Origin of the sequence: Mastigocladopsis repens PCC 10914, assembly GCF_000315565.1 — a bacterium.
Lineage (GTDB): Bacteria > Cyanobacteriota > Cyanobacteriia > Cyanobacteriales > Nostocaceae > Mastigocladopsis > Mastigocladopsis repens.
Genome location: NZ_JH992901.1, coordinates 1,555,826 through 1,613,496, shown reverse-complemented (window position 1 = coordinate 1,613,496; position 57,671 = coordinate 1,555,826). Strand labels below are relative to the sequence as shown.

Sequence of the window (57,671 nt, the reverse complement as noted above, 5' to 3'; positions counted from 1 at the left end):
GTTACTACAGCGCACACACCTTTGTGCTGCCTTGGCTAATTGCTGTCTTCATGTTGCTGCACTTCTTGATGATTCGCAAGCAAGGGATTTCCGGTCCGTTGTAATCGTAAAGTCGTAAGCAATCGGGTATAAGGCGTTAGTGTCAAGATGGAACTGTTCTTCAGCTAAAAGCTAATGCCCGCTAGCTGACGGCTTAAACAAAAGCTTTAAATCAACTTAAGCAGGAGAGCACATTTAAAAATGGCAACACTGAAAAAACCTGATCTGAGCGATCCACAGTTAAGAGCCAAACTGGCAAAAGGTATGGGTCACAACTACTACGGCGAACCAGCTTGGCCGAATGACCTGCTGTACGTCTTCCCAATTGTGATCATGGGATCTTTCGCTTGTATCGTGGCTCTATCTGTCTTAGATCCCGCGATGACCGGGGAACCAGCGAATCCCTTCGCTACACCGCTGGAAATTCTACCAGAGTGGTATCTCTATCCTGTCTTCCAGATTTTGCGTTCAGTTCCTAACAAACTCTTAGGGGTGGTATTGATGGGTTCCGTACCCCTAGGGCTGATTCTTGTTCCCTTTATTGAGAACGTGAATAAGTTCCAAAACCCTTTCCGCCGTCCAGTAGCAACTACAGTGTTCTTAATTGGAACTTTTGTCACCCTGTGGCTGGGAATTGGTGCTACTTTCCCAATAGATAAGTCCTTCACCTTTGGACTGTTCTAAATTAGTCAGCCAAGGGGAGATCCAGTACTGTTGCCACAGTCTGCCTGTACGGCATAAGCGAGTTTACCGTCATAGGGAACTAACTCTCTCCTTGGGGTTAGCCTGACCTAGGTAACTGGCGTTGGAAGCCCTCCCGCAGTACTGGTCTCACCCCAAAGCGTTTTGACGCCTGTGCGTTTCTCGGCAAGTACAGATGTGCTTTTCTAGAGAAATCAACAGGCGTCAATTTTAATAATCCGGGTTGCATCTTGGATGGCAATTTTGTATACAGATGTCATTTCACAATCTCAAATCTGTAATATACAGAAGGTACAAACTCACTTACATTAAAGTCAAGGTCAATGCTAAGCATAGTGCAGCAAGACCATCTGACGGTGAGGAGCGAACTAAAGCTTCTAAACCAGGTGCAACAATGGTTTGAACAATTTTGTCTGCAACACTTGCCTCAACTTGGTTGGTCAGAAAGCCAACTCTATCGTCTCAATCTAGCATTAGCAGAAGGCTTTACCAACGCCGTTCGTCATGCTCATCATGCTTTGCCACCGGAAACAACCATAGAGATTGATGTTTCTTTGTGGATTGATCGGTTGGAGATTAGAATCTGGGATCATGGAAAACCTTTTAATCCCGATGCGATCGCAGAGCCAGAGCCAGGTACTCTCCAAGTTGGGGGATATGGATGGTTTCTCCTGCGGCGCTTGGCTGATCACGTTGTCTACGAACGTGGTGCGGATGGAAGGAATTGTCTGCTCATCGTCAAGTATGGTTTACAGGGACAGCAGTAAAGGTAAACAAAAACAAGCAAGGGCAAATCCAGGGTGTTTCAAAGCTTTGGGAAAGTGGGGAGTGTCGAAGGAAAATGCTCCCCAACTTTGCCTGTAAACTCATATCTTTGCTTCCAAATATAAGTCTAAATACGAAAGTTTATCTTTGAGCTATCGAACTTTGCAGAAAAATTACTGAAGTGACTGAAATTTTTGAGAAAAATTAAAAGATTTCTTTGTATAAAAAATATATTGAAGACCGCAAAGACAGCATTCGAGTTCACGCCTCTGGTTTGCTAGGATTTAGCATGATCGTGAAAGTCGTGAGATTTCACACATGACATATAACAATATAACAGTGAATGTACATGAAAATACCAATCAATAAAGTGGGAGAACAGATAGATTGCAGCCAAAATTTGAAAACAAAAGCTAATCATCTCTTTGTGTTTCTACAAGTTTTTGAACAAGAAGGCGGAATTCAATCATATGTAAAGGATATTTTTCGTGCCTATTTAGCATTTAACAAACCTTTATATGCAGAAGTCTTTTTGCTTAGGGATAGTCCTAACTGCTCAAATCCTTTTGAATCAGAGAGTTTAAAATTTCATTACTTCAAATGCCAGTCTCCCCAGCTAGAGCGAGTAAAAATGACTATAGCGTTACTCTCTCATCTGGTGCGTCACCGACCCCAGCACGTCTTTTGTGGTCATGTGAACCTTGCACCCCTAGTTGGTATGCTGTGCCTACCTTTGGGAATTCCTTACACGGTCATGACTCATGGTAAAGAAGTTTGGGAACCGTTACCAACCACAATGAAATCCAGCTTGCAAAAAGCAGCACAAATTTGGACAGTCAGTCGATATACTCGTCAAGTTGCCAGTGCTAGCAACAACCTTGACTCTAATAAAGTAAAAATATTACCTTGTGCTGTGAATGGTCATAACTTTACTCCAGGGGCAAAATCGACTTCGTTGTTAGAGCGGTATGGTTTGGCAGGGGCAAAGGTACTGATGACCGTAGCGCGACTGTGGTCAGGTGATATTTATAAAGGTGTAGATATCACGATTCAAGCATTACCGCACATAGCTCATGTTTTCCCTCAGGTAAAATATTTGGTTATTGGTCGTGGCGATGACCAACCTCGATTAGCTAAACTGGCTGAAGATTTAGGCGTAGGCGATCGCGTTATCTTTGCTGGGTTCGTGCCTACAGAAGAACTGGTAGAACACTACCGTCTTGCCGATGCTTACGTGATGCCTTCTCATGAGGGTTTTGGTATTGTCTACTTAGAAGCAATGGCTTGTGGTGTACCCGTGCTTTCTGGTGATGCAGATGGGTCAGCAGACCCATTGCAGGATGGTCTGTTGGGATGGAGAGTCCCACACCGCGACCCCAATGCGGTGGCGGCGGCTTGTATAGAAATACTCAAAGGAGATGACCAACGTTGTGATGGGCAATGGTTGCGAGAACAAGCTCTTACTCTATTTGGTATGGATGCTTTTCAGAAGCGATTACAACAGCAGCTTTTATCCCAACTCAAGAGTTTATAGTCAAGAGTCCATTTTTATTAAGTTCTTTAATGAATTCTTATTGACAAGTGACAATTGACTTCTTAGTAAAATCGCTATCCTAGAGGGAGAGCAGGACGACATTTAAAAAATGAGCCTTAAAACCTTTCAGTTGAATTTGTCTAATTTACGCCCTTGGCTCACCTTGCTAGCAATTATATGGTTGCTGGGGTCATTAGGCTTGGGCTGGTTGGTTAACTCCTTAGTGATTATTGTTGGGCTATTGTTGTTGACACCCATTCTCGTGTTTTTTGGGTTTCGCTTATGGCTGCAATACAACTTGGTGAGCGACCGCTGTCCCGTTTGTGGAGCTGAATTTACAGGTTTAAATAACACTCAGTTGCAGTGTTCTAATTGTGGAGAGAAGTTATCAGTGCAACAGGGACACTTTCAGCGCTTCACACCAGAAGGCACAATTGATGTGACAGCAGTCGAAGTGTCCAGCAAGTTACTTGATGATTAGTTATTAGTGAAAAAGAAAAAGTTGTAGGGTGCGTTATACTGCGGTAACGCATCCTGTTATTTTTATACATCCATTTTAGTGGTATTACTCAAATTCACTACTATTGAGTTGCATATAACTTAATAACCAGTTTGCTGCTGTTGCTCTGCGCGTTTGCCGAGGACCAAACTCACCAATTTTATAACCTTGGAAACCCAGTTTTTCTTTCAAGAGCTGTTTGTTCTCTGGAGGAATAGAACGAGTTAGCTTAACTGTTGTGGGGCGAGAATCGATAAAATCTGGTGGTTCTGGGTACTCATGACGCCATTCTGGTGAGACTTCTTGAGTGTCCCACTGTTGGGTTGAGGAGTCGTAGCGATACCCCAAGCAATGCCAGACCAATTGGTTGACTGTAGCATCATCAATTTCCTCATTGAGAATTGCCCAAATCGTTTCTGTGTTGAGTGGTGGCAAGTTTGACATACGCAAATCAGTTGGAATTAAGAATTCCTTGGTGCATAATAAACAGGGTAAACTGGAAATAGTAAAGACTTGACCAGTTAATGCAGAATACCACACCGCAACTAAAGCAAGTCCGCGCTCATGCATTGATTTCTGGGAGAGTTCAAGGGGTAGGCTATCGCTACGCCACCGTAGATACAGCTACTCAACTGGGATTAACAGGTTGGGTGCGGAACCTCCCCGATGGTCGTGTGGAAGCAGTGTTTGAAGGTAGCAAAGGGGTTGTAGAACAGATGATTCGCTGGTGTTACCAAGGACCACCTGCTGCTATGGTTAAAGATGTATTGGTAGAATACGAGGAACCAGAAGGGTTACGGGGATTTGAAGTCAAGCGTTTTGAGTAAGCATTTATTCTTTGCTAGTGGCTTGGTTTGCCCGTACAAATTATTTTGTATTAAAAGAAAAATATATATGGCAGGTACAATTACACCAAGTTTTGCGATCGCCTGATTGAGTGCTGGGTGTCGTTGAGTTTCTCCAAGGAAGTCGCTACGCAGAGTGATGATAACCGATACACAACCAGAGCGATCGCCTGCGGCATGAATTAAGTTCTCGATAAATATTTGGCGTTCGGTAGGGTCATCGCAAAGCGAGTAAACTTCTTCAAACTGGTCTACTAGCACCACTAACGGCGATACGGTAATCTCTGGTAAAACATTGGCAATGCGCCGTAAGCCATCATAAATAATAGTATCAGTAGTGTTACTGCTAGTTTGTTTTAATTCTTGTGCAAACTCGCGGGTTTTAGCCACAGGAGTTTGGTCATTCGTTGCTACTCTTGCCAACACCGTTGCTAAAGCTTCCACAGGATGAGTCCCAGGGACAAGCACCGCCACTCGCGCTTGGCTTTTACCCGGTAGAGGACGCCGTGCGAGTTCAGGAATTAAACCTGCACGTGCTAGGGAAGATTTACCAGAACCTGATGGTCCCAAAATTGGCAATAAACGTAATGACGTTTCTGGTTGAGTTGTGTTTTCGTGAAGAGTCCGAAATAGATTCCACAGTTTTTCGATTTGTTTTTCTCGCCCAAAATAGCGCTCGCCGTCAACCTCAAGAAATGCGAGTAGCCCTTTGTAAGGATTGGCACCTATTTCTCCTGTGGTAGAAACTTTCTCTTCTTTTAGTTGATGCTCAAGTTGGTACTGGTAGATAACAACTTTATTGCCATCTCCAGAAATAATCGCACTGCTGATGGCATCCTTTTCAACCCTAATGCTGCGATTTTCATCCCTTAACCCGCTATCGCTCATGGATTCTGCCTCATCTACCGATTCACCAGCATCAAAATGTCAACCCAATAATACTTAAGTAGCTTATGCCAGTTTTCACCCAGCTAAGACAATGATTGATTTTGTGACCAAAACTGAATCAAAAATTGCATATTTAACGAGATTAACGGAAATATGGTTCACACGTTGCCTTAGCTCCTTTCTCCTCAGAAGTTTTAGGATCTTTGAAAACAGGATGATCCTGTAATCGCTCACAGGCTGCTTTCAACCAAGTATCAATTTTAATATCCCATAACCTGACAGTGCCATTATCCTCCATACTGAGGATTGTTTGCCTATCACTGCTTATTGCTACATGCCATACGCGACTTTGAGGACCTTTAAAAGGTTCACCCAGGGGCTGACCCTTCCTGTTCCACAACCTGATCGTGCCATCATCACCCCCACTAACGATTGTTTGCCCATCCGTGCTTATCGCTACAGAATATACGCGACTTTGATGACCTTTAAAAGGTTCACTCAGGAGCTGACCCTTCCTGTTCCACAACCTGACCGTGTCATCATCACTCCCACTGACGATTGTTTGCCCGTCCGTACTTATTGCTACAGAACGTACGTAATTTTGATGACCTTTAAAAGGTTCACTCAGGAGCTGACCCTTCCTGTTCCACAACCTAACAGTGTTATCACCACTCCCACTGACGATTGTTTGTCCATCCGTACTTATTGCTACAGAAGTTACGAAACTTTGATGACCTTTAAAAGGTTCACCCAGGGGCTGGCCCTCCCTGTTCCACAACCTGATAGTGCCATCTAGATCCCAACTGACGATTGTTTGCCCATCCGTGCTTATTGCTACATTACTTCCTGAGGGACCTTGATGACCTTTAAAAGGTTCACCCAAAAGCTGACCCTTCCTGTTCCACAACCTGACAGTGCCATCTAAACCAGAACTGAGGATTGTTTGCCCATCAGTGCTTATTGATAAAGATAATACGGAACCTTGATGACCTTTAAAAAGTTCACCCAGGGGCTGACCCTTCCTGTCCCACAACCTAATCGTGCCATCATCACCCCCACTGATGATTGTTTGCTTATATGTATTCATTGCTACGGTTCTTACGGAACCTTGATGACCTTTAAAAGGTTCACCCAGGGCACCCAGGGGCTGACCCTTCCTGTCCCACAACCTGATAGTGCCATCTACACCAGAACTGAGGATTGTTTGCCCATCAGTGCTTATTGCTACAGAAATTACGATCCCTTCATGACCTTTAAAAGGTTCACCCAAAAGCTGACCCTTCCTATTCCACAACCTGACCGTACCATCATCACTCCCACTGACGATTGTTTGCCCATTCGTGCTTATTGCAACATGAGTGTCTAAGTAACCTTGATGACCTTTAAAAGGTTCACCCAGGGGCTGACCCTTCCTGTTCCACAACCTAATCGTGCCATCATCACCCCCACTGATGATTGTTTGTCCATCTGCGCTTATTGATACATGAGTTACGGAACCTTGATGACCTTTAAAAGGTTCACCCAGGGGCTGACCCTTCCTGCTCCACAACCTAATCGTGCCATCATCACCCCCACTGATGATTGTTTGTCCATCTGCGCTTATTGACACATGAGTTACGGAACCTTGATGACCTTTAAAAGGTTCACCCAGGAGCTGACCCTTCCTGTTCCACAACCTGACCGTGCCATCTGAACCCACACTGAGGATTGTTTGTCCATCCGTGCTTATTGATACAAATTTTACGTAACCTTGATGACCTTTAAGACCTTTAAAAGGTTCACCCAGGGGCTGACCCTTCCTGTTCCACAACCTGACCGTGCCATCATCACCCCCACTAAGGATTGTTTGCCCGTCTGTGCTTATTGCTGCAGAAATTACGGAACCTTGATGAGATTTAAACGGTTCACCCAAGGGCTGACCCTTCCTGTTCCACAACCTGACCGTGCCATCATCACCCCCACTGACGATTGTTTGTCCATCCGTGCTTATTGCTACAGTCCTTACGTAACCTTGATGGCCTTTGAGAAGATTTTTTTCTCGACTAATCTCAACTGCACTAAACAAGCTGTCTAAAATTGATTGGGGAAATGATTGATTGGGAAAATTGAGGAAGGGCGAGCGGCTTTGTCCTACAAGACTAATTGTAGTCACCATCCCTTGTAAGGGATAATTTGATAACTTATTTTTTGCTGTGATGGCGGTTTGTTCGATTCGCCCTCGTTCTGCACTTTGCCACTGATAAGCTGCAAATCCTGTTGCTGTTGTCGTTAATAATAAACCTGTACTTAAAATGCCAATCAAGACTTGTCGTTGCCGTTTTCGGTCTTGTTCGGCTTTGATTGCGGCTTGCTTTCTTGCTTCTTCCGCAAAAACAGAAGCATTGAAAAATTCCACCTGCAACGGTGTCATATTATCGCTTTTCTGCTCGTAATATTTCTCCAATAAATCCAAATCTGGAGTCCGCCAAAGACTCCCCTCTGGGCGACCATTCTCTTGCCAAGCTTTTGCTGCTTCTTCTAAACGACGCCCAAAACGAATGTCACTGCGACTGCTGTCCAACCATTGACCGAACTGACGCCAGTGCTCAAACAGCGCTTCATGGGTCACTTCCGCTGTTTCGCCTGCTTCCGGAACGGAGGAGAGGGTAATTAAGCGCACATCACGGGCGGCAAATTTGCCAATCACTTGTTTGACTTGCTCTGGACTGTCTTTGTGTGAGACAAGCCCTGCAAACGCAGCACGGCGACGGGTGTCTTTTGCCCCTTCTCCCAACTGTACCAATCCCAGAAAAACGCGTCGGGCAATTTCTTTTTCTTCAGGACTGAGGTTGTCATAAATCCGTTGAGCTTCCCCAGCCAGCGCACCGCCAACTCCACCGATTTGTTTCAGCGTGACAGCAGGTTCAATTCCTTGGGTTAACCCTTCCCAAATTCTTGTAAGAGCAAACTGAAGCAACGGTAATGCTCCTTCTCGCCCTTCGGCTTCCTGAACTAACAAATTTACCGTCGCCTCATCTAAAGGATGACCCGCCAGTTCTGCTGGCTTGGCTATAGCTTGCTGCAGTTCATCAGCAGTCATTGCTGGGATAATTAAGCCGAGTTGAGCAACAAGTTGATTCAGCACAGGATGCCTTTGGGTTTCGCCGAGAAAGTCACTGCGTAGGGTCACAATCACAGAAACACGAACTGAGGGGTCAGCAGCTGCATCAACTAAATTTTCAATAAAAGCCTTGCGTTCATCAGCATTCTTGCACAGCGAGTAGACCTCCTCAAACTGATCCACCAATACCACTAAGGAAGATTCGGCAATCTTAGGCAGCATATCGGCGATGCGCCGCAAACCATCGTATGCACCTGTGTTATTAGTGCGCTGCAATTCATCAACAAACTCCCGTGTCTTCGCCACGGGGGTAAGGTCCTGTGTTGCTACCCGCGCCAAAACCCCAGCCAAAGCTTCCAAGGGATGTGCCCCAGGCACTAGTATCGCCACCTGCGCCTGCTTCTTTCCCGGAAGCGGTCGCCGCGCCAGTTCTGGAATTAATCCGGCGCGTGCTAGAGAAGACTTACCACTTCCCGATGGTCCCAAAATGGGGAGCAAGCGGATTTGAGACACATTCTCGTGAAGAGTGCGAAACACATTCCACAGTCGTGAAATCTGCGCTTCCCGACCAAAATAGCGCTCTGCATCCTCTTCATCAAACGCCAACAGACCTTTGTAAGGATTGGGACCAATCTTAGTTTCAACAGGCGATGGTTCTGATTGAACTTGTTGAGCGGTGTGATATTGGTAAATGACAACCCTATTGCCATCTCCTGAAATAATCGCACTGCTGAGTGCATCTCGTTCGATTGCGATGCTGCGATTTTCTCCCCCAAAAGTGCTGTCACTCATCGATTTTGCCCCAATATCAATGCACTCTCCTTAAATTCCCAAACCGACGATATTTAGTAGCTTATGCCAGTTCTCTCCTAACCAAGCCGTTGTTTTGATTAAGTGAGGTTTAAGTTTTTCAACCACAGAAGCAAATCCCTCAGCTTTCTTGGCATAATCAAGCGCTCGGTCTAATGCCTTACCCACCTCATCTTTATCCGGCTTGGGCTTGTTGACCTCTTCCTGAGCATCAGCAAAGGCATTCTCAATCTTGCGACGATCCGGACTTTCCAGCTTTGCCAGTGCTTCATGCAGCGCGTTCAGTTCTGCTCGAATATCAACACTTTCAGGCGCAGGTAAACTGACTGGCTGAAAATGTATATTGGCAACGTTGCGATCGCCTGTTTGAATAGCGCTACCAGTGACATTACCCCCGATAGAAACAGAGCGGTTTTGTCCAACCTTGTAATCATCGCTCCTAAAATCATCCCTAGCAGAAGATTTTGCAGACGCTACACTCTCCAAATTGGTTTGTGGTTGTGTTTGATAGTCACGTCGTCTGGCTTTGAGTACAGGGGTTTGTGACTCTGGAATTCCTTCTAGGTCAATAGAAGCGCAACCTAGTTCAAAACAATCGGAGTAACTTCTTCCAGCTAAGAGGGCATCATAAAATCCTACAGCAAATTCGATTGCTGCCATATCCCCAATCGCTCGATTCATGCCAATGACATAATCAATATGTTGGTGAATCGCTTCTGCTTGGGCTTCGCTGTAACAGGCATTCAGCAAAACGCATTCAATATGCTCTTGAAACGACTTAAATAGCTTCGATAACGATTCTGTACTGACTAGTTGCGTTTGCCCGGAATTATTCTCCAGAGCTAAACCATTACTACCTGAGCCATGTCCAGAAAAATGAACAATTGTCGGTTGGTGGTCTAATAACGCACGGCGTAAATCTTCAACTCGTATCGCCCAGGAGGTGACAATTTCAAACTGCTCCCGATTGTTGGCTCGTTTCAGCGCTGCTTGGATTTCTCTTACCTCTTCATCCAAGCGCAATTTATTTGTATCCTTGGGATTGGCTGATAATATTAGGATTTTTTTCAGCATTTTTATGGTTGGTAGGAGAAACCCTGGTGTCTACCCTTGGATACAAACTGAGCATACTATTTTTCCAAAATCTCAAAAAATTTCTTTACTGAATGTTAACAAGTAAATAATTGTTGATGATTTTGACTATTCCACCGTTACAGATTTCGCCAAATTCCTTGGCTGATCCACGTCCAAACCGCGACGCGCCGCAATGTGATAAGCCAATAATTGTAGGGGAATCACCGTAAGAATTGGGGAAAGCAATTCATCAACTTTTGAAACTGGGATCAAGTCGTTAAAAATTTCCGCTGCTTCCCCATGATGAACTGGCGTTACACCAATTAACCGAGAATCACGAGCCTTTGCCTCTTGGGAGTTAGAAATCACTTTTTCGTAAACACTTCCAGGCATAGCGATCGCCACTACTGGCACTTTTGCATCCAATAGGGCAATAGGTCCATGCTTCATTTCTCCAGCCGGATATCCCTCTGCGTGAATATAGCTGATTTCCTTTAATTTCAACGCCCCTTCTAAGGCGATGGGATAGTTAATTCCTCTTCCTAAAAAGATGAAATCTTTCGTTTCTGCAAAGTTATGAGCCAATTGCTCAATAGATTTTTCTTGGCTTTCCAAAGTTGCCTCAATTTCACCGGGAATTTGCCGCAACCCGTTCATAATTTCTTGTAATTTTGTTGGGGAAATTGTTTGACGAAGATATGCCAAATCCAACGCTAATGCATAAAATGCCATCAATTGGGCAATAAAAGTTTTCGTCGCCGCAACTCCAATTTCAATTCCTGCTAGAGTATTGATAATATGAGATAGCATCTGACCCAAAGTACTTTCTGGGCGATTGGTAATTCCTAATAGTCGCGCCTGATACTTAGATTCTTTATCCTGACGACGTTCTTGTTCCATCGCCAACGCTGCTAGAGTATCAGCAGTTTCACCTGACTGTGTAACGCCAATTGTCAAGGTATTTGCTGTCAGAGGTGTTGGTGCATAACGAAATTCTGAAGCATAATGCACTTGGGTAGGAATTCCTGCCAGCTGTTCTAGTAAATATTTACCCACTATTGCTGCATGCCAACTAGTACCGCAAGCAACGATTTGAATTTGTTCTAAATCAGCGTAAATCTCGGCTGGTAAACCAAGCTTAATTGGGGATTTAGTAGAATCACCTGCACTCCAATTACCATTGAAGTATGCATCTAAACAAGCCCGTACGACTCCTGGTTGCTCGTAGATTTCCTTGAGCATGAAGTGCTTGAATCCCTGCTTTTCCACCATCATGGGATTCAAGTTGAGCAGGCGGGGCTGTTTCTTCAACCTTTCACCCGCAAAGTTGTAAATTTCAACGCCCAAAGGAGTCAGGCGTGCTAATTCTCCGTTGTCTAGAGGTAACACTGCACGGGTGTGAGCAATAATGGCTGGTGTATCGGAAGCACAGAAGAATTCCCCTTGTCCAAAACCAATGACTATGGGTGCTTGTTGGCGGACGACGATGAGTTCGTCGGGGTAGTCTGCACAAATGATTGCGATCGCAAACGCCCCTTTGAGTTTATTGACTGTATCACGAACAGCCTCAAGCAAGGGAGAGGGGGAGAACGCAAGAGGAGAAGACGGGGAGTGCTTCAAAAACTCAGCTATGAGATGGGGAATAACCTCGACATCAGTATCTGAGCGGAACTGGTATCCTTTGTGTTTCAGTTCCTCGCGCAACTCGCTGTAGTTTTCAATAATCCCATTCACAACCACCGCTATTCGCCCATCCGCATCCATATGGGGATGAGCATTGTACTCTTCTGGTTTACCATGAGTTGCCCAGCGAGTGTGACCAATACCAATTTGAGCAGGGGTTTCTACTTGTTCTAGCTTGGAACGCAGGTTGTAAAGTTTGCCCTTTGCCCGGACGCAATTCACTTCACCTTCCCATATCGTGGCGATTCCCGCAGAATCGTATCCTCGATACTCCAGTTTTTCCAGCCCAGATAGCAAAATTTCTGTTGCTGCTTGAGTGCCAATATAGCCAACAATACCGCACATTGCTCACACCACTCTCTTTTTATAGTTGTTAGCACAAAGGTAGCGTTTTCGGGCGGGCTTATATGTAAGTATTACAATTTATGTCGAACTTTTACATTATGATAATAATATTGGGGGCTGGACGTTGCTCACCATTGTTCTGAATGGTAAGTAATGCCCAGCCTCCACTGCTAAAAGTGCTTGCTATCGAGATAATTAATAGCGACCCGAAGGAAAAATTAGTAAGCCAGACCCATACTGCGGGTGGTTTCAGCTCCTAAGTAAACCCGGATGCTTAAAAAGTCAGTAGGACAAGCCGTTTCACACCGCTTGCAGCCCACACAGTCTTCTGTGCGGGGTGAAGAGGCAATTTGCTGGGCTTTGCAGCCATCCCAGGGAACCATCTCCAGCACGTCAGTGGGGCAAGCACGAACGCATTGTGTGCAGCCGATGCAGGTATCGTAGATTTTTACGGTATGAGACATTGAAAAAAAGCTCCTTTGAGAGTATTTTTCTGGTGTGAAAGAATCATAATCATGGCTTAGTTTACCGCAGTGGCTTATCGTCCGTAATTAAAAGGCTACATAACTTTAAAGAATGTAATAAGCACGTTGAAATTGTAGTCAGGCTATTGAGCATTTAAATTAGGATGTATAAGGTAGCTCTAATGATTGCCTCAAGCAAACTTTAGTCTCATGAATTTTGAGTTTTGGATGAACTAAATCAGGTATTTAGCCCTATATCATTCTGGTTTAAACCACCAGCTTTTTGAATTTGGCTCAAAATTATATAGATGTGTGAATCAAAAGTCAATAAGAAAGAATGATTGAGGCGCGTTATAGATACCACTTAGTTGTTAACAATCTTTGCAAAAAATTGAACCTCTGCGTTGCCAAATAGATCAGATTACGGTTCGTGTCATAAGGTGCATACCTAGAATGCAAGTCTGAAGCCATACTTTTAGCTGAGTTTGCCCCCGATGACATAAACCGTAACACTGTTTTCCCTATTTAAACAAAGCGATTGCTAGACTGCTTGCGTCGAATCCCAATGACGCAAGGACGCGGTGGTCCCTCAGAGTTGCCCTCAATGTTACTGGGCCAGTTACTGCCACGTGGTACACTGCGTTGCTGAGTGAACACAGAGGTTCCATCCAAGCTCAATATTTCAATTTCTCGGGTTAGGGTTTCCTGAGGGGTGAAGGGAACCTCTTCACCAGGATGCTGCACGGAAAGAATCAGTGTATTCCCAACGAAAGTAGGTCCGGTTAACTCGCAGCGTGGTGGTCCATAAGCAAAAGGTACAACTTCACCAGCCTCAGGACCACTGGTAGGAATGAAGAAGAGGAAGTTATTTCCAAAAACTCCAATCAGGTTAGAAGTCGTAGCATTGAAATTAGAATCATTGGTATCAGGAGGTGTGTTAGCACCCGCTACCCTATGGTCTATCTGTAATAATTCCGGGTCACCGCCTGTGGTGAAACCATTGTGAGCTTCAGTAGACATATCAGTGCAACCCCAAATATTACCCCGGCTATCAAATACCAAGTTATCTACATTGGCAAAGCCATCTCCGGGTTCTGCTCCCGCTTCTCCACCTTTAGCAAATCGTTCCCAACGGAAGGTTGTACCTGTACCATCGGAGCCATCTTCGATAATTTTGAAGAGTGAACCTGAAGGCTGTGCGGCGTTGATGTCGGAACTGTATTTGGAAACGATAAAGATTCGAGAATCGGGATATCCGTCTCCAGATGGGGCGCCGTCTGTGTAGGCGATAAAGACCTCATTAGAGTTTCTGGGGTTGATTTCCAAATCCTCAGGACGAGCAGTTGGTGTTCCTCCGGCTAGATTGGCAGCTAAAAAAGCATCAACCAGCACCGCACCTTGGCTGCTGTAGAAATCTGACAGCTTCTTACCCTGATAGGCACTCAGCGCTTCATCCTCACCGTAAGATGTAATAGCTCCAGTTGTTTGATTTGTCACTCGCTCTATTGTGACAGTGATTGACCCGCCTTCTGAAGTTTGTCCTAAAACACCACTGCGCCTTGGTAGACGGAGATTACCATTATTAGAAGCCCTACCCAATGCTGCAATTTCCACCGAGGCAAGAGTTGATGGTGGAATCGGATTGGTGGCGGTGTTTAATTCTAGGGGAATCCATTCACCCGTACCATCGGCATTATAACGGGCGACATACAAAGTGCCTTTTTCAAATAAGCGGCTGTTGTTTTTATCAGTAGGAGAAGAGACTGTACCAGAACTCACAAACTTCCAAGTGTGACCCCCGCGTCGGTCATCGCCCATGTAACCCACTAATGGTTTTCCGGCTTCCACGCGCAAAGCGATATTTTCATGGCGATAGCGACCTAAAGCAGTGTGTTTGCGTGCGCGGAAAGAAGGGTCATCTGGGTCAATTTCCACCATATAGCCGTATTTTTCGCCAACTAAGCCAAATGTAGCCCCCGTGGTCCCTTCGATGTAGGTCGTCTGGGTACCGTTGGCTTTCACAGATTCCTGAACTCCAACGAAAGAGCTTGTACTTGCTTGGAAGTTTTCTTCAGCAGACAAGACGGTTCCCCAAGGGCTTGTACCACCAGAACAGTTGAATCCAGTACCGATGATTTTGTTACCCAGTCCATCAGAACTGAGATTAAAGACTTCGGTAGCCGCAGGACCAGTGCCAATGAGATAATTCTGGTCTCCTTTCTGGTAGCTCTTGGAACCCCAGGAAGTGACGTTTTTATAACTATCATTGCGTTGGCTGTTGATAGCTAAACCAGAAAGCCCGTGGATGCGTCGGTTTTTGGAGTCACCGCTGACAACAGCAAAGCGTCCATTGCGGTCTTCGCGGGAAATCCGCACGATAGAACCGCCTATGTTATACATGAATTCACCCAAGAGTTCGATACTCGTTCTGTCTTCCGGCAAATCTTCTCCAATGACTAGGGGGTATGATGTGGGGAATCCTTCTAAACCGCTATCAGTTGTGAAACCTGGTACAGTCGTAGAAAATGGGTAGGAAATGTATTCGTGATTGTTCCAAAGGTAGCCGTCATTAGAGCTTTTGCCATTGATGGGAATAAAGCTTGTGAAGTCGCTGTTGTAGCCAAAGTATTCTTCTTGGTTGGGGAAGACGCGATCGCCCCAACGCACAATCACATACCGCTCATATTCCGGTGGTACCACAACGTCATCAACTACGGTATAGCTACTTAACTGTGCATTGGCAGAGGCTTCTTGTACTTGTCCCTGCTCAATTCCTGTTGCTAAATAGCTTTTTTCTTGTGTGTAAATCGGTAAAGGATGGGGCAAACGCAGTGGGGTAAATTTCAGCGGTGTAAACTTATCAGCTGCAATGACCGTGTTGCTGCCAAAAAGTTTTTCATCCAAAACCGGAGCTAGTACCGCTGCACCAGCACTCGCTCCAAAGAAAGCCAGTAACTGCCTACGTGTAAATTTAGACATTGAATTGCCTCTTAATAGAAATAGCTGGAATCATGAGCTTAAAATCCTTTTTTGCTATTTATTTCGTGTGAAATTTTCATTAGCAAACAGCAAGGATTTGTTAATCTTTGAGTGGCTTATTTTTTAGGGAATATTTATTCTATTGTGTATTTTTAAGACACAGATACATTAGCAAAATTTAGGATAGTTTAGCTCCCTTTAGTGCTGCAAATTAACTGATTCAATCTCTAAATATGTAGGTATAGCTTTTTGTTCCACATCATCCATGAGAGGTATCTTATTAATACTTCAAAAGTCCAATTTTGTCTAGTTTACGAGTTTTTAGCAAACAATTAATGTTCTGTTAACCTCAAGGTTATCCAACTTAGGATATAGGCAAATCAAAGACTATTTTTTCCGAAAAAATAACTGTAAATCCTCTTGAAAAAAGTAGCAATTAAAGCTTATAGTTAAAAAATAAAGAGCAACTAACGAAGTTGTTGGCGTTGATGGAAATGGAAAAGAAATTCGAGGTTGATAAACACAGCTTCGCGCTGATCCACCCGAACAAAAAGTAGCGACAACTGCCAGAATTTTTGTAAGATTGCAACAAACGAGGGCGAATCGCACTGTCTCCAACTCTACAAGAGCGATCACATAATGTTTCAGTGTGCCCGGAAATCAATTACCTGACGTTTAGGCTATCCGGTACATCCGCTACCCATCTGTTGCCACCAATTCCCACAGCGCATCAATTCCACTGCCCACATATTCTGAATCTTGATGTTGCGAAATCCATTCGCTGACAGCAGGAGCAACATCGCTGGAGTTTTTACCCAAGTTGCCCAAGGCAGATGCTGCATACCAATGCACCCAAGAATCCTCATCCGTGAGTCGCCCAAGCAGTGCATTCACCACCTCTGCTGATGTATTCCCCAACTTGCCCAAGGCAGATGCTGCATACCGACGCACCAAAGAATTCTCATCCGTGAGTCGCCCAAGCAGTGCATTCACCACCTCTGCTGATGTATTCCCCAACTTGCCCAAGGCAGATGCTGCATACCGACGCACCAAAGAATTCTCATCCGTGAGTCGCCCAAGCAGTGCATTCACCACCTCTGCTGATGCATTCCCCAACTTGCCCAAGGCAGATGCTGCATCCCGACGCACCAAAAAATCCTCATCCGTGAGTCGCCCAAGCAGTGCATTCACCACCTCTGCTGATGCATTCCCCAACTTGCCCAAGGCTAATGCTGCATCCCCACGCACCACAGAATCCTCATCCCTCAGTCGCCCAACTAGTGCATTCACCACCTCTGCTGATGCATTCCCCAAGTTGCCCAAGGCAAATGCTGCAAACCCACGCACCTCAGAATCCTCATCCCTCAGTCGTCCAAGCAGTGCATTCACCACCTCTGCTGATGCATTCCCCAACTTGCCCAAGGCAGATGCTGCATACCGACGCACCAAAGAATCATCATCCGTGAGTCGTCCAAGCAGCATTTTTGTAACTTCTTCTTTTTCCCCCAATGCTACACGATATTCTTGCAACTGCACTTCACTAATATGTTGCGCTGAATCTTTTAACAGTTGTAGTGCTTGCGCTTCAAACTGAGTTTTATTCAAACTGCAAAGGGTTTTAAAAACCTGCTTGCGGATTTTTTCGCCCACTTGCTTATTCTTGCTAATTTCCAAATTAATTAATTGCTGCAAAATTTGTTTTACTAGGTTTTTATCTTGCACTTCTAAATCTTCTGCTAAACAGCTAGCGGCAAAGAAAAAGTTACGGTGCAGCCATTGTTCGTATGGTGTCTCTTGCTCAAGAATATGCTTGAGGAATTTTGCACTTTTTTTCCGGTGTTGTTGAGTGATGAGTAACAGTAACACTTCGCGCCAGTGGGGGTTATGGAGATATTTTTCTATATGCTCCAACACCACTTCATCACCATCACCTTCCTGTCTATCCTTAATTTCCTGTGCTGCCAAATATTCCTGAAAAGTTTTATGAACAAAGGCGTAACAGTCTTGCCCTTGTTCATTTAATAAACCAGCACGTTCCTGAATATGTGCTATAAAACGTTCTGCTTCTGCTTTCGCCTGATGTGGCTTAATAGGTTTTTCTTCAGTAATAAATTCCTTTAATTGCTTAATGAGTTCCTCTTTATCAATCAGCGTACCACCCTCTTTATCACCTGTGCCGCCTTGAGTATGAATCCAGTAAGCTAGCTGTTGCATCAAGCGTTCAATATCATCGCGATGGAGATATTCACAAGGAAATTTATAATTGAGTTCCTTACCTGCATCCCAGTTCGTTAATAAAGTTTTCACCGCACGGTCATAAAGTTTGTGTCGCTGTCTGGGCAAATACGCTTCATAGCGATGAATCAAGGCAATAATAGTGAGTAGCAGCGGGTTGCGAGCTAATTCTTTGATGCGCTTTTGTTCTGCTAAAGCCTGACGTAAACTTTCTTGCCTACTTTGTGATTCTTGTGGATCTTCAAAGCGGCTTTCGTACCACTTTTTGATAAATATTTCAATTTTGTCATCGTCAAACGACTCCAGCATATAACGGGGAAACTCTTCTGTGCGGAAAAACACACTTCTATACCCTGCTGGACGAGATGTAATGATTGTTCTGTTTTGCGGATATTGACTCAAGAAAACTTCAATTTGATTAACTATTTCATACCGCTTTGCCTCGTTTGCAACCTCATCTAAACCATCAAGTAAAATTAACGCTCGTCCATCATCCAGCCAATATTCAAAAAAGCCTGTTGGTAGTTCTTTAACTTGTAAATTGCCGCTGGCGAATTGTCTAATATAATCTAAAATACTCAGATGCTCTGCACGTTTGGCTAAATCCCGAATTTTAATAATAATTGGCAGTAAATCTGTGTCTGCTGCTAGACCAAGAATTTCTGGTTGTTTCTGGGCAAGCATCACAGCAAAGTAACTCATCAAAGTCGTCTTACCAGAACCTGGAGCACCAAGAAGCACAAATTTTTGAGATGTGCTTTCAGTCAATAAATTTTGTGCTGAAAACTTTTTACCAGTGCTTTTTTCAAGTCGTCCTATTTGCCTTTGCTCTCGAATTAATTCTACTTGGTGATCGCTGATACCTGTAGATTCTATAGCCTCTAACAAAGCCAAATCTTTTTTATCTTCATAATTTCGCTCTCTGATGTCTTCTACCACATCAGGCATCACAAAAATTTGTGGCAACTGAGCAGATTTATCTACCTCTTGTCCTTCAACAGCAATGCCTGCAAATTTGACATCATCAAAGTAGTTTGCTATTTGTTTGAGGTAATCTTCTTTATCAATTTTAATTTTTAAATACGCGCTAGTCTTTTTAAAATAAGTATCAACAAATTTTTCCAGCCAATTTTCAATACTGTTTTCAGGAAATTTCAGTTTTTGATTTTCGGCTGATATTCGTTCTTTAAAAATCTGAATTAATAAATCTAAGTCAGGAGTGGTTTTATTATCCTGTAGTGGCTTTTGTAATTCTTGCAGAACAGTCGTATCTGTAAAAAATCTTGAGAAAACGTCTATTTGAGTCTTATCATCGCAATGATAAAACAACCGTTGTGCATGGGGTTGCTTTTCCTCCCATTCCTTAGCTGCGATAATACCTGCTTTTAAAGCTTTTTCTAAATCCGTAGGATTTAACGCACTGTTAATTTTAGAGTTAATGTTAGAAAACAGTGGTTTTAGTGCAGGAGATACAGCCGGAATGACTACCTTGATGATGGCAGTTGCGTCCAAAGGCATATTTTTGCCCCATTTTCAACGGGTTTAAAATATATTATCGCTGACTTGTAGGTAGTAGTAGTAAGGGTTTCCAGCTACTTTACAAACTATTAGTCAATCGTTAACTCTAACATAAACTTAGGGAGTCAGCACAGGCAGGTGCGTTACCATCCTATTAATGTAAATCACATTACAAAAGCTTATGGAACCACATTCTTTACCAACCGAGGTGATTCTAACGCATCCACGTCAGTCCCTTGGTAGCGTGAAACTTGATTGGACACCACAACCCGGAAATTACCTTGACCTTGAAGGTCAAACTTACGCAGTTTTAGAGCGCCGCCACCGCTATCAATTTAAGGCAGGGCGCTACCGTTTGCAAACAATTGCCTTATATGTACAGTCTGCTACAAGACCAAGTGAAAAAAGTCTTGTAGGAGGGCGCTGGGTCATAGGTGATGCCAATTGCCGCTACAATGCTCGTTCAGAAATGATTCGTTGCGTGGTTAACCCCGATGGACCATGTAAAACTTGCCGCCACTATGAACAATCATTGTAGAGACAATGCAATGCAACATCTCTACACGCCGTTAGTCATAGTCTCTCCTACTGCTAAACGCGAACCATTCACAAAATCCCATCCCGACTGGGGACGTTTGCCAGCCGGCTGAACTTCGCGCAACAGCAATAAACCCTCTCCAGTTTGGACAATTGCTCCTATCCCCTTGGCGATGCTGACAACTTCCCCTGGGCTGCCTGATAATGTTGACACATTAGGCAATTTATGATATATATCTATAATCTCTTCTGGTAGCTCATAACTGTAAGCATCACCAAGGGGCGCAGTGGCGATCATTTTCAGTGGTTGGTTGCGAAAAGTGGCGATACAGTCTGGATAAAAGCCTCTGATTTGATTGTGTAATTGCATGGCACTCTTCGACCAATCTAATTGATAATCCTCCTTCTTAATCAAAGGCGCATAAGTCGCTTGAGAATTCTCTTGAGGAATTGGCTCGATTTCGTGGCGTTCCAGCTTCAACAAAGTCTCCACCAATAAATCTGCACCCATCACCGCAAGTTTGTCTGCCAAATCATGGGCATTATCTAGTAACCCTATCGGTGTAGTTGCCACCAGAAGCATTGCACCAGTATCCATTCCCGCATCCATTAACATTGTCGTGATGCCTGTTTGAGTTTCGCCGTTATACAAACACCACTGGATAGGAGCAGCACCTCGGTACTTGGGTAAAATTGAGCCATGCACATTGATGCAACCTAATTTAGGCATATCTAAAATCTCTTGAGATAGAATTTGCCCGTAGGCAACGACGACAAAGACATCTGCGTCTAATTCTTTGAGCTTTGTTAAAGTTTCAGTGTCTTTTTTCACCCGTTGAGGTTGCCATACAGGTATGTTAGCAGAGGTGGCGACGGCTTTTACTGCTGAAGGTGTCAGTTGATTTCCACGTCCCCGGCGTTTATCAGGCTGGGTCAAAACTGCTAAGACATCAAACTCTGGATGATTCAGTAGTTTTTCCAAGGTAGGTACAGCAAAACCAGGAGTACCAAAGAATACAATTTTCATAAGAGTCAAGAGCTATTGGACTATTGACTCTTGACTATAGATCAATGGCAATTTCAATGCAGTGGTTACGTTTTTGGTTTTCTGGTAGCAAATCACTTCTCCTGAGTACAGCTTTGCATTAATTCGTGGCGTTTTAATTTGTAGTCAGTGCTTTAGCACTCTTCGTGCTGACTACGAACGATATGCATCATCTTCATTTCGTTACTAACTTTTGCAATCCTGTACTAAGGCATCACTTAACCTGATAAAAAATCAGAATCATTTTGATTCTGATTTGTAATAAATAGCGCACGCGATCGCGCAACGCACACTCTCTTATGATGAAGACCTACGCTGCAACAGCTTCTTCATAAGGGACAAACGTTTTCTTCGTAGCGCCACAAATCGGGCAGTACCAATCCTCAGGAATTGCCTCAAACGCTGTTCCAGCAACAATTCCAGAATCAGGATCGCCCTCTACGGGGTCATAAATCATCGAACACTGGCGACAAATCCATTTCTGGGTTGCAGGATCGCCACTCGCTGCTTTCGCTGTTGGAGCCACACCATCAAGAGATTGAAGTGCTTCTGTATACTGATTGGCATGATGATGTTCGATTGGTGTCAGCAATCCAAAGTTGTGTGCTGCTTTGCGGAATATCTGGGCGTGTTCGCGGGACTCCACCTGTTGTGCTTCAAACTCTACGACAGCCTTTTTGTCTCGATCTGCACGCGCTGCATCTGCAAACCCTGGGTACATGGTAGTGTATTCATAGGTTTCTCCCTCAACTGCTAACTCTAAACAACGAGCAGCAATTGCTTTCTTTTGCTCATCAGTTAACGCAGCCACATTATCCACAACCAACTCTGGATGCATTAACCGGAAGTGAGCAAAAGCGTGTTCAGTCTCTTGATTTGCCGTTTCCCGAAACAGCTTAGACAGTTCACTCATCCCTAACTGGCGAGTCACTTCCGCAAAGAACAAATACTTACGATTTGCCATTGATTCCCCAGCAAAGGCTTCAGATAGGTTCTTTGCGGTGTTGGAGTTTGATAAATCCATTGTTTCTCCTCTCAATGATTCACTCATAGACTACTGTGACAACAGCAGTTCCTAAAAACGTACTCGTAATGAGTACGCCTTATTTATAGTGTACTCATTACGAGTATGAATTGACAAACTTTTTAGAAAATTTTTATGGAGGTTGGTTTAAAAACCTATTTGGTTAGTCTCTTAGAGTAAGGAACGTGCAGCATCGATTCGGCGCTTGATCATGGAGCCGTCTCTAGTGCAAATATGAGCTGTTGCCTAAATGTATAAGCTAATTACAGGATTGCAAAGGTTGGTAACCAAATGAAGATGATGCATATCGTTCCTAGCTAGCACCAAGAGTGCTAAAGCACTGACTACAAATTAAAACACCACGAATTACAGCGGTTTTCATCCGCGTGAACCACACCTGTAAAACCGCAATCCATGTAGAGACGTTACATGTAACGTCTCTACATGTAGTCTATTCAAACAAAAATTGCTGTAATGCAAAGCTGTACTTAGAAACATAATTATCAATATCTTGATATAAAGATTATTATGTTACAAACTGTAATTGCCAAGCTTTTTATATAGAAATAAACTCAGCCAAAATAGAAGTAACACCCTTTCAGGGCTGTCGTGAGTACGGAGCCGACGTGAACCAGTCCATTAAATACCACAAAATTCTCAACCTTTATCGAGCACAAGCAATAGTTGAAGTTGCCCTTGATGCTGCCCTCTCTGCACTTGGACTTAGCACCGCACAATGGGGTACACTGCGGATTTTGCGTGAACACCCCGGTGCCTCAGGTGCGGACATCGCTCGCATCGCCTACGTGACCCCACAAGCGGTGGCTACAATGCTGCAACGTTTGGAGCAAGCAGGACTTATTACCCGTCGTCCCCCTTCACGGGGTCGAGCAGTGGAAACTCATCTTACCCCGCGTGGCGAAGCTCTCCTAAGCGAAGGCGATCGCATCGCCGATGAGATTGAAGCACGGCTGTTCTCGAGCTTCAGTGTAGAGGAGCAAGAAATCTTTAACGAGTACCTGCTGCGCTGCATTAGTACTTTAGACTCCAAAATCATTAACAATTCGCACTTAAGTTAGTCGTTCTCAACTCATCATCAATGAGTCATTGACTTATAAAAATCGTGCATCTGCTGCAATTCCATGTTCTGTGTATAAATTTCTTCAAGTAAATGACATAAATCAAAACCTTGCTCCGCCGTTAGCCACAATGTGTTGTCCAGTAATCCAACGTGACTCCTCACTGACAAGGAAGGCAACAACATCGGCAATGTCCTCAGCTCGTCCAATACGACCAAAAGGAGAACCAGCGGCAGCGGCTTTTTGCTCCTCCATCGGTCTTTTGTCAAACATTCCTGGCGTTGTTGGACCTGGAACAACGCTGTTGACTGTAATGCCGCGTTCCCCTAACTCTAGGGCAAGCACTTCGGTAAAAGCGTTGACTGCGGCTTTGCTGGCAACGTAAACAGCTAGACCGGCCTGGGGATAAAAGCTCGTACTAGATGAGACGTTGACGATGCGTCCACCCTTATTCATGCGCCGTGCTGCTTCTTGTAAAGTAAACAGAACACCTCGGACATTGACTGCAAAAACTTGATCAAACTGGTCTTCGGTCACTTCAGCAACAGGGGCAGCATTAGCAATGCCAGCATTGTTGACCAGGATATCTAATTGACCGAACTTATCAATAGTTTCTTCAAACAAGCGGCGGATATCGGCAATTTGGCTTATATCAGCTTGTACAGCTAGAGCCTGTCCACCAGAGGCTTCAATGGAAGAAACAAGGTTGTTTGCTTCTTCAGCGCTACGCCCATAATTGATAACGACTGTTGCGCCATCTTTGGCGAGTCGTTCGGCAATTGCCCGTCCAATTCCGCGAGAAGCGCCTGTGATAATTGCAACTTTTCCGCTCAGAGATGCCATAACGTGATCTACCTTTATGTTGCAAAAACTTTTTGAGGATAAAAGATCCGGCGTTGCACCCCCCAATTACGAGGGATATTGAAATAGTGGGTAGATATTGCCTGCTATTTTAGGATACTTAGGTATTGCTCAATCTGCTAAAGAACTCACGAAAACTGACAGGTTTAATCTGTGAGTAACGCTCATTTGCAATGTGCTCCAGCTTGGCTTTGCCTGACTGCATAATCCACAGATATTGTCGCCCCAGATATTCAAAAGGAGATTGAGCGGTAGCTTTAGCATTTTCAATTGAAGCTTTCAAATCTGCCACACTACCCAGTCGCTGTTGGGTTAACTCTCTACCTGTCACCTCTTCATAAGCAGCTAGCATTTGCTTAAATGTCGTGACTTCAGCAGCAAATTCAAGTGTGACATTCGCAAGACTTTCATCAGCAACCACTTCAGCAGTGTACTTTGCGACATCAGGATATGAAGTGAAGTCACATAATTCATCACCCTCACCCCAGTAACTAAATGTTCCCGCTTCGAGATTAAAAGTAGCAATAAATGGCGTTAACATGACTTCCATAAACCCGCCATTATTAATAGACACATAAGGAACCGAACTTTGGCGCAATACTTCAAAGAACCGTTTTCGCATATCCGTATTGAAGTTATCGCCGTAGTCGAGTTTGTGGTAATCACCTGTAAAGTCCGAGGGGACAAACCGTTTTACACCTGCTTGTTCTGCAGCTTCCAGTAAATTGGTCTGTCCTGCAATATATGAATTTGGGTCATTCCCGATTGCTGAGATAACAGCTTCCACACCCGCAACTGCCGCAGGCAAACTTGCAAGATTCATGATATCGCCTTCAACAAAGGTTGCTCCCTTATCTTTGAGGGCATCAAGTTTTTTCTTTTTACTTTCGTCGTTAGCGCCCTCAGCCCGGACTAGCGCCCGTAATTCCATCGCACCTTTATCCAAAATTGCATGGGCAATTTCGTATCCCAGCATTCCAGTTACCCCAACCAATAACACTACAGGTTTAGTAGCCATATTGTTCTCCTTTAAATTTTCTATTTGGCGTTTGTGTCGCAGACGGATAAAAACCAACGCGCTTGGGCCAGTAAACCCTCTTAAAACTGCTGTAATATACAGCGCTGGATGTCAGGCGATTTGCCAACAGAATCAGTACTGCACTTCGACTCTGTAAAGAGCAGGGTTTTGCTCGAATGGCACCTGTTTGACTATTTCTTCTTGAAGCGCAAGCTTGGAGAATGCTGCTTTCCAGGCTTCCTGGCTTTGCCAATGCGCTACATTAACAAACTGAAACCGTGCATCTGAATCTAGACTACGGTGAAGTTTTGCGTCGATGAAGCCTGGCTCGTTTTTGATGAATTCAAGAGCCTCGGTCCACATCTTGACAAAATCCTCTTCACCACCTTTAGGCACAGAAAATGTGTTGATGAGTACCACTTATGATGTCATGTGTGCTTCTCCTGACTGACTAAAGTTATGCCAGTCCGCTAAGTATCCGAGACTAGACCTTACATGACCTCAGTGCTTGCTGTCTTGCCTAATATTGCTAAAAATATTCCAATTTTGCAAAATTCTGTCGGGTTTTCTACACAAACGACAATTTGGCAATTATTCATCAAATATTGTATATTTTACTTAGCTGGCTAAATATTAGTTGAATGTATGTCAGAAAAACCCATGCAAGAAACCATGTGTTGTTTGATATTGCAAGTCTGTAAGGCGCACCGCAATCAAGCTGCTATGGTTTTGGCTGAACTAGGATTGCATACTGGGCAAGAGACTTTGCTCATGCATCTGTGGGAAAAAGATGGGTTAATTCAATGTGAACTTGCTTTATTGATGCAAGTGGAAGCCCCAACTCTAACAAAGATGATACACCGGATGGAAAAAGCTGGGTTATTGGAGCGACGCAAAGATGAAGAGGATGCGCGAATTTGCCGGATTTACTTGACTGATGAGGGGCGATCGCTCCAAGAACCAGTCACCTGTGTTTGGAATCTTCTAGAAAAACGGATATTAGCTAACCTGACACTGGAAGAGCAATTACTATTTCGTCGGTTGCTTTTGCAGGTTCGTGACAATCTAACTTGAAGCTAGTTTTTTAGCCATTTATTTAGCCAGCTAACAATCTCTGGGAACGACAACACACTCTATTCATCCAAAATCTAAAAATCCTAAATCGGAGAAGCCTGTATGGATTTGTTGACGTTGGATAGTTTACCATTAGAGTTACGGAATGCAATTGTACACCGTGACTTAGCAGCAGGAGAAAGCCTCTTCCAGCAGGGGGACTTAGCATCATCTTTTTTTGTTTTAGAAACGGGAAGAGTTAAAGTTGTTCGCTACACGAGTGGCGACAAAGAGGTCATTTTACAGATTGCTGGCGCTGGGGATGGTGTGGCTGAAATTGCCTTGTTTTCAGAAATTTATCCTTGCAGTGCAGTAGCAGAAGTGAATTCGCGGGTCATTGTCTATCCCAAGGAATTTCTTTTGTCAGCAATTCGTAACAATCCAGACCTAGCAGAAGATTTTATGGCAATGCTGGTGCGGAAAATCCAGGATTTGAAAATACGCATAGAGTTGCGAGATATTCGAGCAGCGCACGAGCGACTACTACGATATCTACGCTATCAAGCACAGTTTGGAGAGCACACCGTTGTAAACTTTGACCGCCCCCTCAAAAATATTGCTGCCGATTTGGGTTTTACGCCTGAAACCCTCTCCCGGGCATTGATGAGGCTAGAGCGTGATGGGATGATTACGCGAACACGTCTTTCGATCACGCTTGTGAATTCACCAGCGGCTTGATTTAAATCAATGAAATTTTTCTACCCAATTCATTACCATAGCAAATTGGTTTGATATTGGATAAAGTCTGCAAATCTAGAAAAATTAAAGAATTAACTAGACAGGGCTTGCTTCTATTCTTTCAAGATTACCTAAAGATGAGCAACTGCCACCAATTAAATCAGGAAAAGCCTTTGCTCGTTGACTTCAAACAGCAAGGAGCTTCTCTTGGACTCTTTCCTAACCCACCCTTGCTAACGAGTCTGCACGCAGGATGGAGCGGTATTCATTTTGAGCATCATCATCAGCCTGCTCATGATACCTCAGAGCATTGCCTGACAATGCATACTATCAGTATTGCCTTAGACCTCGCTCCCACAGAAAGATGGTTTGACGGACATAGAGAAAGCGAATACCAGACAAAAGGAACCACAGCGATTATTCCGGCTGGGACACTCCACCGTTGCTTGTGGCAACAAGAGGTTAAATTCATGTTTGTTGCGATTGACCCCAAGCTTTTGGTACATTTGGGCGTGGAAGTCGCTGCCCCTGAGGATATTGAACTCATTCCTCACTTTGCCACATTGCAAGATCCGCTCATTCTGGGTATTATGTCGTCCCTTAAAGATGAACTAGAGTCAATGAATCAAGGGGATAATTTGTATGTTGAGCAGTTGAAAACAACACTAGTTATTCATCTGTTAAAAAAATATTGTGTTAGAAAACCTCAAATATCAACCTATACTGATGGGCTATCTAAGTCTAAGTTAAGACAAATACTTGAGTATATCCAGATTCATCTTGACTCGGAAATAAAATTGACCACGTTAGCAGAGATGGTGGGAATAAGCCAGTACTACTTCTGCCAACTCTTCAAGCAATCAATGGGTATAAGCCCTTATCAGTACGTACTTCAATTGCGGGTAGAACGAGCAAAGCAGTTGCTAAAGCTCCCAAAAATGACGATTTGTGATGTCGCCTTAGCGTGTGGTTTTGCTAATCAAAGCCACTTCACCAAGCACTTCCGCAAACTTACGGGGACGACACCTAAAGCATATTGGAAACAGTGAGGAGCCAACTGTGCCGTGCTTTACATCGTTAACTTGCTAAAGCGCCATCTTGAGCCAACTAAATACTTGCTCTACTGTTAAATTCAGGTCAACTCCGCCCAACACTACCAAATTGTCTTGCCTGTAACACAATTCTGGTTGCTGCTTAGGCTGAAAGACTAGAATTGAAGAATCATCTGGATCAATCAACCATCCTAGTTGGCAGCCATACTTTAGACAATGCAGGATGTTCCCAGTAACACGGTTAGAACTCTGATCTGGGGAAAGGATCTCAATCGTCCAGTCTGGAGCAACAAGTACACTATCTACAGGTTCACCATTTTCATCAAACTCAATGTTTTCCCACCGGAGAACTGCAATATCAGGAACAGTTGAACGACCTCCAAATGTACAACGTAGTTCTGGGAAAGCATAGGCAATTCGATTTTCCTCAGTCACTTCATTAACTACGCTGATTAACTTACCTTGAAGTCGAGCATGGCGAGCCTTAGGCATTGGCTTTTGAAAAATTTCACCATCAATGTACTCACTAGCAGGTTTTGTTTCTGGTAATTTCAGAAACTCTTTCAGTACTATCGATGAGGATTTTGCAACAGTCATGATTTTTGTCGCTATCAACTGCCTGTCTCTAGTGTATCAAGGGGGTAACTTGCTCCTGACATCAACCGATAACCCTGCTGTACCGTCCCAACCAATAACCCTGCGGTCTAACGGCTAAATTGAGCGGTGGCAGATCACCTTTGGCTCTCACAAATAACCTCGATACGGTCGGCTCCAACGAAGTGTTAGGTGGCTAACCGCGCCCCAACAACTTGTCATACTCCGCATGCGACCCAATCCAAAACCATGCGATGTCATTGTTCTCCTCCACTGCAAGGGCGCGATAATGCAAACCTACTCGTACTGACCAAAATTGTCCCGCCTTCTTGAAATACAGGGATGGATGCCGGGGATCTTGTTTCAGTAACTCATAGCATCGGTCTGCCAATTCCTGAATCTCGTTGGGCAACTGCCGATAGCAGTACCAAAAATCTGGGGTTGCTCGGTGTCTCACAGGTCAGTGCAACGCCCTTCTCTCAAATCTTGCAATGCTTTTTCAGCCAACGCATCAAGCCGACCCGCAACAACATCAGCTTCAAATTGTTGATCCCACACTGCTGCATCAAACTCCGCAAACCAAGCCCGAAATGCAGCAAGTTCTTCGGGTGAAAGCTGGCTGACAGCACGTTCTATCTCTTGCAAAGTGTTCATGCTCAAGGATATTGGACTCACATACCACTGATCTAACTATAGCGGTTCTCATTCGGGTGGAATACAGCCTATGTAGGCGCTTCCCGACCGGGAAGCCTCCACAGATAGATTTTTTATGCACCATTACATGGAAGATGGGCGTCTCACTGATAACAATTTGTTACTTCCAGCTACTCAGAAGTCATAGCTGACAATACCAGACCACTGCACTTTTTTCTGCATTTCCCGGCGGTAAGAAAAGAAATGCTCTGGAGTTTGATAAGTACAATAAGGAGCGATCGCCACCTGTTCCGGACTAATCCCCAATTGTTCCATCTGTAAGGCATTCACCCGCCGCACATCCAGCCGTACCCGTCCTGGTTCTGGATCTGGAAGTAAGGGTGAATTTGGTAGCTCGTGCAATGCAGCTACAATGAGTTTTTCGTCATTATGTGGTATAATAGTGTTCCCAACTTCCGCCGCGACTTGCTCTGAGACTTGGTAAACTTCACCAGCGATCGCTGGTCCCATGGCAATTCGCAAATCTTCCAGTTTGCTACCTTGTGCTTGCATTCTCGTGATGGCTTGCGGTACTATTTTGAGCGCAGTCCCACGCCAACCCGCATGCACCGCTGCCACCTGTGCCGTTTTCTCATCAGCAATGAGTACCGGTGTGCAGTCAGCAGTAGCTACCCATACAGCTTGTAAAGGCTGGTGAGTGACTAACCCATCTCCTGATACTAGGGCAGAATCACCTTCGCGATCGACCTCGTCCCCACCTGCTGTTAACTTAGTTACAATTTCTTGTGGAGTGAGGACGGTATTGCCATGTACCTGTTTTAAGCGATAAACTGATGCCTCTGGATGCAACACCTTTGTGAGTTCAAAAGGAGTACTAGGCGAAAACTGCTGAGTAAAAAAGCCGTGATGCCAGGGTTCGAGTAAACTACAGGTTAAATAGGGTAGTCCTTCCCAAGTGCGCCAGTGCCAAGAGTGCATCTTTAACCAAACCTAAAAACAAAAATAAATTGCAGCCAATTCATCCTAACTAAACTAGCAAATTTAGGTAAACTGTTGTGGGATTGGATCGGCAAAAGTTGGAAGCTGCCCTTCAAGCAGGGCGCAAAAGTCCTTATTTACCATTTTCACTACATCTTTTTGACACCGTTTCTTCAACGAACCAAATACTCTGGGATTTACTAACCCAAGGGGCTGAACCTGGATGTGTGGTCATTGCTACTCAGCAGACCGCAGGACGAGGACAATGGGGTCGTCAGTGGATGTCCCAAAATGGTGGATTATATCTTTCAATGGCGCTCACTCCTGAGCTATGCGCTACAAACAGCTACCAACTCACACTGGCTACTGCTTGGGGAATTGCCAAACAACTGCAAAGCTGTGGTGTTCCTGTTGAAATTAAATGGCCCAATGATTTAGTTTTAATCAGACGCAAGCTATGTGGGATCTTGACAGAAACCAAAGTTCAGCAGGGAAAAATTACCCAAGCAGTGATTGGTGTGGGTATGAATTGGGCAAACCCAGTCCCGGAAACCGGAATAAATCTGGAAATGTGGCAAGCTTTGCAGCACACCAAACCAATTCCATGCCTGGAAATGCTCATCTCTAGAGTTTTAATCGGAATAGAATCTGGTATACAGTGCCTGTTCCAAGAAGGAGTAAATATATTAATATCCCGCTATTTAGAGTTGCTGACGAACATGGGCGATAGAGTGTACGTCAACAACACCGCAGGCACTATTGTAGGCGTGACACAGACTGGGGAGCTTCGAGTTAGCATGGAAACCTCAGAAGTTAAATCAGTAAAAACACCAGAAATTTACTTGCAGCCCGGGACAATCAGCTTGGGTTACTGTAATTCATCTGATTAATCAAAAAATTGAGACTGGTAATTGAGCTTGGTTAATGCTAAGTAGTTAGGAGTTAGTGGGTAGTGGGTAGTCGTAAACAACTATCAACTACCCACTATCAACTACCCAATATCAACTACCCACTATCAATCCCCCATCCAAAATCTAAAATTGGCCGAGAAATTACTGACTTAATTTCTTTAAGCTAAATCAACACAACACCAGAGAAACAATGACGCAACGCAATAACTCTGCCGAGAACCGTTTGCATCAGTTGTGGCAGCAATGTCTATCGACAAGACGCTTCGCGTCTACGCTGCCAGCACAGAGCCTCTGTTGGCTTGGTAGCATCAGTCTGTTAAGCAATGGTGGCTTGGTGTTTGCTCAAACCGAATCAGCAATAGATAACATCGTTCCTACTGTTGAAAGCTCACAACCTGCATCATCTGCAAATACAGTCAAAAAATATTCGGTTGAACAGAACAAAAGCACTCCCGTACCCGAATCGGCTCAATCGCGACCAGAATTTTCTCAACGCCGGGCTAGACTCAGACAGAGACTATCTAAGTTAAAACCGTCCAGTCCTACGGTCGTTATCAGAAATTCAAGACCTCAGGCACAAGATTCCCGTCCTCAGGTCGCTATTAGAAAGTCAAGACCTCAGACAGAAGTTTCTGCACCTACCGAAAGTGTGAGAAAGTTGAGACCAAGGTCACAAGCTGCGCGAAGCGCCTCAGAAACCATTAGAGAGGGGAAACCCCAACAAGAGGTTTCTCAAAAGAGCTACCCCTCTGCTCCCTCTGTTCAATCTACTGGCAAAGATTACAACAATGCTTACATCGACCCCTCTGACTATCAGGTAGGCGCTACTAGCAAGTATGAAGCACCGAATTCTGTGGTCATCACACAACGGTCTAGTGCTTGTAAAACAGTTGTGGGGCAAGGAATTCCTAGCAGTATTTGCGCCAAAGTTCCATTTCAAAATCAGCGTTTAGCAGAGTCTGGTACGAGAAAAGCGCCGAGTTGGATTAGAAAAAGTAAACTTACTACATTAGCAACTGCCCCGCAAGTTAGGCGTATTGCCTCAGGTGTGCATCCCACTCCTAGGGTTGCTTCTGGTGTTGTGACGAGCACTCTCAGGCGTCACACTTCTCAAATGGCTTCTAGTGGTGTGACTAATGGTGTAACTAAGAGTACATATCGCTCCAATCGATTTATCCCCAACAATTTCAACCCCACCACAACAGTAAGTTCTGTGCCCATTGCGCCAGGAGGTGGAGCTTTACCAGCGCCGATGACTGCTGAAAATGTTGCTCCTCGCCCCAGCAATATCACTTATGATATCCCATTGGCAGCAGTGTTGCCGCAAATAAACTCCGGTGGTGTCTATGGTAGACTCGCCAGTGGTACGGGATTGATGTATCCCCTTTCTATCCCCTCTCCCATTACCTCTTTGTTTGGTTGGCGAGTTCATCCCATTACAGGCGATCGCCGTTTCCACGCTGGTACAGACATAGGCGCGGCAATGGGAACACCTGTTTTGGCAGCCTACTCTGGTCAAGTAGAGAGTGCTAACTGGATGGGCGGCTATGGCTTGGCGGTTATACTTAACCATAGCAACGCGCAACAAACTCTTTACGGTCATATGTCAGAACTCTTTGTTCAGCCAGGTCAGTGGGTGGAAAAGGGAACCGTTATCGGGCGAGTTGGTAGCACTGGTAACTCCACTGGTCCCCACCTGCACTTTGAGGTACGCCACCTCACACCCCAAGGGTGGGTTGCTACTGACCCAGGCGCTCAATTAGAGTACGGACTCAACCAATTAATTCAATCCTTACAGACAGCTCAGGCTCCTCAGCAACCTGGTAGCTAGAAGAGTAGGGGGAGTGAAGGGAGTGGCGGGAGAAAAACAGATAAATTTGTCTTCCTCTACATCCCCCACTTTTTCTTCAAAGATACCCGTGTTCAACTAAAAACGCAGGTGATATATCACTTGGGATTGTGTCTGTAGATTGTTTCAGGTCTTGCTTGCCAAATAAAAGGAATTTTTCCACATATTTGCCGAGAATATCCCCCTCTAAATTCACCCAACCGCCTGAACTCAAGGATTGGAGATTCGTTTCGGCATAGGTGAGGGGAATCACCGATACCTTAAACTGTGAGAGTTCTGGCTCATAGTCGGCTACTGTGAGGCTGATGCCATTTATAGCAATGCTACCTTTGGGGACAATGTAGTGGGCGATCGCTTTTGGGGCTGTAAACGTCATTTCCCAGGAAGTTGCTGTAGCTTGTGCTGACATGAGTTGACCTATACCATCTACATGCCCCATGACGAAATGACCGCCTACTTTACTCCCCACCCGGAGCGATGCTTCTAAGTTAACGTATCTCTGTTGTGTTTGCTCTTGCCCTAAGGTGGTGCGGCGCAAGGTTTCTGGTGAAGCCGTAGCGATAAATCCGTCTTTTAAAACTTTTTCTACCGTTAGGCAGATGCCATCCACAGCAATGCTATCGCCCATCGCCAAATCTTGCATAATTACATTAGATGACTGAGTCACACAAGTAATTTGCCAAAAATCCCCCTCTAAGGGTTTTATCATTCCTAATGCTTGGATTATTCCTGTAAACACGGCTTTTTTGCAAAACTAACTCTATTTATTGTCTATTTTTGCCTGAAAGTAGCTAGTAATTCTCACAAACATTCAGAGGGATTAAGTATAATTTCAGACAGTAAATTATGTCGAAACATCAAAACATTTACATCTATTAGTAGGCATACTTGGGAAAGTAGATTATCGTCGGATTAGGCTTGTTTGACTTACTCTGGTGTTCACTTCCATTTAGGAGTTTAATAGAAGCAATTATAGAGAATGAAGAGTTATGTTTATCCTTGCCCCAACATGGCTTAAACAAAGGTACGATTTGTTACATATTACCCTAGCTCTTAAAGGATTTTAGAGGCTTAGCCAATGATTGAAATGGTAGTCGCTGGCATAGCATTAGATGCCATAACCCGTAGCCCGATTGTACTCTTAAAGGATGCTTCAGACCGTCGAGCATTGCCCATTTATATAGGTCAGGAACAGGCTAGAGCGATTATGGGCGCACTGGAGAATCAAAAGCCTCCTAGACCCTTAACTCATGACCTGATGGTGAATATTCTAGAAGCATGGAACATGGCTCTAGAAAAGATTATCATTCATTCGTTGCAAAAGGATACATTTTATGCAGTTTTGATTATTAAGCAAGGCGAAGTCAAAAAAGAAATTGACGCGCGTCCCAGCGATGCGATCGCCATTGCCCTCCGTACAAATACCCCTATCTGGGTCATGGAAGAAGTCATTGCCGATGCTTCTATCCCCGTAGACCGGGATGCTGATGAAGCCGAACAGCAAGCCTTCCGAGAATTTATCTCCAATCTCCGTCCTGAAGATTTAATTAAGCGCTTTGGCAGTAGCGAAAGCTAGGAAATGATGAATGATGAGTTGTGAGTTGTGAGGAAATTTCTAAAACTCAAAACTCAAATCTCAAAATTCAAAATGTGAAGATGCAATACCGACGCTTTGGGAAAACGAATTTGCGCTTGTCTGTATTTTCCTTAGGGACAATGCGCTGTAACGCTTCACCAGAAAATGCATGGCAGACCATTCACAAAGCAATAGCCTTAGGGATTAATCATGTAGAAACTGCCAGAGGATACGGTAAGAGTGAGGAATACCTTGGTGAGGCGCTGATCGTTGGCTTACCAGTTAAGCGTTCTCAAGTGTACATCACCACCAAAATTCCACCCACAGCGGATGCTGACACGATGCGTCGGTATATTGATGAATCTCTAGAACGACTCAAGTTGGATTATCTCGATTGCCTGGGAATTCACGGCTTAAACACATGGGAACATCTTGACTGGGTCAAAGCCAAGAGTGGCTGTATGCAGGCGGTGCAAGAAGCTGTTGCTGATGGTAGAGTGCGACACGTTGGTTTTTCTACCCATGCACCTGTGGAGATCATTTTAGCCGCAATAAATACAGATTTTTTTGATTTTGTCAATCTGCATTATTACTATTTTTTCCAACGCAACGCCGCAGCAATTCAGCGAGCTTTTGAAAAAGATATGGGCGTATTTATTATTTCTCCCGCTGATAAAGGAGGACGCCTGTATACCCCACCCCAAACCTTAAAGGATTTATGTCATCCTTTTTCACCCTTGGAGCTAAATTATCGATTTTTACTAACTGACCCCCGAATTACCACCCTCAGCGTCGGACCAGCACACCCAAATGAATTGATAGAACCTTTGCGAGTTGCGGACTGTGACACAGAGTTGACCCCAGAGGAAATGAAAGTCTTTCAAGGTCTAGAAAATCACCAAAGGGCTACTTTGGGAACAGACAAATGCAGCCAGTGCTATGCATGCTTACCGTGTCCTGAAAATATCAATATTCCAGAAGTGTTGCGGTTACGTAATCTTGCCGTAGCATATGACATGACCGAGTTTGGGCAATACCGTTACAGAATGTTTGAAAATGCTGGTCATTGGTTTGCTGGAATGAAAGCCAACCGTTGTACAGAATGCGGCGAGTGTCTTCCTCGGTGTCCAGAAAATTTGGAGATTCCTACTTTGTTACACGATGCTCACCAGAGATTAAACGGGCGAGAAGGTAGGAGATTGTGGGGGTAAGGACGCGGTATTAAGAAATTATTTTTCATATTTCAAGTACATAGAACTTACGCATCGTACATTTGTAATACTAGAAATCTGGGTATTTCAGCCATTGCTCACAATTAGGCACCCGATACAGCAATATGTGAGCTTTCTTAAGATTGTGCAACAGCGCCTGAAATGACCAAATTTCTTGATGCACATTATGGTTAATAAGTAGAGTGCTTAAATTCTATGTATCAATAAATGTTTAGTAGAAATAAACCTTTATAGTTGTCCCTATTTTGTTACTTTAGCAGGAGTAAAATATAAAACACCGACGGTTTAGCAAAGATAATCTGTGCTAAACGTAAGGCAGTTCTCTACTACTAAATTAGTAAAAGTTTGAGTCCTGACCCATTAGGGGAAGATAGGTGATTTATGATAACCAAGACTTGCTCTTGTCGTGGTAGTCCTACTACGGCAGAATTCCAGATGTTTGGTGAGTCATTGTCAACAACTTGCATTGCCAAAGATCTGCCTCAGTAAATTTTTGACTAAGTACAAGTCCTCTTTGATAGGGGTCGGAAATCAAAATGTTAACAACTGTGGGCAATGATTCATCCTTGAGGGGAATTCCGAACCCCCTGTTATGGTGACGTGTATTCAATTATTAAACATCCAGAAGCTGTTGGGGAATACGCCCGGAGATATAAAGCTTCTTGAGAAGAATGATTGAAAAATACACAGCAAACGTCCGCAAATAACTCCGACAAAACCAATAACTATCAAATTATATAAGGGTGTTATGGAAAGCGGGTATAACAATGTCAAAAAATGTCGTAATTGTGGAACCCTAAACCTCCTAACTGCAAACAAATGTGGTTACTGCGGTCAAAAATTACGACGCAACAGCATTCGTTTTATAGTGTGGGTGTGGTTTCCGTTGGTGGCTTTAGCTGGAAGCTATTTTTTGTTGAAGCCCACACTGTCGGCAATCTCATCAGATACTCTTCAAAATACATCTAGCAGCACTCCTTACTATTCGCCAGAGACATCTTCTTCTATTCATCCCCCGGTTTCAGGTGTTGCTTTAACCACCTACCGCACAATAGCTGATGTACCTAATGTTCCACAAGGAACATTCAACTACGGTGGATCTACAACTTTTGCTCCGCTGCGGAGTACAACTTTGCTTGTGGCTATTAATCTAGCTTATCCTGGATTTCAGTTGCGCTATACTGAGCCGCTAACAGGAGAGCCAGGATCTGGTAACGGTATGTCCATGCTACTTGAAGGTCAGCTAAGTTTTTCCCAGTCATCACGATCTGTAAAAGACGAGGAGTTTGAAAAAGCTCAAAAGCGGAATTTTAAACTTGAACAAGTACCTGTTGCTATTGATGGAATTGCCTTTTATGTCCATCCTCAGGTGATAGCTCAAGGTTTGAAAGGTATTACTTTGACTCAGGCGCGGGATATATTCACTGGAAAAATTACGAACTGGAAGGAAGTGGGTGGTTCCGATGTCCCTATCGCTCCTTTCAGCCGTAACCTGAAGTATGGTGGTACAGTGGATTTCTTATATGAAAAAGTTTTGGAAGAAAAACCATTTGGAGCATCTGTGCAGCAAGTACGAGACACTACCGACTCTCTCAAAAAGGTTGCGACAACACCTGGTGGTATCGGTTATGCTACAGCTTCACAATTAGTTAATCAAAAGACGATTCGTGTTCTCCCTTTGGCAAAGGAAGCTAATTCAGTTTTTGTGTCTCCCTGTGCTGATCACGCTTGCACAGCTATTAATGAAACTGCTTTTGCAGATGACTCTTACCCAATTACTAGACGGCTGTTTGTCATCATTAAACGGGATGGTAAACTCGACGAACAGGCTGGGGTTGCTTATGCCAATATGCTTTTGAGTAATGAGGGGCAAAAATTAGTAGATCTCGCTGGGTTTGTACCGATTCGCTAAAGCTTGGGTTTCAAGCTCATGCTCGAAGAGACTGCAACCAAGTGATGAAATCGCATTTGAGGAGAAATTCAACAGCGCCTCACCCAAATTTTCTATAGCGGTTTGCAATTGGGTAAGGTACACAAAGAAATAATGAACCACAGATGCACACAGATGCACACAGATAAATTTGTACTTCATTCAAGTGAGAAGCGCTATAGTTGAGCGACGGCTCGAACTTCACCATTGCTGACATTAGCTACGGTGTTGAGTTTGACAGCCAAAGCCAACTTACCAACTTCTTTGGCAAACACCTAGCAACCCCCCAAAGCTTACAAAAATTACGTGTAAAGCCATCTTGCCTCTACAATATCCTTTTCAACGGTAAAGTAAACCCTGGGATAACATCTTCACCACTTAAAATTGCCGTAGCTGGATACTGGGTTATTGAAGCATCGCTACGATAAACCAAAGCTTGCTGATTTTGACGGTCGATTAACCATGCCAACTTGACACCATTGGTTATATATTCTTCCATCTTTGCCTTGAGTTTTTCCAAGCTATCGTTTTTAGAACGAATCTCAATCACAAAGTCGGGTGCTAAGTTGATAAACCTGTCTTCTTGCTGATCCCAACCTTTAGGTAAACGTCCTTTAGCCACAAAAGCTGCATCAGGCGATCGCACCGCAGTATTTGGTAATCTAAAACCTGTGCTTGGACTGAAAACTTCACCTAAATCCTGACTTTCTACCCAAGTCAGGAGATAAGCAACTGCTTTTGCTTCTCGATTACCAGAAATTCCCCCTGTTGGTGGCATAGTTTCTAACGTTCCATCAGCATTACGTTCAAATCGCAGTTCTGGGTTTTGCGAACTCATCAGCATAAGTTCTTCATCGGTGACAGTATAGAAAGATTGCACCATTGTTTTTTTGCTGTTCATGACAATGCCATAGCAAAACTGGATGGATAGTTTAATTTTAGTGATTAGTTATTAGTCAGTCCCCCTTCCTCACGAATGCCACACCTTAAAAAATGAAGGATGAAGTTTGAAAAATTTCATCCTTCAGCCTTCACACTTGATGCACAATTGTAATTGTGATCACTGTTTTGCCTTCGCTAGCGGAACATACTACTGACAGAGCTATCTTCGTGAATCCGCCAGATGGTTTCCCCAAGCAGATTAGCCACTGACAGCACCACTAACTGTGGAAAGCGCTCACTTTCTGCGATGGGAATTGTATTTGTGACAATCACTTCCTCAAACACCCCACTTGATAATCGCTCAATTGCCGGTGGAGAAAACACCGCGTGAGTCGCACAGGCATAAACCTGACGCGCGCCTTCGTCACGCAAGAGTTTTGCTCCCGCAGTGATGGTTCCAGCCGTGTCTATCATGTCATCTACCAGCACTGCCGTTTTGTCTTTGACATCGCCGATGACATTTAAAACTTCGGCAACGTTGTGAGCCTGACGGCGTTTATCTATAATTGCCAGTGGCGCATCATTGAGCTTTTTCGCAAATGCCCTAGCTCGTGCAACACCGCCGACATCTGGGGAAACCACGACCAGGTCAGGCAGTTGTTTGCTTGCTAGATAATCGAGCAAAACTGGAGAACCGTAAACGTGATCTAACGGTAGATCGAAATAGCCTTGAATCTGAGAAGAGTGCAAATCCATTGCGAGAATACGGTTGGCACCTGCTTCTGTAAGGAGATTTGCAACCAGCTTGGCAGTTATTGACTCTCTTCCTGCGGTTTTGCGATCCGCTCGAGCATAACCATAATAGGGAAGGACTGCTGTCACCTGCCGTGCAGAAGCACGCCGACAGGCATCGATCATAATCAGCAATTCCATCAAATGGTCATTCACCGGACGACAACAGGGCTGGATTAAATAAACATCACAGCCCCGGATTGATTCTTGGATTTGAATATATAGTTCTCCATCCGCAAATCGTTTGCGAATCATTGGTCCCAAATCCATGCCCAGGTAACGAGCGACTTCTTGGGATAGTGGTACATTGGCAGAGCCAGAGAACAGCCGCAGGCGGTTATTTTCAGATATTCCTGTTGTAGTCGGCTGCACTTTTAAAGTTGCAGAACTGAGCACAGCAGATCCTCGATGTGCATTCATGGCAATCTTAACATCAGAGATTTGACAGTTTTAACCTAAAATAGTCTGAAAAAATATCTGTGAGCTTTTTTGAAGCTTTGATAAAAACTTTAAATATACCTCCATAAAACTACATTCTGGTTATTCTCCAGCCCTTGCAGATACAAACAATTGATAGCTTAACTGACATTAAGTCTGTAAACCATATCCATCATTTAGATTTTTTAGATAGAGTTGAAAAAATCTAACTCAATTGGATGTATGCTTGGCAGAATCTCCCCTTTAACCACCGAATGTATTGCTTTAAGAAGAACACAGAACACAGAACTCAGTAATCAGAATATCCCCACGGATGGAATCCGCTTGATTTGAACGAGGAAAACTTCTTTTTTTCCACGAATCAATTCGCTTGCTTGGAACCAGTTCTCACAGAACCAGAACTCTTAATAAAGCCACGCAGAAAACGCGTTTAACATTCTGAGTTCTTTGCCTCCTAGGTCGGAACTGCGTTAACGCGCAGCCTGCCCGGAGGGCATATTCTGACGGATGATTCTTTCTTGGTCACAGCTTAAGTTACTGTTGAATTTAATGATGACGAAGTATAAATACTCAAAATCATTTCCAACAAGGGCAGCTGAATATTCAATGATACTAGTTCTGACTGCAAACTGAGAAATTGTTAATGGATTTCTAGATTTTTTGAAGAAGAATTCAATCTTCAGAATTCAGTATTCAAAATGCAAGACGTGCCTCATTTGGGAGGCGCTTACGCTAACGCCGCAGGCGTGCCGTTCGGCGTTAGCCGTGGCGCAAGCCATAGGCAGAGGACATACCCGAAGGGTGACGGCTGTCAAAAGAGAGCCTATCTGCTGTGTGTCTGGAAACTATCCGTATCATAGTGAAGTCGTCCTAGTCTTGCTAACACACTCAATTCATCTATGATGCAACCACCGATTACATCTGGCACTATCTTGCAAAACCGCTACCGGGTCACTCAAATTCTGGGTCAGGGGGGATTTGGCAGAACCTATCTGGCGGAAGATCACAGACGTTTTAACGAACTTTGTGCAATCAAGGAATTAATTCCAACAGCAACGGGGGGTTACGCTTGGGAGAAGGCAAAAGAACTTTTTCAGCGAGAAGCAGCAATTTTGTATCAAATTCAACACCCACAAGTGCCTCAATTTCGGGAGAGATTTGAACAAGACCAGCGCTTGTTTTTAGTGCAAGACTATGTTATAGGAAAAACTTATCGGACTTTACTTGATGAGCGCAAAGCCACTGGTGGTGCGTTTACAGAACAAGAAGTGTTGCAACTTATGTGCTCCTTATTACCAGTTTTGGAGCATATTCATAGTCGAGGAATTATTCACCGGGATATTGCACCGGATAATATGATTCTGCGAGACACAGATAGCCTACCAGTCTTAATCGACTTTGGGGTGGTCAAAGAACTGGCAACGAAATTGAATTCAGATAACACAACGCCTGCAACCACTGTAGGAAAATATGGTTATGCCCCAAGTGAGCAAATCCAGACAGGTCGAGCATATCCAAGCAGTGACTTGTATGCATTAGCTGTCACAGCAATCGTCTTGCTGACTGGGAAAGAACCTCAAGATTTATTTGATGAACATCAACTGGCGTGGAATTGGCAACGCTTGGTAACGGTCAATCCACAATTTGCCTCTGTGCTGAATCGCATGTTAAGTCAAAAAGTGCGCGATCGCTACCAAAATGCTTCTGATGTATTACAAGTCTTACAAAGACCGCAACAACCGAAAGTTCCAACCCCTAATGTGTCCAATGTACAAACAGTTGCCGTTGGTCGCCGCCCTGAGGGGGTACAACCATCTGCCCCCAATAAACCCAACCCAGTCATTCCACAACAGGGAAACCGTTCAGTTTTAGATAATCCTTTGGCAGTCGGAGCAATTACCATTGTTGTTATTATTGTAGCAGGCGTCGGTTCTTGGGCGCTGGTAAGATCGATCCGCACGCGCTCACAAGCAACACCAGAAACAGCAACAGCTCCACAAACTTTCCCGTCACCTGTTATTCCTGGTGGAACTCCGTTAACACCTACATCTACACCTACATCTACAGCTACCAATAATGAACCTGTTGTATACAGTCAGCGCCTAAATTTTGGAACGTCTAACACTGCTAACGTTGAGAGTACTATCAAAGCGAATCAAACAGTTCAGTATACCTTTTCTGGTGAAGAAGGGCAACAGTTAACTGTATTGCTTGCTCAAGAAGGCAGTGTTTTGGTATCAGTTTTGGGTCCTAATCAAGAACCAATTGACAATGCTGCTGCATTGTTTTCATTCTATCAAGGAACATTGCCTTTTACTGGTAAATATACCATTCAGGTACGTCCAGTCCCAGGGCTTCCCCAAAGTAATTACAGTCTTAATGTTGGATTAGAAAACCCAGTTACACCGACACCTTCGCCCACACCCACAGACATCTTACCTTCACCCACACCCACAGATATCTCTCCCACACCCACACCCACAGACATCTTACCTTCACCCACACCCACAGAGATTTCTCCCACACCCACACCCACAGAGATTTCTCCCACACCTACACCCACAGAACAGCCGTCCACAGTTCCTCCTGTAGAGCAACAAAATAACCCCCCTACTAGTGAAACACCCAATGTTTCTGGTGAAACAGGTTTGCCGTCAAGACTGTAGAATTTGATGCAATTTTTGCATTAAAATTATGCTAAATTTCTATAAGATGGAATTGTCAGCGATTTATGATAGTAACTGTTAGAAATTAGTTATGGCCTACTAATGACTAATGACTAATGACTGATAAGCTATTGAACGCACTACTGATTTCAGGAACTGATACAGAGGTTGGCAAAACTGTTTTAACAACAGCATTGGCAGCCTACTGGCAGAAATATTACTCTTCTTCCCGCAGCTGGGGAATTATGAAACTGATGCAATCGGGAGAGGGCGACTGCGAGTGGTATCAAAAGCTATTTTCCTTAGACCAATCTCTTGAAGAACTGACACCTTTATATTTTCAAGCACCCCTAGCCCCTCCCATTGCCGCAGCAAGGGAAAACAAAACCATAGATTTAGCAAAAGTGTGGCGAACTTTTACAGATCTACGTCAGCGCCGTGATTTTTTGTTAGTGGAAGCTTTAGGAGGATTAGGTTCGCCAGTAACCGATGAACTGACAGTGGCTGACTTGGCGGGAGAATGGCGATTACCCACGGTATTAGTTGTACCAGTCAGATTGGGTGCAATAGCTCAAGCAGTGGCTAATGTGGCATTAGCACAACAATCACGAGTGTATTTAAAAGGGATTATTCTCAACTGCGTTCAACCTCGAACAGATGCAGAAATTGCTGAGTGGACGCCAATAGAGTTGATACAATCACTAACTCACACTCCAGTTTTAGGTTGCTTACCGTATCTGGATAACCCAACTGATTTAGATAAAATGGCACAAGTCGCATCAAGTTTAGATTTAGAACGATTGCTAGATGCTTGAAAAGGTGTGAAGAGTGAGACTAAAAATACCTTTGGCAAAAGTTTAAAGCGTAAAAATAAAAATACTCAGCTGTCATTTGAAATTAAAAAATGTAAAACATGGTTTCTACATTCCCAAACCCCGCTTCTGTTGATTTATCTCGCGTGCGACTCCCCATCCGCTCACTGCAACCACAGCTTGTGGAGTGGCGGCGACGCTTGCATCAAAAACCAGAATTGGGTTTCCAAGAAAAACTAACCGCCGAGTTTGTCTCGCAGAAGTTGCAGGAATGGGGTATCGAGCATCAAACTGGCATTGCTCAAACTGGCATTGTAGCCACCATTGGGGGTAATAACCTCAGCACTCAAAAAGTGTTAGCGATTCGAGCGGATATGGATGCTTTGCCAATTCAAGAACTCAACGAGGTGTCCTATCGCTCGCAACACGATGGGGTGATGCACGCCTGCGGACATGATGGACATACAGCGATCGCCCTAGGGACAGCATACTATCTCCACCAGAACCGGGATACTTTTGCTGGCACTGTTAAAATTATCTTCCAGCCAGCAGAAGAAGGACCAGGAGGCGCAAAACCGATGATCGAAGCTGGGGTGTTGAAAAACCCTGATGTTGACGCGATTATCGGTTTGCACCTTTGGAATAATCTGCCTTTGGGGACACTAGGTGTCCGCGCTGGTGCATTGATGGCAGCTGTAGAAACCTTTAAATGCACAATTTTGGGCAAAGGCGGACACGGTGCTATGCCCCATCAAACAGTTGATTCAGTCGTAGTTGCTGCCCAAATCGTCAATGCCTTACAAACTATAGTCGCTCGCAACGTCAATCCTCTTGATTCGGCAGTGGTGACAGTGGGCGAACTCCATGCAGGAAGCAAGAACAATGTGATTGCAGATACAGCTAGGATGAGTGGCACTGTAAGGTATTTTAATGTAGCATATGAAGGCTTTTTTAAGCAGCGCCTTGAGCAAATTATTGCGGGCATTTGCCAGAGCCATGGTGCTAACTATGACTTGCAACACTGGTCACTTTACCCACCAGTCATCAATGATGCTACCATAGCCGAACTTGTGCGATCAGTTGCCCAAGAAGTGATAGAAACCCCTATGGGCGTTGTTCCTGAATGCCAAACAATGGGCGGCGAGGATATGTCTTACTTCTTGCAAGAGGTTCCTGGTTGCTATTTCTTTCTCGGTTCTGCTAACCCTGAGAAAGGTTTGGCGTATCCCCACCATCATCCCCGGTTTGATTTTGATGAAACCGTCTTGCCAATGGGTGTGGAGATGTTTGTCCGTTGCGTGGAAAAATTCTGTAATTAATCAAGGTAGATGGGTATAAAGAAATAGCGGGTAATATTGTGTCTGGTTAAACAACCTTAATAAATTTGTAGTGACGGCTTTACCCCTCTTCCAATAGGGCAAGGACTAAAGACTGACTACACAAAAGTTTTATTATGGGTAATTTTCCGAACATGATACAAGAGGGCTAATAGCTTATAGTTCACAGTTCAATGTGAACAGTAAAATGTCAACTGTCAACTATAAGCAATTCGTAACCTCCACCACTTACTTTTATGTCTACCCATCTACTCAATACATGAATTCCCCAAGATTAGATCCATCTGTCGCTTCTGCACTAGCAGACTTTGAGAAATCGAACGCCAAGAGTGTTTGGTCAAGTTTAGATAAAAACCAAGTGCTGGCGGAGATGAAAATACGGCTGAATGACCCCTTTCAAGTCAACCAAGGTCAACAACCATTTTGCGGTCCTGCATCGATTTTATTTGAGCTAATTCGTAAACAGCCGCTGCGCTACGTGCAAATTTGCCGTAGTTTGTTTGAAACTGCTAGTTTTCAAGGGCAAACCAGACGCATTGAAGCATTGTATAGGTTGCGTCAAAGCCGAGGTAGACTACGAATGGGTCAAGCCGATTGGATGATTTTGGCAACACTACGGGACTCAGAAAACCTACTTTTTTCTGTTGAAGCAGATGGTCCGGATATACTAAGAAATTTGGCAGGTATGACCAAATCGTGGGAGATGAAAGGCTGGACACAGGAAGTACTAGGTTACCGTAAAGTAAAGCACATCCCAACTTACATATACGGCGAAGTCGAGGTTTTGAATGAAGCTGCAGCAGTTATTGCCTCTGGTGGTGTGGTTTTCGCTTTGATTACCGCCGCAGGTTTACTAGGCACTGGCAACAAACCCCTTTTACCTTACCCTAATCACTGGATTACCTTACTTGGAAATATTTCGATTCAAGGGGGTGATTGGTTAGACAAAGAAAGGGGACGCATCAGCTTAGATGTCTACTCTTGGGCGAGAAAATATCATATTGACCTGGATGAGGAACCATTCGAGGATTATTTTTGGGGTGTTGTCATGGGTTCGATGTAATATTATTGCCAATGGCAAATGTATACGTACATAAGCAAGTAGAAAACAAATGAGTTTAGTGCTAAAGCACTTACTACAAACCAAAACGCTAGGAATTTGTGAAAAGCTCTACTAGGTCTAAATATAAAAGCCTAACTAAATAGTTTTCTTAACAGAAAAGTTACAATTTCGTTTTATGACGTTGGTGAGTTACCACGAATGACTTGAGCCAAGTAAGTCATTCAAAATTTTATCTAGGATATCATTTCATTGAGGGAAGCACCCTGTTTGCATATAAAATGCAAAAAATTTAGTGATAGATGATTAAGCTTCCAAGTTGCTCGACGTTAACCAATTCGTGTCCAATGTGTTGGGAGTTCCACATGATCTGGCAAACGAGTTGTATCATCGCCTAGAGCAAGTGTAATCTGATGCGGTTCCAAGTTTTTCACACCTGTCAGGATTGCTCCTTCAAGTTTGACATCACTTAGATTAGTTGCACTGAGATTGGCTCCCATAAGATTTGCTCCACAAAGGTTAGCTTCATGAAGAATTGCCATTTGCAGGTTGGTTCCCATCAAATTTGCTCCACATAAGTCAGCTTCTCTAAGGCTTGCTTCAGAAAAGTTGGCAAAAAACACCTCTGTCTGTTGTAGTTTGGCTGCATTGAGGTTTGCTTGTTGCAAATTGGCTCCATTGAGGTTTGCTTGTTGCAAATTGGCTCCAATCAAACCTGCAAGGTGCAAATTGGCTTTACCTAGCTTTGCTCCTTGCAAATTAGCTAAAAACAGCTTTGCCTCTTGTAAGTTAGCACCTTTTAAATTTGACCATTGCAAATTGGCTTTATATAAGTTAGCTCCCTGTAGATTAGCTCCACGTAGACTTGCTCCTGTAAGATTGGCAGAACGCAAATTTGCCTCACAAACCGAAGCGCGATTGAGGTTTGCCCCACAGAGGTTAGCTTCAGTTAAGTTAGTTGATTGCAAGTTGGCCTCATAGAGGATTGAGCCAGAGAGTTTAGCACCATCTAAATTAGCCTTACGCAAATCAGCTCCCCGTAGGTCTGCTTCACATAGATTAGCTCCCTGTAGGTCTGCTTGTTGCAGGTTTGCTTTATGTAGGTCTGCCCCCTTAATATCGGCATACCGTAAATTAATTTTCTGATTTGGTTGGTCTTTTTCCGGATTTCGCCTAGCGATGACACTCAGGGCTGCTTGAATATCTGTACGAATGACTGTTGGTGTCTCTCCAATTTCTTCCTCTTGCAGCTTACTTGCAGGATTCTCTCGCACAAAAGCCGTCAAGATTTCCATGATTGTCCAGTATTCTTTGGGACAATCCTGAGCAACTCTTTCTAAGGCATAAATTGCACCTGTCCGTGTCGCAACACTTTCATGCCCAAGCTGGGTAATTGCCGTCATAAAGCGTTCTGCAATCAGCCGTTCTTCGGCTAGCTGGGTATTCTTTGTTTCTATCTCATTGCTTTTTTCGGCTGCGATCGCCAAAAGGCGGGCACTCCGTGCCATCGCACTTTTTTGACTGGCTTCCACTTGTTTCGCTGCTACGTATGCATTAATCATCACTGCCAATCCTAAGAAAAGGGTGGCAGTTGTTGATAATGCTTGAGTTCTATTTTCTATTTTTTGTTGATTGGACAACCCCTCCATTTGGGAAAATGTTAAGAACATTACCGTTGGTGATAGCGTAAACATCGCTGTTATCACTATCAACCCATTTCTAAGTACGTCTGTCTTCCTAGCAGACATAGTAGTTGTATTCCTCAAAACACAGAATTTTTACGCAGATTATAGGGAAAAAGAGTATAGCATTTGTCTCAAAATTTCAATATCTGCCGCTAGCTCGGCAGATGCTGCTGTTGCTCTACCGTATGACCCGGTTGGGGATGTGCTCTTAGACTCCAAACTTGCTTATCATTAGATATCACCCAAATTTGATTATATGTACTGTGATTCCAAATGTTTGAATCCTTTAGCATATGTCCCATAGACGCTAGCTTCTCTGAGTTTTTTTTATACTAGTGGGTTCCATGTATGTCTGTTGTGCTTAGGTTAGCTTGATAAAGAATTGTTTATTGTTGGTTGCCATTACTAAAATTTGCTCCCTGACATTTGTGTAACTCAAAATGATTTTTCTGTTGGAACTTTTTGCTAGTCGCTTGCTCTGTAGCTCCTCTAAAGGCACAAAAGGAGGGTTGCATAAAGTGGCAAGAATCTCCATAGCGATTTGTTCTAAAGAATCCATTGCACGCTAACAGGGTTCCATCTTTTCATCTAACAAATGTCTAACTGCCATTCCTCTATTTTCTTTAAAGTACTTATATTGATTTAATTTTTTAGATAACGCAACCTTCTAAAGAGAGATTTTTATATATTGTTTTTATTGAAAAAAAAATATATAATTACTGTACTACGTATATCGCTTAGTTGCAGCTCATATCCCTAAGACAGTAGGGCTTAATATTTGAGCGAGGCTATACAGTTTTTCCAAAAAATTCTGATTATAAAGATTTCATAAATATAAGACTTTTATTTGATTTGTGAACTTGACTTTTTTAAAAAAAGCGCAGAGGACACAGAGAGCACCGAGGAAAGAGAGCTAAGAGGATTTCACGATTCAATCGCCATTTCTCTAGATAGATAATTAAACCTAATATAAAAATATTTATAATATGTTAGTTGTGTGATTAATGATGTCAAAACTGTCATTTTTAAATACAGTTAGTAAATTGTAAAAGACTCAACCGATATAATATTCTTGGATATAAATGCTCTGCTGGCGGTGTTACAGATATTACCCTGAGCGCTGAGAGCAGGAACAGCGAAAGCATTTGCCTCAACGCAAAAGATGCAGCAAAATTTACAGCCGATTATTACAGATTTAGTGCTGATTGGTGGTGGTCATAGCCATGCCATTGTGCTAAGAATGTTTGGCATGAAACCAATACCCGGAGTACGTTTAACGTTGATTACCGAAAGTTCGGATACACCGTACTCTGGGATGCTACCAGGACATATTGCCGGATTTTACAGTCATGACGAATGCCATATTGACTTACGACGCTTAGCGAATTTTGCTCAAGCGCAGTTGTATATTGACCGAGTTGTCGGTCTTGATTTGGAGAACAACAAAGTTATTTGTGCTAACCGTCCTGCGGTAGCTTTCGATGTGCTGTCCATTGATATTGGTAGCACTCCCGCCACAATATCTGTACCAGGTGCAGCAGAATATACAATTCCGGCTAAGCCAGTATCTAAATTGCTACAATACTGGGAGCAAATTTGTAGAGACGTTGCATCTGAGAATTCTACATCACCTCAAGAACCAATGAGCATTGCAATTGTGGGTGGAGGTGCAGGCGGTGTGGAATTGGCGCTGTCAATGCAAGCTCATTTACATCGGATTTTATCTCGTGCCTTGAGTGAGGTTGGAAACGAGACAAAGGCTGTGGAAATTCATCTATTCCAGCGCGAAGCTGAACTGATGCCTCTTTATCACAAGTCAGTGCGGAATTTAGTTAAGCAAGTTTTGCTCCAGCATAGTGTTCAGTTGCATCTTAGGGAAAGTGTGTGTCAAGTCAAACCACATACAGTGATATGTGAATCTGGGTTGACAGTTGAGTGTAATTCGATTTTTTGGGTAACACAAGCATCAGCACCTCAGTGGTTAAAAGCAGCAGGAGTGGTGACTGATGAGCAAGGTTTTATCTTGGTTGAGGATACATTGCAATCTCTATCCCACCCCCACATATTTGCTGCTGGTGATATTGCCACAATGGTAAATCATCCTCGTCCCAAAGCAGGAGTGTTTGCGGTACGGCAAGGTAAGCCTTTGTTTGAGAATTTGCAGCAAGTTTTGTTAGGAAAACCCCTCAAACCCTATAAACCACAGAAACAATATTTAAGTTTAATCGGTACGGGGGATGGACACGCTATTGCTACACGCGGTTCGTTTACCTTACCACCTAACAAACTCCTATGGCTCTCCAAAGACTGGATTGACCGCTCTTTTATGGAACGCTTTAGAGATTTGCCAGAGATGGGAGAACAAGAGGACACGGGGAAATTTTCTGTCTCCGCCTCACCGCGTCTCACGCCAGTCGCTACAACGGGGGGAACCCCCGCAACGCGCTGGCTCCCCTTGCCCGCATCTTCTTCGGTGATGCGTTGCGCTGGATGTGGTTCAAAAGTGGGTAGTACAGTTTTAGAGAGTGTTTTGTCCCGTATCAAATCAGAACAACCGAGTGGAGAAGAAAGAACAGATATCGTCATTGGTTTGGATGCACCAGATGACGCGGCGGTAGTGCAAGTCCCAACAGGACAGTTGATGGTACATACAATTGATTATTTTCGTAGTTTGATCAATGACGCGTATATCTTTGGACAAATTAGCGCTAATCATTGCTTGAGTGATATTTTCGCAATGGGGGCTATTCCTCAAAGTGCGCTGGCGATCGCCAGCATTCCCTACGCCCAAGCAGCTAAAGTCGAAGAAACTCTTTATCAGTTATTATCCGGTGCTGTGAAGGTACTCAACCAAGCTCAAGCACCTCTAATTGGAGGACACACTACCGAAGGCGCAGAACTGGGATTTGGGTTATCTTGCAACGGTTTAGCTTATCCTGACAAACTGTTACGCAAAGGCGGAATGCAACCAGGACAAGTGCTGATTTTGACCAAAGCACTCGGAACAGGGACACTCTTTGCTGCTGATATGCGCCGTCAAACCAAAGGTCGTTGGATTGATGATGCTGTAGAGTCGATGCTACTGTCAAATCAAGCCGCAGCTGCGTGTTTATTGCAACATGGGGCAACGGCTTGCACTGATGTCACAGGATTTGGGTTGCTGGGACACTTAATGGAGATGCTGCAAGCTTCCAATGTTGCGATTGAATTACAACTAGAAGCTATCCCAGTTTTAGCAGGCGCAAGGGAGACAACAGAAAAAGGGATTTTTAGCTCACTGCATCCTGAAAATCTGCGAACATCACGTTATATTGATAACTTGGAGCAAGTTGAGAGTCATGTCCATTATCCTTTGTTATTCGATCCACAAACCGCTGGTGGACTCTTAGCTTCTATTCCAGAGTCACAAACTAGTAGTTGTTTGGCTGCACTCAAAGACTTGGGGTATGAATCGAGTTGTGCGATCGCGCGTGTTGTGGCACTTGCGGGTAAAAAGCCAGTCACTTTAATAAGCGAACGTAGTAATGCTGCAAATTTCCAACAAAATCATCATCCCAAACAGCGATATTGAAATTAGTGCGATTCGTTCTCAAGGAGCAGGAGGTCAAAACGTCAACAAAGTTTCTACCGCTATCCACTTACGCTTCGATATTGGGGCTTCATCATTACCCGATTTTTATAAAGAACAGCTTTTGAAGTTGAACGACCGACGCATCACCCAGGAGGGAGTTGTCGTAATTAAGGCTCAGGAGCATCGAAGCCAAGAGCAGAACCGAGAGGAAGCGTTAAGACGACTTGAAGAACTTATTAAAAGCGTAGTTGTACTGAAAAGAAAACGCAAACCCACAAAACCGACTCGCAGTTCTCAGCAAAAACGCCTTGACCATAAAAGCAAGCGCGGACAGGTTAAGTCCAATAGAAACCAGGTCACGGATTGTTGATTCATAGATTATTAAACAGTGAACTTCCGTTTGATTTCAATGAGAGCTATTTAGAGTCAGCTTAGCGTTTTTGGCAGTTTGGAACGGCAGCGCCAGAAGCTTTACGCATGGACAGCTTAACTTCCCATCCGGGTAAATTCCACCAGACAACACGCTTGTTTGGCTGTATCCAAAAGTCTAGTTGTTTGATTTTGCCATTCTCAAAAACTAGCTTCGGCAACGCGGGATAGTCATGATCGTCAGTCTCGCTATAATTACGTCCAAAATAGTTCATACAAACGGTTAATCCCTGAGAAACTCCCAACTCCTCAACTCCAGTCCCTTTCAAGGTCGAATCATCGTAGCTGAAGGTGCCATTGTAGGATTTGCCCGCTAATGATCCTTTGGTCACGTTGACTGTGAAGTCATAGGTAACGGTAGAGGCTTGGGCTTGACTGGTTGTTATTACAGCAGTGCTAAGAGCGGCAGTTGCGAGGACGTAAAACGCCCGCCTCTGAGGGGCGAACGCAACTGAAAATTTTGGGAACAGGTTGAGCATCCTAGTATTTATGAACCTTAGAGAGTTTGTGCGCTTGCCTGTTGGAGCGATACTGCCAGAGGGAGCCGCGCAACGCGCGATCACATTGTAAGACTAACCTGCATCTATTTTTGAAATCGAAGGGAGTGGTTGAAAGAGCGATTTTCATATTTTGATAGGTTTGCCAGTTGAGTCACTACAGTAACTTCTCCCTGTACGCTTCTATTCACCAAATAGGTGACTCCCCGATAAATCAATTTATAGCTTGTTGGTGGTACGGGAACTTCCGCAGGCTTGACATTGGGATCAACATGATAAGTATTGCCACGGTAAATCAGGTTATAAGCTGGTCCAAATTCACGAACTTGCTTGAATGCCTGTCCTGTTTTCCTGCTTCCAACCTTTGTTGAGTCGTACTCGAAGCTAACGCCGCGATAGTAAAGTTTCATATTGAAAACCTCTTTAATGGGTTAAGAGTGAACTGTTGATCCGTTACAGAAGAACTTTGCTTTGCTTAAGGCAAAAGAAGATTCGCTGTCGAAACCTTTAAATCTAAATAGGTATCACTGAAATTAACTGATGCAGTTTTCGCTCTCGACTTGTTGGATGTTTATTATCTAAAGCGACTGAATATTCTTTCAGTTCCAAGTCTTGTCTTTTATATAGCGGTTTGCAATTGGGTGAGGTACACAAAGAAATAATGAACCACAGATGGACACCGATGGACACAGATAAATTAGTGCTTCAATCAGATGAGAAGCGCTATATAAGTGTAGGCAAAATAAACTTATGCACTTTTTAGATAGATGTACCCCTTTCCTTACAGCTGAACGCGCAAACCAAAAGACGCACTTACAGCGGTTTTCTGTAAGGTGGGGATTGCTTACCAATATCTCAAATGTGTGCCATATGGGCTTTTACGGGCAATGCTCACGCTACGAGTGGTCTAATGATATGAAAAGCGCTGTAAAAGCTCTTTCCTAAGTGTTTTCCATAAGAGTGTTGTAACTATAGCAGTCCTAAATAATGAGTGAGATTCTCTGTCTATTTTTGACAAAAGTTAGCTCTTATAAATAATCCAAAAACTGCTCTGGTACTAACCTTAATTCTCCTGATTTAAAACGGTTTATATTTACCCACAAAGCAGTTTTGTGTCGCTCATCTTCTGAAAAACCTAACTTGTCAATGTGATAAAATTTGGGGTCAACAAAGTTAGTTTCAAAAATTTGAATAATCTCGTGACCTGGTAAACCGTTGAAAGTAAATACGTTTTCCAAACAGCCCAAGTAGCGAATATTTGTTAATTCTGCTTGGATTTCTTCTTGAAATTCTCGTTTGAGGGCTTCTATACTTGTTTCGCCAAACTCAACGCCACCGCCCATTGCACGGTAAAAAGTTTGTTGCTTGACTGGATCGTAGCCTTCAGAAACGAAGATCTGATCCCCATGTCGAATGAGTCCCAATGCTAGGACACGAATTTCTCCTGGTTTATGCATTTGTGTTGCTAGTTATCGTAAATAAACGAAGGACGACCATTTTCACTATCCTCGACGGACCAATCTTCATTTTCGCCACCGATGTACAATTGCTCGATAGTCACAAATTCCTCGCTGAGCTGCTTGAGGGCGTTGATGAGAATATCGAGGGCGATCGCATCAGAAGTTCCCATATCAAACCAGCAACGCGCCCATGTCCCTTCATATTCAAACTCACCCATATTGTGCATTAGCGCCAGCAAACTTTTGTCATACCCTTGGGAATCGTAATCCATGTAGCTAAGGTTTAATCCAGTTTCTTGTACCTGGAGATTTTCGGCATTAAATGCACCCAACTTGCCCAGATAAAACCAAGAATTGAACACCTCTTCTACATACTTTTTTTCTTGTTCAGAAGGAATTGTGCTGAAGTTCAACCAAATCCACAAATCAAAAGGATTAATTTCGCGAAACTGTACCTGCATGGCATTAAGATATTGAATTTAAATTACTATTATCTTCCTAAGTCGCGCCTAGTTTCCTGGATTACTTAGGTTTTCAGCTGCCTTACGCCGTTCACGCTCAATTTGTTTGACCAAATCAGATGGTAGCTGGGACTTCTTTGTCAGAGCTTTGTCAAAATTATCAATTGCCTCTTTTATCAATTGCGAGTTTTTCTCTTTTCTTGCCTGTTCCCGCAGGATTTGAGCTTTAAGATAAAACGACTCTGGGTTATCGGGTGTTGCTTTCAAAGCTCGATTAGCATACTCTAGCGCCTGAGAGTACTGTTTTAAATCCCGGTAGGCAAGGGCAACACCCCGATCAACGAGATACTGGGGACCAGCATTTTTTTCTAACCGTTCAATAGCCTGTTCTGGGTTAGAAAAAGGCAAATTGACGGCAAGCATTAAATCCATGTATCCCTTGAGTAAATTTAGTTCTGGGTCGTTTGCAGAAACTGCTTCGGCTTTGTCTAAATATTGATAGACTTGCCGTAGTCTACTTAAGGCTTGCGGCGCACCCTTAACTGTACCTTCACGCTGTAGAATCACTGCTCCCTCTAAAAACACACCAACAGCAGCATACAAATTTCCGCGCAGGGGATCGCTGGAAATTAAATTTTGGGCTTTTTCTAAAGTTTTCTTGCTGTAGCTGTCAAGTGTAGCCCAATCCTTATTTGTGTATGCTATTGATGCTTTCATCGCATGGGCTAAAGGTTCATTTGGTTCGGCAGATAGCGCGTCTTGTAAGTAACGATCCGCAGCTTGATAGTCTCCCTGTTGGAAAATGGCTTTGAATGCTGCCTCCGTTTTGTTGCCAATGTTACGAGGCTCTCTAGTCCGAAAGGGATCTGCTGCCAAAGAGGGATGTGCCCAAACATTGAGTGCCAAGGTAGCTGCAAAAGCTACTGTAACTAAACGGTAAAGTTTTGCAGGCATAATTGTTTGCAGAAATGGAAACCATGCAGTCATCTTGAATCTCGGCATATTTACTATTGTAATTGTTTTATAAATTACTTATAATCCTCAAGAGAATTGCCTTAGATATGCATCTGTTTGAGCCAGAATTTTTTATACTATTTGACCTTGGTAATTTTTCCAGGTTCCCTTGCCTGTTGTAGCTATTGTTCAAGAGTAATTTTGCCACAATGGAGAGAAGTACGAGCGGCGATTTCTGCCGTTGGCGTAGCTCCACGGAGTGAGGCTCGTAACTTCGGTGAGAAGCATGATGTTTCTTGCTGCAAGATAGAGGTTGCTGGCGTAGCGAATGCGCTATAAATTTTTCGGAACTTTGCAGTTACTTGCAGTGTAGTTAATAAGTACGTTGCTGACTTTTTGGTAATCTTAACAAATGCTCTATCTCAGAAATCTAATTTATCATCCCACGGCTTGCCCAACAGCTATTCTTAAATCAATCAACCTGGAATTAGCATCGCAACAACTGGGTCTAATTATCGGACCCAGTGGCTCTGGCAAAAGTACGTTACTCGAAATTTTGTCTGGGCTTGCTGAACCCACATCAGGTTCCGTTTTCTGGCGCGAGCAAGAACTGGTAGCCGAACAGTTGCAACAACTCGCTGGATTGGTCTTTCAGTTTCCCGAACGGCACTTTTGCGGCGGTACTCTTTTAGAAGAATTGCGCTTGGGACATCCAGAGTTAGGAATAGAGCGAGTTAGACAAGCACTAACAGAAGTGGGATTAGAGCATTTATCGCTTAGTACAGCACCCCATGCTTTAAGTGGAGGTCAGCAGCGGCGTTTAGCTTTGGCGGTGCAGTTGATTCGCCAGCCACATCTATTATTATTAGACGAACCCACCGCTGGGTTGGATTGGTCGATGCGTCGGCAACTGGTAAATTTATTGGCAAAACTGAAAAAAGACTGGACTCTACTGGTTGTGACACACGACGCAGGGGATATGTTGGCTATAGCAGACCGTTGTTGGACTCTTAAGCACGGTGAGCTAGAATCAGTTGACCCCACAGCACTGGGTGCTGTGAAAGAACCTCAACCAGCAGCATGAGATGCTAGTGGGTAGTGGGTAAAAACAACTATCAACTCCCAACTACCCACTACCAACTACCACCTCATCTGGCTGACATGCAGTTGTGCTTCCCCATGATCTGGAATCCAGGCTAGCCACTCATCACGAGAAACCTGACATAGTAGCAGTGCTTCGTCAAAACTATAGGGGTTAGGAAGTTCCAACAGCTTTACCCAACTATTAGGCTGGAAATCTTGCGCTGACTCTTTGATGTCAGACTTGCTTGACCAATCCAGAGTTTGCAATATAGCTAGCGTGGCACAATTTGGTCTACTTGAATCTAGTTTCATGGCTCTGCTTTAGCCTTAGTTCATGGGCTAATACGAAATTATTTCTGTAACTAAGACTACAAAATTAGCCATACTTTTGAAAAGCCGCTGTTTTATAACTTTACGTTTGTCATAGTAAGTGTTTGGTTGTGTTGCAAGCTAGCTGAGGTCAGACTTTGTGGGCGGTAGACTGGTAACTGAATCACATTGTCCGCTTAGAAATCCCATAAGATATGACAACAACTCCTTTACCATCACTGCGCGAGCAACAACATCCGCTCATTCGTCAACTAGCAGATTGTATAGAAGCAACATGGCATAAGCATCTGAACTTGTCGCCCTACCATTTGCCTGGTGAGTTTGGGTATGTGGAAGGTCGGCTAGAGGGAGAGAAACTGACGATTGAAAACCGCTGCTTTGAGACACCCCAGTTCCGGAAAATGCACTTAGAACTGGCAAAAGTGGGAAATATGCTCGATATCTTGCACTGCGTTATGTTTCCCCGTCCAGAATATGACCTACCAATGTTTGGTTGCGATTTAGTCGGAGGTCGGGGTCAAATTAGTGCGGCGATCGCAGACCTTTCTCCAGTCAACTCGCAACACACATTACCAGAATCATATACTTCTGCACTTGCAGCACTGCCTGAGTTGAACTTTTCCCAACCACGAGAATTACCTGAGTGGGGAAATATTTTTTCAGAATTTTGTATCTTCGTTCGCCCCAGTTCTGTTGAAGAAGAAAATATATTTCTCTCTCGCACACGAGAATTTTTAGAAATACATTGCACACAAGCGGGAACATCCCAAAGCGTTCCAGCCGAAGAGGTGGTGCAAAATCTAGCTGGACAACGCAACTACTGTACCAAACAGCAGCAAAACGACAAAACCCGCCGCGTACTGGAAAAAGCCTTTGGTCCGGCTTGGGCAGAACAATATATGACGACAGTTTTGTTTGATATGCCAGATTAGTCATTAGTCATTAATTTTCTCCCCCTACCGCCCCCACTCCTCCTACTCCCTCCACTCCCTCCACCTCCCAATCTCCCCATCTGTAGATTCGGCTACGTTTTCCAACAATCGATAAATGTAGAATTCATTTACAGCGGTTTTCAAATCAATGAACCACATCTGCACTCATTTCAATCCCTGTAGAGACGCTTCAAACAGCGCGTCTCTACAATGTGGTCTATTTACCCGAAAATTGCTGTAACTCAAGTAAAATCGAGCCACAAAATCGTTCATTGTAAAATCTAACTTTTCTTTCTCCTATGCAGTCATACATCTACTTTTCAGTATGGTGCATTAGGTACTTTTCATACCGTAGTAGCGTGGTACAGCTAATTTGGTGCATTAGATTTATAGTTTATTTAGCGCTAAAGCGCTCACTACAAAACTTTTCTATTACACCATTTTAGTCTTGCCGCGCCAGTAGGTTATTCACAGTACATGGCTTGTGCGCCGTAACGCACCTCCTCGTCGTCTGGATGTATGCCGAAATAGGGTTTTTGATATACAGAAAAAGCAGATGGCTATTTGCTAAAAACCCTTTTTGACCTCATCCAATTGCGCCTAACCCGCTTTTTTACTTCGTATATAAAGATTTCAACCAATGGGTAATACCATGTCAAGGGTGAGTGAGA

53 protein-coding genes (2 of these 53 running past the window's edge) are annotated in these 57,671 nt (G+C 43.8%); 26 read left to right on the top strand and 27 right to left on the bottom strand.

From position 1 onward, the window contains the following. The 5 genes from petB to MAS10914_RS0109365 form a co-directional block, all read left to right on the top strand. Positions 1-104, top strand: the end of a protein-coding gene (gene petB / locus MAS10914_RS0109385; protein ID WP_017315674.1) for a cytochrome b6. The gene continues 544 nt to the left of window position 1, outside the view; 104 of the gene's 648 nt are visible here — the last part of the coding sequence; its start codon lies beyond the left edge, outside the window; its stop codon occupies positions 102-104. Between the two features lie 136 nt (positions 105-240). Beyond that, a complete protein-coding gene (gene petD, locus MAS10914_RS0109380; RefSeq protein WP_017315673.1) occupies positions 241-723 on the top strand; it encodes a cytochrome b6-f complex subunit IV in 483 nt (160 codons plus the stop codon). A 341-nt stretch (positions 724-1,064) separates the two neighbouring features. Continuing rightward, positions 1,065-1,508, top strand: a complete 444-nt coding sequence (locus MAS10914_RS0109375) for an ATP-binding protein (RefSeq protein ID WP_017315672.1) — start codon at positions 1,065-1,067, stop codon at positions 1,506-1,508. A 347-nt stretch (positions 1,509-1,855) separates the two neighbouring features. After that, positions 1,856-3,040 (top strand): glycosyltransferase, encoded by a 1,185-nt coding sequence (locus MAS10914_RS0109370; protein ID WP_017315671.1) that lies wholly within the window; start codon positions 1,856-1,858, stop codon positions 3,038-3,040. A 109-nt stretch (positions 3,041-3,149) separates the two neighbouring features. Beyond that, the gene (locus tag MAS10914_RS0109365; RefSeq protein ID WP_017315670.1) at positions 3,150-3,521 is read left to right on the top strand and encodes a hypothetical protein; all 372 of its coding nucleotides are present in this window, start codon (positions 3,150-3,152) and stop codon (positions 3,519-3,521) included. Between the two features lie 84 nt (positions 3,522-3,605). On the opposite strand, the gene MAS10914_RS0109360 is transcribed toward MAS10914_RS0109365, so the two are convergent. Next, entirely contained in the window at positions 3,606-3,983 is a 378-nt protein-coding gene (locus tag MAS10914_RS0109360; RefSeq protein WP_017315669.1) for a DUF1823 family protein, read from the bottom strand. Positions 3,984-4,063: 80 nt separating this feature from the next. Here MAS10914_RS0109360 and MAS10914_RS0109355 point away from each other — a divergent pair, with 80 nt between their 5' ends. Beyond that, positions 4,064-4,366: an acylphosphatase gene (locus MAS10914_RS0109355; RefSeq protein WP_017315668.1), complete on the top strand. Its 303-nt coding sequence runs from the start codon at positions 4,064-4,066 to the stop codon at positions 4,364-4,366. On the opposite strand, the gene MAS10914_RS0109350 is transcribed toward MAS10914_RS0109355, so the two are convergent. The 7 genes from MAS10914_RS0109350 to MAS10914_RS0109320 all read right to left on the bottom strand — a co-directional run bounded on the left by MAS10914_RS0109350 (position 4,334) and on the right by MAS10914_RS0109320 (position 19,480). Beyond that, positions 4,334-5,272, bottom strand: coding sequence for an ATP-binding protein (locus MAS10914_RS0109350; protein WP_017315667.1), 939 nt, complete (start codon positions 5,270-5,272; stop codon positions 4,334-4,336). The two genes, MAS10914_RS0109355 and MAS10914_RS0109350, sit on opposite strands and share 33 nt — an antisense overlap. 142 nt (positions 5,273-5,414) lie before the next feature. Continuing rightward, on the bottom strand, positions 5,415-9,164 hold the full coding sequence (locus MAS10914_RS32040) for an nSTAND1 domain-containing NTPase (RefSeq protein ID WP_017315666.1): 3,750 nt from the start codon (positions 9,162-9,164) through the stop codon (positions 5,415-5,417). Between the two features lie 30 nt (positions 9,165-9,194). Continuing rightward, complete coding sequence (locus MAS10914_RS0109340; protein ID WP_017315665.1) at positions 9,195-10,256, bottom strand: CHAT domain-containing protein; 1,062 nt, start codon at positions 10,254-10,256, stop codon at positions 9,195-9,197. Between the two features lie 126 nt (positions 10,257-10,382). Next, positions 10,383-12,284 (bottom strand): glutamine--fructose-6-phosphate transaminase (isomerizing), encoded by a 1,902-nt coding sequence (gene glmS / locus MAS10914_RS0109335; RefSeq protein ID WP_017315664.1) that lies wholly within the window; start codon positions 12,282-12,284, stop codon positions 10,383-10,385. Between the two features lie 218 nt (positions 12,285-12,502). Then, entirely contained in the window at positions 12,503-12,748 is a 246-nt protein-coding gene (gene psaC, locus MAS10914_RS0109330) for a photosystem I iron-sulfur center protein PsaC (protein WP_016878077.1), read from the bottom strand. A 525-nt stretch (positions 12,749-13,273) separates the two neighbouring features. Beyond that, entirely contained in the window at positions 13,274-15,727 is a 2,454-nt protein-coding gene (locus MAS10914_RS0109325) for a PhoX family protein (protein ID WP_017315662.1), read from the bottom strand. 696 nt (positions 15,728-16,423) lie between these two features. Beyond that, positions 16,424-19,480, bottom strand: a complete 3,057-nt coding sequence (locus MAS10914_RS0109320; RefSeq protein ID WP_017315661.1) for an NACHT domain-containing protein — start codon at positions 19,478-19,480, stop codon at positions 16,424-16,426. 181 nt (positions 19,481-19,661) lie between these two features. On the opposite strand from MAS10914_RS0109320, the gene MAS10914_RS0109315 reads away from it, so the two are divergent. Then, positions 19,662-20,018 (top strand): DUF6464 family protein, encoded by a 357-nt coding sequence (locus MAS10914_RS0109315; protein WP_017315660.1) that lies wholly within the window; start codon positions 19,662-19,664, stop codon positions 20,016-20,018. A 21-nt stretch (positions 20,019-20,039) separates the two neighbouring features. Here the strand turns inward: MAS10914_RS0109315 and fmt are convergent, their stop codons facing one another. Further along, on the bottom strand, positions 20,040-21,044 hold the full coding sequence (fmt, locus tag MAS10914_RS0109310; RefSeq protein WP_017315659.1) for a methionyl-tRNA formyltransferase: 1,005 nt from the start codon (positions 21,042-21,044) through the stop codon (positions 20,040-20,042). Positions 21,045-21,372: 328 nt separating this feature from the next. Beyond that, positions 21,373-22,086, bottom strand: coding sequence for a rubrerythrin family protein (locus MAS10914_RS0109305; RefSeq protein ID WP_017315658.1), 714 nt, complete (start codon positions 22,084-22,086; stop codon positions 21,373-21,375). Between the two features lie 626 nt (positions 22,087-22,712). Between MAS10914_RS0109305 and MAS10914_RS29870 the strand changes: the two genes are divergently transcribed. After that, positions 22,713-23,165, top strand: a complete 453-nt coding sequence (locus MAS10914_RS29870; RefSeq protein ID WP_017315657.1) for a MarR family winged helix-turn-helix transcriptional regulator — start codon at positions 22,713-22,715, stop codon at positions 23,163-23,165. A 102-nt stretch (positions 23,166-23,267) separates the two neighbouring features. Here the strand turns inward: MAS10914_RS29870 and MAS10914_RS0109295 are convergent, their stop codons facing one another. The 3 genes from MAS10914_RS0109295 to MAS10914_RS0109285 form a co-directional block, all read right to left on the bottom strand. Then, positions 23,268-24,008 (bottom strand): glucose 1-dehydrogenase, encoded by a 741-nt coding sequence (locus MAS10914_RS0109295; RefSeq protein WP_017315656.1) that lies wholly within the window; start codon positions 24,006-24,008, stop codon positions 23,268-23,270. A gap of 118 nt (positions 24,009-24,126) precedes the next feature. Next, positions 24,127-25,044 (bottom strand): NmrA family NAD(P)-binding protein, encoded by a 918-nt coding sequence (locus MAS10914_RS0109290; RefSeq protein ID WP_017315655.1) that lies wholly within the window; start codon positions 25,042-25,044, stop codon positions 24,127-24,129. A 132-nt stretch (positions 25,045-25,176) separates the two neighbouring features. Then, positions 25,177-25,464, bottom strand: coding sequence for an antibiotic biosynthesis monooxygenase family protein (locus MAS10914_RS0109285; protein WP_017315654.1), 288 nt, complete (start codon positions 25,462-25,464; stop codon positions 25,177-25,179). A 225-nt stretch (positions 25,465-25,689) separates the two neighbouring features. Between MAS10914_RS0109285 and MAS10914_RS0109275 the strand changes: the two genes are divergently transcribed. The 3 genes from MAS10914_RS0109275 (at position 25,690) to MAS10914_RS0109265 (ending at position 27,884) form a co-directional block, all read left to right on the top strand. After that, complete coding sequence (locus MAS10914_RS0109275; RefSeq protein ID WP_017315652.1) at positions 25,690-26,118, top strand: MarR family winged helix-turn-helix transcriptional regulator; 429 nt, start codon at positions 25,690-25,692, stop codon at positions 26,116-26,118. 102 nt (positions 26,119-26,220) lie between these two features. Further along, positions 26,221-26,835 (top strand): Crp/Fnr family transcriptional regulator, encoded by a 615-nt coding sequence (locus MAS10914_RS0109270; protein WP_017315651.1) that lies wholly within the window; start codon positions 26,221-26,223, stop codon positions 26,833-26,835. A 137-nt stretch (positions 26,836-26,972) separates the two neighbouring features. Further along, positions 26,973-27,884, top strand: coding sequence for a helix-turn-helix transcriptional regulator (locus MAS10914_RS0109265; protein ID WP_026082442.1), 912 nt, complete (start codon positions 26,973-26,975; stop codon positions 27,882-27,884). 36 nt (positions 27,885-27,920) lie between these two features. Here the strand turns inward: MAS10914_RS0109265 and MAS10914_RS0109260 are convergent, their stop codons facing one another. The 4 genes from MAS10914_RS0109260 to pgeF all read right to left on the bottom strand — a co-directional run bounded on the left by MAS10914_RS0109260 (position 27,921) and on the right by pgeF (position 30,113). Next, a complete protein-coding gene (locus MAS10914_RS0109260) occupies positions 27,921-28,484 on the bottom strand; it encodes a Uma2 family endonuclease (RefSeq protein WP_017315649.1) in 564 nt (187 codons plus the stop codon). Positions 28,485-28,677: 193 nt separating this feature from the next. After that, on the bottom strand, positions 28,678-28,938 hold the full coding sequence (locus tag MAS10914_RS0109255) for a ParE family toxin-like protein (protein ID WP_017315648.1): 261 nt from the start codon (positions 28,936-28,938) through the stop codon (positions 28,678-28,680). Continuing rightward, positions 28,935-29,135 carry a hypothetical protein gene (locus MAS10914_RS0109250; protein ID WP_017315647.1) on the bottom strand — a complete coding sequence of 67 codons (201 nt, stop codon included), beginning with the start codon at positions 29,133-29,135 and terminating at the stop codon, positions 28,935-28,937. The genes MAS10914_RS0109255 and MAS10914_RS0109250 overlap by 4 nt, the downstream gene beginning before the upstream one ends. A 174-nt stretch (positions 29,136-29,309) precedes the next feature. Continuing rightward, positions 29,310-30,113 carry a peptidoglycan editing factor PgeF gene (gene pgeF, locus MAS10914_RS0109245; RefSeq protein WP_017315646.1) on the bottom strand — a complete coding sequence of 268 codons (804 nt, stop codon included), beginning with the start codon at positions 30,111-30,113 and terminating at the stop codon, positions 29,310-29,312. Positions 30,114-30,190: 77 nt separating this feature from the next. Here pgeF and MAS10914_RS0109240 point away from each other — a divergent pair, with 77 nt between their 5' ends. Both MAS10914_RS0109240 and MAS10914_RS0109235 read left to right on the top strand, forming a co-directional pair. Beyond that, complete coding sequence (locus MAS10914_RS0109240; protein ID WP_017315645.1) at positions 30,191-31,003, top strand: biotin--[acetyl-CoA-carboxylase] ligase; 813 nt, start codon at positions 30,191-30,193, stop codon at positions 31,001-31,003. Positions 31,004-31,214: 211 nt separating this feature from the next. Next, positions 31,215-32,855: a M23 family metallopeptidase gene (locus tag MAS10914_RS0109235; RefSeq protein WP_017315644.1), complete on the top strand. Its 1,641-nt coding sequence runs from the start codon at positions 31,215-31,217 to the stop codon at positions 32,853-32,855. A 76-nt stretch (positions 32,856-32,931) separates the two neighbouring features. Here the strand turns inward: MAS10914_RS0109235 and MAS10914_RS0109230 are convergent, their stop codons facing one another. Further along, positions 32,932-33,612 carry a riboflavin synthase gene (locus MAS10914_RS0109230; RefSeq protein ID WP_026082441.1) on the bottom strand — a complete coding sequence of 227 codons (681 nt, stop codon included), beginning with the start codon at positions 33,610-33,612 and terminating at the stop codon, positions 32,932-32,934. A gap of 339 nt (positions 33,613-33,951) precedes the next feature. On the opposite strand from MAS10914_RS0109230, the gene MAS10914_RS0109225 reads away from it, so the two are divergent. The 3 genes from MAS10914_RS0109225 to MAS10914_RS0109215 all read left to right on the top strand — a co-directional run bounded on the left by MAS10914_RS0109225 (position 33,952) and on the right by MAS10914_RS0109215 (position 37,593). Beyond that, positions 33,952-34,449: a bifunctional nuclease family protein gene (locus MAS10914_RS0109225; protein WP_017315642.1), complete on the top strand. Its 498-nt coding sequence runs from the start codon at positions 33,952-33,954 to the stop codon at positions 34,447-34,449. Positions 34,450-34,529: 80 nt separating this feature from the next. Continuing rightward, positions 34,530-35,660, top strand: a complete 1,131-nt coding sequence (locus MAS10914_RS0109220; RefSeq protein WP_026082440.1) for an aldo/keto reductase — start codon at positions 34,530-34,532, stop codon at positions 35,658-35,660. A gap of 769 nt (positions 35,661-36,429) precedes the next feature. After that, positions 36,430-37,593, top strand: a complete 1,164-nt coding sequence (locus MAS10914_RS0109215) for a substrate-binding domain-containing protein (protein WP_017315640.1) — start codon at positions 36,430-36,432, stop codon at positions 37,591-37,593. 343 nt (positions 37,594-37,936) lie between these two features. Here the strand turns inward: MAS10914_RS0109215 and MAS10914_RS0109205 are convergent, their stop codons facing one another. Both MAS10914_RS0109205 and MAS10914_RS0109200 read right to left on the bottom strand, forming a co-directional pair. Next, on the bottom strand, positions 37,937-38,512 hold the full coding sequence (locus tag MAS10914_RS0109205) for a Uma2 family endonuclease (protein ID WP_084786336.1): 576 nt from the start codon (positions 38,510-38,512) through the stop codon (positions 37,937-37,939). A gap of 176 nt (positions 38,513-38,688) precedes the next feature. Beyond that, entirely contained in the window at positions 38,689-39,705 is a 1,017-nt protein-coding gene (locus MAS10914_RS0109200; protein WP_017315637.1) for a ribose-phosphate pyrophosphokinase, read from the bottom strand. Positions 39,706-40,421: 716 nt separating this feature from the next. Between MAS10914_RS0109200 and MAS10914_RS35455 the strand changes: the two genes are divergently transcribed. The 5 genes from MAS10914_RS35455 to MAS10914_RS0109180 all read left to right on the top strand — a co-directional run bounded on the left by MAS10914_RS35455 (position 40,422) and on the right by MAS10914_RS0109180 (position 45,601). Further along, positions 40,422-40,583: a hypothetical protein gene (locus MAS10914_RS35455; protein ID WP_232224136.1), complete on the top strand. Its 162-nt coding sequence runs from the start codon at positions 40,422-40,424 to the stop codon at positions 40,581-40,583. A gap of 42 nt (positions 40,584-40,625) precedes the next feature. After that, positions 40,626-42,389 (top strand): serine/threonine-protein kinase, encoded by a 1,764-nt coding sequence (locus tag MAS10914_RS0109195; protein ID WP_026082439.1) that lies wholly within the window; start codon positions 40,626-40,628, stop codon positions 42,387-42,389. Positions 42,390-42,520: 131 nt separating this feature from the next. Continuing rightward, positions 42,521-43,204, top strand: a complete 684-nt coding sequence (gene bioD / locus MAS10914_RS0109190; protein ID WP_026082438.1) for a dethiobiotin synthase — start codon at positions 42,521-42,523, stop codon at positions 43,202-43,204. 98 nt (positions 43,205-43,302) lie between these two features. Continuing rightward, positions 43,303-44,520, top strand: coding sequence for a M20 family metallopeptidase (locus MAS10914_RS0109185; RefSeq protein ID WP_017315634.1), 1,218 nt, complete (start codon positions 43,303-43,305; stop codon positions 44,518-44,520). Positions 44,521-44,797: 277 nt separating this feature from the next. Then, on the top strand, positions 44,798-45,601 hold the full coding sequence (locus MAS10914_RS0109180; protein ID WP_033365762.1) for a hypothetical protein: 804 nt from the start codon (positions 44,798-44,800) through the stop codon (positions 45,599-45,601). A gap of 326 nt (positions 45,602-45,927) precedes the next feature. Here the strand turns inward: MAS10914_RS0109180 and MAS10914_RS0109175 are convergent, their stop codons facing one another. Beyond that, the gene (locus tag MAS10914_RS0109175) at positions 45,928-47,346 is read right to left on the bottom strand and encodes a pentapeptide repeat-containing protein (RefSeq protein ID WP_026082437.1); all 1,419 of its coding nucleotides are present in this window, start codon (positions 47,344-47,346) and stop codon (positions 45,928-45,930) included. 1,099 nt (positions 47,347-48,445) lie between these two features. Here MAS10914_RS0109175 and selD point away from each other — a divergent pair. Together selD and arfB are read left to right on the top strand one after the other, a co-directional pair. Next, entirely contained in the window at positions 48,446-50,854 is a 2,409-nt protein-coding gene (selD, locus tag MAS10914_RS0109165; RefSeq protein ID WP_017315629.1) for a selenide, water dikinase SelD, read from the top strand. Beyond that, the gene (gene arfB / locus MAS10914_RS0109160) at positions 50,808-51,224 is read left to right on the top strand and encodes an alternative ribosome rescue aminoacyl-tRNA hydrolase ArfB (RefSeq protein ID WP_017315628.1); all 417 of its coding nucleotides are present in this window, start codon (positions 50,808-50,810) and stop codon (positions 51,222-51,224) included. The genes selD and arfB overlap by 47 nt, the downstream gene beginning before the upstream one ends. 61 nt (positions 51,225-51,285) lie before the next feature. On the opposite strand, the gene MAS10914_RS0109155 is transcribed toward arfB, so the two are convergent. The 5 genes from MAS10914_RS0109155 to MAS10914_RS0109135 form a co-directional block, all read right to left on the bottom strand. After that, complete coding sequence (locus MAS10914_RS0109155) at positions 51,286-51,762, bottom strand: hypothetical protein (protein ID WP_017315627.1); 477 nt, start codon at positions 51,760-51,762, stop codon at positions 51,286-51,288. Between the two features lie 104 nt (positions 51,763-51,866). Then, positions 51,867-52,190: a DUF4278 domain-containing protein gene (locus tag MAS10914_RS0109150; protein ID WP_017315626.1), complete on the bottom strand. Its 324-nt coding sequence runs from the start codon at positions 52,188-52,190 to the stop codon at positions 51,867-51,869. Positions 52,191-52,808: 618 nt separating this feature from the next. Further along, the gene (locus MAS10914_RS0109145; protein ID WP_017315625.1) at positions 52,809-53,237 is read right to left on the bottom strand and encodes an NUDIX hydrolase; all 429 of its coding nucleotides are present in this window, start codon (positions 53,235-53,237) and stop codon (positions 52,809-52,811) included. 8 nt (positions 53,238-53,245) lie between these two features. After that, a complete protein-coding gene (locus tag MAS10914_RS0109140) occupies positions 53,246-53,701 on the bottom strand; it encodes a DUF3531 family protein (RefSeq protein WP_017315624.1) in 456 nt (151 codons plus the stop codon). A gap of 48 nt (positions 53,702-53,749) precedes the next feature. Then, the gene (locus MAS10914_RS0109135) at positions 53,750-54,688 is read right to left on the bottom strand and encodes a Sll0314/Alr1548 family TPR repeat-containing protein (protein WP_017315623.1); all 939 of its coding nucleotides are present in this window, start codon (positions 54,686-54,688) and stop codon (positions 53,750-53,752) included. Between the two features lie 379 nt (positions 54,689-55,067). Between MAS10914_RS0109135 and MAS10914_RS0109130 the strand changes: the two genes are divergently transcribed. Next, positions 55,068-55,739, top strand: coding sequence for an ABC transporter ATP-binding protein (locus tag MAS10914_RS0109130; protein ID WP_017315622.1), 672 nt, complete (start codon positions 55,068-55,070; stop codon positions 55,737-55,739). A gap of 56 nt (positions 55,740-55,795) precedes the next feature. Here MAS10914_RS0109130 and MAS10914_RS0109125 read toward each other — a convergent pair whose 3' ends face one another. After that, positions 55,796-56,050 (bottom strand): hypothetical protein, encoded by a 255-nt coding sequence (locus MAS10914_RS0109125; RefSeq protein WP_017315621.1) that lies wholly within the window; start codon positions 56,048-56,050, stop codon positions 55,796-55,798. A 212-nt stretch (positions 56,051-56,262) separates the two neighbouring features. Here MAS10914_RS0109125 and MAS10914_RS0109120 point away from each other — a divergent pair, with 212 nt between their 5' ends. Further along, a complete protein-coding gene (locus MAS10914_RS0109120) occupies positions 56,263-57,000 on the top strand; it encodes a phycocyanobilin:ferredoxin oxidoreductase (protein WP_017315620.1) in 738 nt (245 codons plus the stop codon). 652 nt (positions 57,001-57,652) lie between these two features. Next, a protein-coding gene (locus tag MAS10914_RS0109115; protein ID WP_026082436.1) for an HlyD family efflux transporter periplasmic adaptor subunit crosses the window boundary here: on the top strand, positions 57,653-57,671 show its start. The gene runs 1,403 nt beyond the window's last position; 19 of the gene's 1,422 nt are visible here — the first part of the coding sequence; it begins with the start codon at positions 57,653-57,655; its stop codon lies beyond the right edge, outside the window.

Coding starts and splice junctions, on each gene's coding strand:
- petD (WP_017315673.1), top strand. CDS start 241: ATGGCAACACTGAAAAAACCTGATCTGAGCGATCCACAGTTAAGAGCC.
- MAS10914_RS0109375 (WP_017315672.1), top strand. CDS start 1,065: ATGCTAAGCATAGTGCAGCAAGACCATCTGACGGTGAGGAGCGAACTA.
- MAS10914_RS0109370 (WP_017315671.1), top strand. CDS start 1,856: ATGAAAATACCAATCAATAAAGTGGGAGAACAGATAGATTGCAGCCAA.
- MAS10914_RS0109365 (WP_017315670.1), top strand. CDS start 3,150: ATGAGCCTTAAAACCTTTCAGTTGAATTTGTCTAATTTACGCCCTTGG.
- MAS10914_RS0109360 (WP_017315669.1), bottom strand. CDS start 3,983: ATGTCAAACTTGCCACCACTCAACACAGAAACGATTTGGGCAATTCTC.
- MAS10914_RS0109355 (WP_017315668.1), top strand. CDS start 4,064: ATGCAGAATACCACACCGCAACTAAAGCAAGTCCGCGCTCATGCATTG.
- MAS10914_RS0109350 (WP_017315667.1), bottom strand. CDS start 5,272: ATGAGCGATAGCGGGTTAAGGGATGAAAATCGCAGCATTAGGGTTGAA.
- MAS10914_RS32040 (WP_017315666.1), bottom strand. CDS start 9,164: ATGAGTGACAGCACTTTTGGGGGAGAAAATCGCAGCATCGCAATCGAA.
- MAS10914_RS0109340 (WP_017315665.1), bottom strand. CDS start 10,256: ATGCTGAAAAAAATCCTAATATTATCAGCCAATCCCAAGGATACAAAT.
- glmS (WP_017315664.1), bottom strand. CDS start 12,284: ATGTGCGGTATTGTTGGCTATATTGGCACTCAAGCAGCAACAGAAATT.
- psaC (WP_016878077.1), bottom strand. CDS start 12,748: ATGTCTCATACCGTAAAAATCTACGATACCTGCATCGGCTGCACACAA.
- MAS10914_RS0109325 (WP_017315662.1), bottom strand. CDS start 15,727: ATGTCTAAATTTACACGTAGGCAGTTACTGGCTTTCTTTGGAGCGAGT.
- MAS10914_RS0109320 (WP_017315661.1), bottom strand. CDS start 19,480: ATGCCTTTGGACGCAACTGCCATCATCAAGGTAGTCATTCCGGCTGTA.
- MAS10914_RS0109315 (WP_017315660.1), top strand. CDS start 19,662: ATGGAACCACATTCTTTACCAACCGAGGTGATTCTAACGCATCCACGT.
- fmt (WP_017315659.1), bottom strand. CDS start 21,044: ATGAAAATTGTATTCTTTGGTACTCCTGGTTTTGCTGTACCTACCTTG.
- MAS10914_RS0109305 (WP_017315658.1), bottom strand. CDS start 22,086: ATGGATTTATCAAACTCCAACACCGCAAAGAACCTATCTGAAGCCTTT.
- MAS10914_RS0109295 (WP_017315656.1), bottom strand. CDS start 24,008: ATGGCATCTCTGAGCGGAAAAGTTGCAATTATCACAGGCGCTTCTCGC.
- MAS10914_RS0109290 (WP_017315655.1), bottom strand. CDS start 25,044: ATGGCTACTAAACCTGTAGTGTTATTGGTTGGGGTAACTGGAATGCTG.
- MAS10914_RS0109275 (WP_017315652.1), top strand. CDS start 25,690: ATGTCAGAAAAACCCATGCAAGAAACCATGTGTTGTTTGATATTGCAA.
- MAS10914_RS0109270 (WP_017315651.1), top strand. CDS start 26,221: ATGGATTTGTTGACGTTGGATAGTTTACCATTAGAGTTACGGAATGCA.
- MAS10914_RS0109265 (WP_026082442.1), top strand. CDS start 26,973: ATGAGCAACTGCCACCAATTAAATCAGGAAAAGCCTTTGCTCGTTGAC.
- MAS10914_RS0109260 (WP_017315649.1), bottom strand. CDS start 28,484: ATGACTGTTGCAAAATCCTCATCGATAGTACTGAAAGAGTTTCTGAAA.
- MAS10914_RS0109250 (WP_017315647.1), bottom strand. CDS start 29,135: ATGAACACTTTGCAAGAGATAGAACGTGCTGTCAGCCAGCTTTCACCC.
- pgeF (WP_017315646.1), bottom strand. CDS start 30,113: ATGCACTCTTGGCACTGGCGCACTTGGGAAGGACTACCCTATTTAACC.
- MAS10914_RS0109235 (WP_017315644.1), top strand. CDS start 31,215: ATGACGCAACGCAATAACTCTGCCGAGAACCGTTTGCATCAGTTGTGG.
- MAS10914_RS0109225 (WP_017315642.1), top strand. CDS start 33,952: ATGATTGAAATGGTAGTCGCTGGCATAGCATTAGATGCCATAACCCGT.
- MAS10914_RS0109220 (WP_026082440.1), top strand. CDS start 34,530: ATGCAATACCGACGCTTTGGGAAAACGAATTTGCGCTTGTCTGTATTT.
- MAS10914_RS0109215 (WP_017315640.1), top strand. CDS start 36,430: ATGGAAAGCGGGTATAACAATGTCAAAAAATGTCGTAATTGTGGAACC.
- MAS10914_RS0109205 (WP_084786336.1), bottom strand. CDS start 38,512: ATGAACAGCAAAAAAACAATGGTGCAATCTTTCTATACTGTCACCGAT.
- MAS10914_RS0109200 (WP_017315637.1), bottom strand. CDS start 39,705: ATGAATGCACATCGAGGATCTGCTGTGCTCAGTTCTGCAACTTTAAAA.
- MAS10914_RS35455 (WP_232224136.1), top strand. CDS start 40,422: ATGCAAGACGTGCCTCATTTGGGAGGCGCTTACGCTAACGCCGCAGGC.
- MAS10914_RS0109195 (WP_026082439.1), top strand. CDS start 40,626: ATGCAACCACCGATTACATCTGGCACTATCTTGCAAAACCGCTACCGG.
- MAS10914_RS0109185 (WP_017315634.1), top strand. CDS start 43,303: ATGGTTTCTACATTCCCAAACCCCGCTTCTGTTGATTTATCTCGCGTG.
- MAS10914_RS0109180 (WP_033365762.1), top strand. CDS start 44,798: ATGAATTCCCCAAGATTAGATCCATCTGTCGCTTCTGCACTAGCAGAC.
- MAS10914_RS0109175 (WP_026082437.1), bottom strand. CDS start 47,346: ATGTCTGCTAGGAAGACAGACGTACTTAGAAATGGGTTGATAGTGATA.
- selD (WP_017315629.1), top strand. CDS start 48,446: ATGCAGCAAAATTTACAGCCGATTATTACAGATTTAGTGCTGATTGGT.
- arfB (WP_017315628.1), top strand. CDS start 50,808: ATGCTGCAAATTTCCAACAAAATCATCATCCCAAACAGCGATATTGAA.
- MAS10914_RS0109155 (WP_017315627.1), bottom strand. CDS start 51,762: ATGCTCAACCTGTTCCCAAAATTTTCAGTTGCGTTCGCCCCTCAGAGG.
- MAS10914_RS0109150 (WP_017315626.1), bottom strand. CDS start 52,190: ATGAAACTTTACTATCGCGGCGTTAGCTTCGAGTACGACTCAACAAAG.
- MAS10914_RS0109145 (WP_017315625.1), bottom strand. CDS start 53,237: ATGCATAAACCAGGAGAAATTCGTGTCCTAGCATTGGGACTCATTCGA.
- MAS10914_RS0109140 (WP_017315624.1), bottom strand. CDS start 53,701: ATGCAGGTACAGTTTCGCGAAATTAATCCTTTTGATTTGTGGATTTGG.
- MAS10914_RS0109135 (WP_017315623.1), bottom strand. CDS start 54,688: ATGACTGCATGGTTTCCATTTCTGCAAACAATTATGCCTGCAAAACTT.
- MAS10914_RS0109130 (WP_017315622.1), top strand. CDS start 55,068: ATGCTCTATCTCAGAAATCTAATTTATCATCCCACGGCTTGCCCAACA.
- MAS10914_RS0109125 (WP_017315621.1), bottom strand. CDS start 56,050: ATGAAACTAGATTCAAGTAGACCAAATTGTGCCACGCTAGCTATATTG.
- MAS10914_RS0109120 (WP_017315620.1), top strand. CDS start 56,263: ATGACAACAACTCCTTTACCATCACTGCGCGAGCAACAACATCCGCTC.